The organism is Leclercia sp. GHBNCSD (assembly GCF_055805075.1).
Genome location: NZ_JBQVYO010000001.1, coordinates 2,575,153 through 2,630,692, shown reverse-complemented (window position 1 = coordinate 2,630,692; position 55,540 = coordinate 2,575,153). Strand labels below are relative to the sequence as shown.

Here is a 55,540-nt window from a genome sequence, read left to right as displayed (position 1 = left end):
CACCCTGGTGAGCGAGCTGGCGGAGCTGGAAAAAGAGGAGTCCTGGCTGCTGGTCTCCTCGCTGAGCAACATGGAAGCCTACTTCGCCCAGCAGGAGAAAGCCCTGCACGATGTACGCGCCTCGCTGGAACATCAGGTCAGCGAAGCGCAGCTCGACGACGTGGCCTGACTATTTGGCGTGCCAGTACGCACTGGCACGCACCAGCTTCTGATCGATGGCGTCGGTTTCAAACAGGCGGCTCAGGTTTTTCACCACCTTCCCTTCCCCCGTCAGCCAGATGAAGTAATCGTCTGCCGGCACGCTGAGCGCCGCCAGACGATCCGCCACCGCCTGCTCGTTATGCCCCACCACCCAGGTGATGTTGAACTCGCTTAAGTGCGCCAGATAGTCCTGACAGGCGGCATCGCTCACGGTCACCACGGCGTGCACTTCCGGGCGCACCGGCAGCGCGCGCAGGGTCTCCAGACGACGGCGCAGGGCGGGCATGCCCGACTCATCACAGACGTACAGCTGCCAGGCGTAATCTTCCGGCACCACCAGCGAACCGCGCGGGCCGCCGATAGAGAGGGTATCTCCCGGCGTTGCCTCTACCGCCCACTGGCTTGCCACGCCGCCGTCGTGGATAAAGAAATCGAGCACCAGCTCGTGACGGGCCGCATCATACAGCGGGGTGTAATCCCGCGCCTGCGGACGGACGCCCTCACCCCACTCCACGCCCTCGTCCGTCACGACCGGAGGAACAAAGGTCGTGCCCTGTTCCGGGAAAAAGAGTTTGCAGTGGTCGTCGAAGCCGCGGGAGCTGAAGCCCTCCAGCGCTTCGCCGCCCAGTACGATGCGCTGAAAACCGGTACTGACGCGCTCCACGCGGAGCACAATCAGCTCGCGAAAGCGCAGGTCGTTGCGGACACGTTGAGGGTAGCGGGTAGTGGTCATAATGTGCCTTCGTGAAAGTGAAATCGATATATCGGAAATGAAAGTTAAATGATAATGATTGCTAATAAGCAGAATTGCAAGATTTTTTTGATATAGAAAGATTTCGCAATCCCAAAGCCAACCACACACATTAAAAACCTTAAATATTAGTAACTTAAATAAATTACGTGCGACGACGTTGCTTGTTTTTAAGATTTAGATATAAATTAGATATATCAAAAATACGGAGAAAGACGATGCGACACTCTCACGACCATGACCACCGCGATCACCCTCACCGCGGACGCGGCGGCGAACACCATCACGGCGGCCGCCGCCAGCGCTTCTTTGGACACGGCGAATTACGGCTGGTGATCCTCGATATCCTGACCCGCAACGCCAGCCACGGTTACGAGCTGATTAAGGCGATCGAGACCCTGACCCAGGGCAACTACACCCCCAGCCCGGGCGTCATCTACCCGACGCTCGATTTTCTGGAGGATCAGCAGTTTATTACGCTTAAAGAGGAGGAGAACGGGCGTAAAAAGATTGAGATCACCGTTGCCGGACAGCAGTGGCTGGATGAAAACATAGACCATCTGGAGCACATTCTGGCGCGCGTCAAAGCGCGTTGCGTGGGCTTTGAGCTGCGCAAAAACCCGCAGATGAAGCGGGCGCTGGATAACTTTAAAGCGGTGCTGGATCTGAAGGTGAATCAGGGAGAGACCAGCGACGCGCAGATCAAACAGATTATCGGCGTGATCGACCGCGCGGCGCTGGAGATCTCCCAGCTCGATTAAGCGGCGGCGACGCGGAACACTTTCACCAGCGCTTTCAGGTTCATCGCCTGCTCGTTAAGGGATGATGCCGCCGCAACGGACTCCTCCACCAGGGCGGAGTTCTGTTGGGTGGTGGAGTCAATCAGGCCAATGGCGCTGTTGATCTGCGAGATGCCTTCCGTCTGCTCATGGCTTGCCTGGCGGATCTCACGCAGGATGACATCCATCTCCTCCACGTTACCCACCATGCCATTAATCAGCCCGCTGGCTTTTTCCACCAGCGCCATCCCGTCCTGGGTCTGGCTGGTTGAGCTTTCAATCAGCTGACGAATTTCGCTGGCCGAGGTGGCGCTTTTCTGCGCCAGCTGGCGAACTTCACCGGCCACCACCGCAAAGCCGCGGCCATGCTCGCCCGCGCGCGCCGCTTCTACCGCTGCGTTCAGCGCCAGGATATTGGTCTGGAAGGCGATGGAGTCGATCAGATTGATGATGTCGGACATCCGGTTGGAGGTCTCGTTAATCAGGCGCATTTTGCTGGTGACCTGCTGCATCATCTCGCCGTTGTGTTTCACCACCCGGGCAGCGTCCGCAGAGAGGTTCGTCGCCTCGCCGGTATGTGAGGCGGTATTTTTCACCGTCGCGGTGATCTGCTCCATCGACGCCGCCGTTTGTTCAACGGAGCTGGCCTGCTCTTCGGTACGCGCCGCCAGATCCTGGTTGCCCGCCACAATCTGCGCCGCGGCGCTGGAGATGCTCTCCGAACCGGTCTGCACCTGCTGCACAATCTCCAGCAGACGGGCTTTCATTTCCATCAGCGCCGTGAGCAACTGGCCGGTTTCATCTTTCCCGTGCGAGGCAATGTTGCGGGTGAGATCGCCCTCGGCAATGGACTGGGCAAAGCCCACCGCCTCGCCCAGCGGACGGGTAATGGAGCGCACGATAAACCAGCCCATCAGGCTGCCCGCCACCACGCTGAAGAGCGTGATGAGGATCAGCACCAGGCGGTTGCTTTTAAAATCGCCCTCCACCTCTTCACCTGCGCGCTGCATCTGGGTGTTCTGGATCGCAATCAGCGCCTGCACCTTCGCCTTATAAGCCTGCTGCAGGCTGAGGGTGTTGGTTATCATCTCCTGAATCGCCCCCGCCCGATCGTTGTTCTGCACCGCCTGCAAAATGCGATAGCGGGAGTCAAGATACTGCTGGCGAACGCCGCGAATATCGGCCAGCACCTGCTGGGATTGCTTATCCTGGAGGGCCTTGTCCAGCTCCCCGAGGATCAGGGTGATACGCTCGCTGATCGCCTTCAGATGCTGCTCTGACTGCGCCGTGTAAGTGCCCTGATCGTCCAGCAGCATCAGCTGTTGGGTGCTAATAAATTCCTGAAAATTTTCGATTAACTGGTTGGCTTTTACGGTCGTGGGATAATCGCTGGTGATGATGGATTGCATCCCGTTATTTGCCCGGTTCAGGCTCAACAGAGATAAACTCGCACTTATCCCCATCAGGACAATAAAGAATCCAAACGCCAGAAATAATTTCGTGCCGATTTTAACGTTGTGTAAGAACATATTTACTCCATCGATGTGATTATTTCTCAGACGATCAGCGTTATCGGTAACTCTACCGCTAACTTTATGACTTTGATCGCTTTTTTATTTCATAATCACAGCAATGGATAGGCGCAGACTATTAATTTTAACTCATCGATCGTTATACAACCACCGGAACCGTTTTTTTTACAACGCCTCAGGGAAAACAGACGCAGGCAGAGAGAATTAACCGCGGCGATTTTTTTAATTATTTAATATTTAAGTAACAATAAATGATAAAAATAATGACAATTCGCCCATAAAAAAACCGCTTACGCTGTGAAGCGTAAACGGCTTTTTTTAGAACATTACTGACTCAGTGAAGGACGGTGACCGCATCCTCAAGGCGTTTAGCCCGGTGTTTCACCATCGCCGACACCTGGGCGCTGGTTTCCACCAGCGCGGCGTTTTTCTGGGTAATCGAATCCAGTTCCGCTACCGCGCGGGTCAGCTCCGACAGCCCGGACGCCTGCTCGGAGGTCGAGTGGCTGATCTCCGCGATAAGCCGGGTGACGTTCTGCACTTTCTCAACAATATCGTCCATCGTGCGCCCGGCGGCATTGACCTGCTCCGAGCCCGACAGCACTTTACTGGCGCTGGCGTCGATCAGCTTGCGGATGTCGTTGGCGGCGGTGGCGCTGCGGCTGGCAAGATGACGCACCTCTCCGGCTACCACCGCAAAGCCTTTGCCCTGCTCCCCTGCCCTGGCCGCTTCTACCGCCGCATTCAGCGCCAGAATATTGGTCTGGAAGGCAATGTCATTGATCAGCTTAGTGATAGAGCCGATACGCTGGGTGCTGTCGGCAATCTCGTCCATGGTTTTGACCACGGTTTGCATCGCGTGTCCGCCTTCGGTGGCGGCGTCGCTGGCGGCGATGGAGAGCTTATCGGCGTCAACGGCGGTTCTGGTGTTGTTCTGTACGGTCATTGCCAGCTGGTTCATGGTCTCCACGGTCTGCTTCACGTTCGAGACGGTCTGGTGGGTGCGATCGTTGAGGTCGTCGTTGCCCCTCGCCAGCTGCTCGCTGCCGTCACGCACGTTGACGACCTGGCTGGAGACATCATTGATCAGCCAGCGGCACATCAGCCCGAGCTGACCGACCGCCCGCAGGGTCAGCCCCAGCTCGTCGCTGCGGTTGAGATGCTCAACGCTGTTGCGCTCGCCCGTCGCCACCTTCAGCGCCTGACGCGCTACGTTCTCGATCGGATGCACGATCTGCTGCTCAAACAGGAGCGTACCCAGCAGCATGACCAGCGCGCTGGCGCCCAGCGCTGCCCATCCCGCACCGGTGGCAAACAGGGTGGCCGCCAGCACGGCAAATAACGCGGTCATCACGCCGCGGACCCGCCAGCGCAGCGGCATCGACGGGAGTTTGCCGGTCCAGCCTCTGGCAACCACCAGCCCTTTATGCACGCGCTTTTTGCTGCGCCCTTCGTTCAGCGCCTTATAGAGCGGCTCGACAGCGGCGATCTCTGCCGGCGTGGCCTTCACGCGGATGGACATATACCCGGTGGTCTGACCGTTGCGCACCATCGGCACCGCATTCGCGCGCACCCAGTAGTGATCGCCATTTTTGCGGCGGTTTTTCACAATTCCGCTCCAGGGTTCGCCCTGTTGCAGGGTGTACCACATATCGGCAAAGGCCGCTTTTGGCATATCCGGGTGGCGGACCTGGTTGTGCGGCTGTCCTGACAGTTCGGCAAGCGTATACCCGCTTACCTGCACAAACGTGTCGTTGGCCTGCGTAATGTAGCTGTGCAGATCGGTGGTGGACATCAGGGTGGTGTCATCTTGCAGCGGGTATTCACACTGCGTGACAAACGGTTGAGGCGACATAGGCATCCCTTGCAGGTTACTTGAATGTTATTTTTGTGGCGTAAATATTTTACGGCGGTAACGAACATATCTTTAGTTGTTAAACATGCCTAAGATCGCAAAACGCCACTAAACCGCATTTTTTGTACGCTTTCTTAATCTATTGATTTCTAATGATTTCGATACGAAACTACTCCTGAAGGAGGATCCGTATCTGCTCTCTCACCGCCCTAAAACAGAGCAAATGCACTGCTAGCGGGCATCTCTGTTTCTGAAAATTCCCTGCCGCAGCGGCCAGGCTGCGCTTTTGCATGATTAAATATTGTGTAACATTATTTTAACCTGGCGTTTATCCCGATTTTTGTTAAGGCCCTGGATGTGGCGTAAAGCCTGCAATACTTAATCCAGTATCATGTGATACGCCATCCCCGGGAGCACATCTTGAACAGGTTACCTTCCAGCGCGTCGGCCCTTGCCTGTACCGCGCACGCCTTGAATCTCATTGAGAAGCGAACGCTTGATCATGAAGAGATGAAACAACTTAACCGCGAGGTGATTGATTACTTCAAAGAGCATGTCAATCCAGGTTTTCTCGAATACAGGAAATCGGTAACGGCAGGCGGGGATTACGGAGCCGTAGAGTGGCAGGCGGGAAGTTTGAATACGCTTGTCGACACTCAGGGACAGGAGTTTATAGATTGCCTGGGTGGATTTGGTATTTTCAACGTGGGGCACCGTAATCCAGTAGTGGTTTCCGCCGTACAAAATCAGCTTGCAAAACAACCCCTTCATAGCCAGGAACTGCTTGACCCCTTACGGGCGATGCTGGCAAAAACGCTGGCGGCACTGACGCCGGGGAAACTGAAATACAGCTTCTTCTGTAACAGCGGCACGGAATCGGTCGAAGCGGCGATCAAACTCGCCAAAGCGTACCAGTCGCCGCGCGGGAAATTCACGTTTATTGCCACCAGCGGCGCCTTCCACGGCAAGTCGCTCGGGGCACTCTCTGCCACCGCGAAATCCACCTTCCGTAAGCCGTTTATGCCGTTGCTGCCGGGCTTCCGCCATGTGCCGTTCGGCGATATCAACGCCATGCGCACCATGTTGTCGGAATGCCATAAAACCGGCGATGAGGTGGCGGCGGTGATCCTCGAGCCTATCCAGGGCGAAGGCGGCGTGATCCTGCCTCCGCAGGGCTACCTGCCCGCGGTGCGTAAGCTCTGCGATGAGTTTGGCGCGCTGCTGATCCTGGATGAAGTGCAGACCGGCATGGGGCGCACCGGCAAGATGTTCGCCTGCGAGCATGAAAACGTGCAGCCGGACATTCTCTGCCTGGCGAAAGCGCTGGGCGGCGGCGTGATGCCGATTGGCGCGACCGTCGCCACCGAAGAGGTCTTCTCGGTGTTGTTCGACAATCCTTTCCTGCATACCACCACCTTTGGCGGCAATCCGCTGGCCTGTGCCGCGGCGCTGGCGACCATCAACGTGCTGCTGGAGCAGAACCTGCCCGCCCAGGCGGAGCAGAAAGGCGACATGCTGCTGGATGGCTTCCGTCAGCTGGGGCGTGAATACCCGGACCTGGTCCAGGAGGCGCGCGGCAAAGGGATGCTGATGGCGATTGAGTTTGTCGATAACGAAACCGGCTACAGCTTCGCCAGCGAGATGTTCCGCCAGCGGGTGCTGGTAGCAGGCACGCTCAACAACTCGAAGACCATTCGCATCGAACCGCCGCTGACGCTGACCATTGAGCAGTGTGAGCAGGTGCTGAAAGCGGCCCGTAAGGCGCTGGCGGCGCTGCGGGTGAGTGTAACTGAAGCGTAAAAACCGCCGGGCCTACAACGGCTTTGGTTTTTGTAGGCCCGGTAAGCGCAGCGCCACCGGGCGTTTTTTTACCGATGAAACTCCGCCACCGTCATGGTGAACCGCAGCACGTTTGCCCCTTCGTTCCCATAGCTGTGCGCCGCTTCGGTTTTTGCCACCGCCGACGCGCCAGCGACCACCTGCATCACGCTCTCCTTCACCTTCAACGTGAGTACTCCCGCTTCCACGTGGATCAGTTCAAAGGTGCCCGCCGGATGCCCCGGTGAGGTAAAGCACTCCCCCGGCTGCATCTCCCAGCGCCAGAGTTCAATCATATCCGGGCCAGCCGTCCCCGCCAGCAGCCGGGCGCTACCGCCCTTCTCCCCCTGCCAGAGCACCGGGATCGCCGCTTCCTCGATAATATGCACCTGCGGCTCGCTGGCGACGTTAACGATCTCCGCCACCGAGACGCCCAGCGCCGCCGCCAGCTTGCAGAGGATCGCAATGCTGGGGTTGGCGGCCCCTTTTTCGATCTCCACCAGCATCCCTTTGCTGACGCTGGCGCGGCGCGACAGCTCGTCCAGCGACAGTTTTTTCTCTTTCCGCCAGTTGCGGATACGGTTCGCGACCGCCAGGCTTACCTGGGCCACGTCTGCACCGTGCTCGGTCATTATATTGACTTTATCAGTCACTGGTCATTACCATGGTATAAAACAGTCGATACAGGATTATTTATGTCCCTCCTTACGCCGTCAATAGATCCGCGTCTTGCCGGGATCGCGCCGGGGTTCCGCGCGCTGAGCATCGTGGTTGAAGCCGCGCCCATTACCGCCCCGGAAGTGGCCTCCGCCGCATTAGCTCAGGCCTGCCAGCAGGTGTTAAACGATGATTTTTCCTGGGCCGGAGCCCATCTCGCCGCCTGGGATGAGGTGTTTAAAGCCTTTGGCGCCAAACCGAAACGCACCCCCTGCTCCGCCAGCGCTCTGCGCAAACGGGTGCTGAAAGAGGGCACTCTGCCGCCGCTCGATCCGGTGGTGGATATCTACAATGCGGTCAGTATCCGCTACGCCATCCCGGTGGGCGGGGAAAATCTTGCCGCCTATACCGGGGCTCCGCGGCTGACGCTGGCCGACGGCAGCGAGCCGTTTGATACCGTTAAAGAGGGTCAGCCGGGCATGGAATATCCCGAGGTGGGCGAGGTTATCTGGCGCGACGACGTGGGAGTGACCTGCCGACGCTGGAACTGGCGACAGGGAGTGCGTACCCGGCTGGACAGCCAGGCGCAGACCATGTGGTTTATTCTCGAAAGCCTGCCCGCCATGCCGTTAGCGGCGCTGGAAGCGGCCGGGGATGAGCTGGTCAGCAACCTGCAACGGCTGATGCCGGGGGCAACAGCGCGGGTTCAGCTGCTGGAGCTGGTCTGAAAAACGCCGGGCGGCGCTGCGCTTGCCCGGCCTACAAAACCCGCACCATTTGAACCATTGTAGGCCCGGTAAGCACAGCGCCACCGGGCAACAAACCGCACCATCCCTGTAGGCCCGGTAAGCGCAGCGCCACCGGGCAACAGACCGCACAAGCCCATAGGCCCGGTAAGCAACGCGCCACCGGGCGATTTTTACGCCGGCATCAACCCGACAAAACAACGTTTTTTACGCGGCTCCGACATGAGATCCTCAAGCTTTTCCACACACGCCAGATAGTGCGGGGTCTGTTTATGCGCCGCTACTGCCTCCTCATCCTTGTAAGCTTCGTAGATAAAGAACCGGGTTTTCACCCGCGGATCCTGCAAAACGTCAAACCGCAGGTTGCCCGGCTCCTGGATCGCCCCTTCATGGTTGGCGCGAAATACCTCCAGGAACTCGTCCACCTTGTCCGGCTTAATGTTGATCTCCACTAAGGTCACGTTCATTGTGTTTCTCCTTGTTTTTCCTCCTGCCAAAACTGGTACGCCTCGCGGGCGCTCATCTTCTCGTGCACCACCTTCTTCACCGCCTTCAGCATCGCCAGCGGCGCGCTGGACTGGAAGATATTGCGTCCCATATCGACACCCGACGCCCCCTGATCGATGGCGCGGAAGCACATCTCCAGCGCCTCGTGCTCCGGCAGCTTTTTACCCCCGGCGATGACAATCGGCACCGGGCAACTGGCGGTCACTTTCTCGAATCCCTCTTCCACAAAATAGGTTTTAACGAACTGCGCCCCCATCTCGGCGGCAATACGGCTGGCCAGCGAGAAATAGCGCGCGTCGCGGGCCATCTCCTTACCCACACCGGTCACCGCCAGGGTCGGCATACCGTAGCGGTTGCCCGCATCCACCAGCTTGATAATGTTGTTGATCGACTGATGCTCATACTCACTGCCGATATAGACCTGCGCCGCCACCGCACAGACGTTGAGGCGCAGCGCATCCTCCATCGCCACCGCCACACACTCATTGGAGAGTTCACCCAGCATCGAGTTGCCCCCGGAGGCGCGCAGCACCACCGGCTTGTTGGTGGCGGGCGGCACGGTGCTTCTGAGAATGCCGCGGGTACACATCAGCACATCGGTTTCGCCGAACAGCGGCGCAATAGAGAGATCGATGCGCTCCAGCCCGGTGGTTGGCCCCTGGAAATAACCATGATCGAAGGCCAGCATCACCGTGCGGTTGCTGGTGGGGTTAAAAATGCGCGCCATGCGGGACTGCATCCCCCAGTCCAGCGCCCCACACCCCTTCAGGGTAAAAGGCACATTCTGCTGCGGCCGGTCGATGCCAAAGTTCTTGCCCTCTTTGATGTCGTCTAAATCAGCCATGTTCTCTCCCGTCAGAAGTCGTAGTTGTTGATGTTCTCTTTGGTAAACACCACCCGCTCCGGCAGCAGCACAATGCCGTTGCCTTTCGCTTCATACTGATAGCCCTGCACGCTGTTCGGCTCGACCTTCAGGGCGCCGATATCTTTGATCTCCACGCTGTCGCCGACGTTAAGATCGCCTTTTTTCAACAAACGATCGGCGACATTGACCGCAATTTTGCCCTGCTGCACCACATCCCACAGGCCGAAGGCTTTCACCGTGCCGCGCTCCACATACGGACGCATAACGTTCGGCGTGCTGAAGCCGACTATCGCCACCCCTTCCCGCTTCAGGTTTTCCGCCGCCTGGGCTGCCGCCGGCAGGGCGTTGGCATCCGGGGCGATGATCGCATCCAGATCCGGGTAGGCTTTTAAGATCCCCTCGGCGGTCTGCAAGGATTTGGTGGCGTCGTTATAGCCAAACTGGGTGGTGACGATCTGCCACTGAGGATGATCTTTGGCGATTTTGGCTTTCGCCGCGTTCACCCACTGGTTCTGGTCGGTGACGGTGGGACTGGAGTAGAAGAAGGCCACTTTGGCGTCCGGTTTGGTCACCTGCTTCGAGGCCATTTCCACCAGCAGGCCGCCGAGCTGTTCCGGGGTTCCCTGGTTGATGTAGATGCTGCGGCACTCCGGTTTGGTGTCGGAATCCCAGGTCAGGACTTTCACTCCGCGCTGCATGGCGCGCTTCAGCGCCGGGCAGAGGCCGTCCGGCGACACGGCGGAGACGATAATGGCGTTATAGCCCTGGTTGACGAAGTTATTGATCAGCTGCACCTGCCCCGAGACGCTCGGCTCGGTGGGGCCATCGTAGGTGACGTCCGTGCCCAGCGCTTTACCCGCCTCTTTCGCCCCGTTGCCGCCGCTGGTAAAGAAGCCGACCCCCACCAGTTTCGGGATAAACGCAATGCGGTCGGCGGCCTGCGCCGAGGCAACGCTTAATGCTACGGCCAGCACCATCAGTTTTATTTTCATCTTACGCTCCGGGTAGTTTTGTGAAGAGAGATCGCACCCACTCACGGTGCAGACTCAGTGAACGTCCCATCACCACCACAACCAACAGCGCCCCTGACAGCGCGCTCGACACCTGGTTGGGGATGCCGACCATCTGTAACCCCTGTTGCAGATACCCCACCAGCAATGCCGCCAGCGCAGTACCCAATACCGAACCTGAACCACCATAGATATTCGCCCCGCCCAGCACCGCCGCGGTGAGCGCGGGCATCAGCAGGTCGCGCCCTAAATCAGAGCGCGCCGAGCCGAAATAGGAGACCATCACCAGCGCGGCAATCGCCGAAGCCACCCCCACCAGGCCATAGAGCGCGTAGGACATGCCGTTAACCGACAGCGCCGCATAGCGCGCCGCGCGCGGATTCTGCCCAATCAGAAACAGATGGCGGCCAAAGCGCCCGCGATGGGTAATCAGCCAGAAGATAAAGGTGATGATCGCGAACAGCACCAGCGGGATCGGCAGCCCGATAACCGTGAGATTGGCAAAGGCCGTGAAGCTCTCCGGGAAACCACCAATGCCTTCGTAACCGGTCGCCCCGGCCATGCCCGAGAGCAGCAGCGCCCCGCCGCCGTAGAGGTAGAGTGTGCCAAGGGTGATCACCAGCGGGCTGATGCCGGTGTAGTGGATAAGCAAAGCGTTGAACAGACCACACAGCAGCCCGAGCAGCAGGGTGAGCGGGATCGCCGCCGCCATCGGCACGCCGGACTGCATCATCACCCCCAGCGCGATGGCGCACAGGCCAATGGTCGAGCCGAGGGAGATGTCGATCCCGCCGCTGATGATCACCAGCGTCAGCGGCAGCGCCACAATGCCGATGCAGATAAAATCGCTGGTACTGAACAGCAGCATGTTGATGTCGAGCATCCGCGGGTTAAGGGTGCCAAACAGCAGGATCTCCAGCACCAGTAACAGCAGCAGCGCCCACTCCCAGTTAAGCTTCATCTACGCCACCTCTTTTTTGCGTTTGGGAAATGGGGTGACGTGCTTCCCCCCTTTGTTGCCCGGCTGGAAACGGCTGTACTTCAGGGCCCGCTGATGACGCGCCAGCGCCTGGCGCAGCCGTCCGTCGAGTACCAGCACCCCCAGCAGCACCAGGCCAGCGATAAAGTCATTCCACCACGCCGGGAGGCGGAACAGCACCAGCACGGTGTCGATCTGGGTCAGGAAGAAGGCCCCCAGCAGGGCACCGATTAAGGTGCCGGTACCGCCGAGCAGGGAGATGCCCCCAAGCACGCAGGCAGCGATGGCTTTCATCTCCAGGCCGCTGCCGGTCTGGTTCGGCACAAAACCAATCTGCGCGGCAAAGACGATCCCGGCGCAGGCGGCCAGCACACCGTTGAGGGTGAAGGCCACCATCCGGGTGCGGTTGACCGCCACCCCCAGCTGGCGAGCGGCGGCGAGGTTATCCCCCACGGCGTAGAAATCGCGGCCAAAGGCGGTGCGCGACAGCGTCCAGGCCCCGAGAGCGGCGATCATCAGCACCACAAACCCCAGGGGCGATACCCCAAGCGCCATCGGCTCTGACAGGGATTTCAGGCTCACCGGCAGCCCTTCAATCCACTTCCCGCCGGTCCAGAGCAGCATCGCCCCGCGCCACAGCCCCAGCGTGCCGAGGGTGGCGACAATCGCCGGAATGCGCAGCCCCACCACCAGCAGGCCGTTGAAGGCCCCCGCCAGCGCCCCGATCGCCAGCGCAAAGAGGATCGCCACCGGCAGGCCGTAGCCGTTGTTCAGCGCCACCCCCACGGCGATGGCGCACAGCCCGACAATCGAGCCGACCGACACGTCGATATTGCGGGTCAGCATCACCAGCCCGGCGCCGAGAGCCAGCAGGATCAGGATTTGCGAACTGGCGAAGATCATCCCCAGAGTCTGCAAACTGAGATAGGCCGGATTCAGGGCCACCAGCATCACAAACAGGGCGAGGATCGCCAGCAGGGCGCTGAGCTCGCGGTTTTTCAGGAGTGTTTTCATGCCTGCCCTCCGAAGGCCAGGGACATCATGCGATCGAGGCTGACGGCGTGGCGCGGCAGTTCCCCGCTGAGCACCCCCTGGTGCATCACCAGCACCCGATCCGCCAGGCCGGGAAATTCATCCATGTCGCTGGAGATCATCAGCACCGCCACGTTTTGCGCCGCCACGCTTTTGAGAAGCCCATAGATATCGGCCCGGGCGGAGACGTCCACGCCGCGGGTCGGCTCATCAACAATCAGCAGCAGCGGATTGGCCTCCAGGCAGCGGGCCAGCAGCACCTTCTGCTGATTGCCTCCCGACAGGGTGCGCACGGTCTGATCCGGGCCGTTGAGTTTGATCCCCAGCGCCCGGTGATAGCGCTCCACCACCGCCGCCTCGCGTTTGCGCTGCTGCCAGAGCGAAGGTTCGTTCAGCGCCACGGTATTCCAGCGTACCGGCGCATCGAGAAACAGGCCGGAGACCTGCCGGTCTTCCGGGAGATAGACCAGCCCTTTCTCCAGCCGGGCGCTGACCGGATCGCGGTCGATCTGCTGGTTTTCGAGCCAGATCCTCCCGCCCCGCGACGGGCGCAGGCCGTAGAGCGTTTCGGCAAACTCGGTGCGCCCGGAGCCTACTAATCCCGCCAGGCCGACGATCTCCCCGGCGTAGATCTCAAGGCTAAGATCGATAAAGCCCTCCCCGGTGAGCGTCTCCACCCGCAGCACCGGAAAATCCTGCGCCTGGGTGCGGCGATTGCCCGGCAGCGCCAGCCACAGCTTTTGCGTGTCGCTCAACTGCGGGTCGCGGCTGACCGGGGTCATGGCGGCAATGAGCGCGTTATCGTCAAACTGCGCGGTTTCGCCGCTCAACACGATCGCCCCGTCGCGCATCACCGAGACATGGCTGGCGAGCTGACGAATTTCGGGCAGCTTGTGAGAGATAAAGACAATCCCGACCCCCGTCCCCTGGAGCGCGCGGATCTGGCGGAACAGGCGCTCCGTTTCGCCCGGTGTCAGCGAGGCGGTGGGTTCATCAAGGATGAGGATCTTCGCCTCGCGCATCAGCCCGCGCAGGATCTCCACCATCTGCTGATCCGCCACCTCCAGGGTGCTGGCGGCAGCGTCTAAATTGAGCTGGCACTGGAGCTGCTCCAGCTTATCCCCAAGACGCTGGGCGGTGGCCTGCCCGCGCGGCAGGCGGAAGAGAATGTTTTCCCGCACGCTGAGGTTCGGAAACAGCATCGGCTCCTGGGGAACCAGGTAGATCCCAAGCTGGTGGGCCTGGCCCGGTTTGAGGCGAGCAAAAGGCTGGCCCTCAATAGAAAGTTCACCGCGGTCGGGCGTTTCGACCCCGGCGACAATCTTCATCAGGGTCGATTTCCCGGCGCCGTTGCCCCCCATCAGGGCATGCACCTGGCCGGCAAGCAGAGTGAAATCAATGTTTTTCAATACTGGAACGCCGGAGAACTGCTTCTGGATCCCGCGCGCCTCAATCAGTGCTCTCATTATCGCTCCGCTATTGAACAAATGATTTTTGAAATTAATAATGTTCAAAAGCGTAGACGGTGAACTATATTTACAACCGTGCAGGGATCACAGTTTTATGGATATGATCCCGATAATGCTGAAACATTCCGGAATATCCGTTTTGCCGTGTGGCTCACAGATTCAAGCTGCGGCAAAGCGAACATATGATCTAAATTTTTATAAGAGTTCAAATATGGCTGAGAAACGCGTTGCCGAAGAGGGACGATTTGCCGGACTGGCACTGACGGAAGAGGAACTGGTGGCGCGCGTGGCGTGGTGCTACTACCACGACGGCCTGACGCAGAACGATATCGGCGAACGGCTGGGTTTACCGCGGCTCAAGATTTCACGGCTGCTCGAAAAGGGCCGACAGTCCGGGGTGATTCGCGTGCAGATCAACTCCCGCTACGAAGGGTGTCTGGCGCTGGAGACCGCGCTTCAGCAGCGTTTCGGCCTGAAGCTGGTGCGCGTGCTGCCCGCCCTGAATACCCCGGCGATGAGCGTGCGCTTAGGGATTGGCGCCGCGCAGTCGTTAATGGGCGTGCTGGAGCCGGGGCAACTGCTGGCGGTGGGATTTGGTGAAACCACCATGAGCTGCATTCAGCACTTAAGCGGCTTTATCAGCTCCCAGCAGGTGCGGCTGGTGACCCTCTCCGGCGGCGTCGGGCCCTATATGACCGGCATTGGTCAGCTGGATGCCGCCTGCAGCGTCAGCATGATCCCCGCCCCGCTGCGGGTCTCCTCCGCAGAGGTGGCCGGGATCCTGAAGCGGGAAACCAGCGTGCGGGATGTGATCCTCGCCGCCACCGCCGCCGACGCCGCCGTGGTCGGCATTGGTGCCGTAAACCAGCGCCGGGATGCCACCATCTTGCGCTCCGGCTATATCAGCGAAGGGGAACAGCTGATGTTTGCCCGCAAAGGGGCGGTGGGTGACATCCTGGGCTATTTCCTCAATGCCGAGGGAGAGCGGGTATCGGATCTGGAGATCCACCGTGAGTTACTGGGCGTCACCCTCGATGAACTGGCGCAGTTGCCCACCATCGTTGGCGTCGCCGGAGGAGAAGAGAAAGCCGATGCGATTTATGCCGCACTGAAGGGTCGCCGTATCAATGGCCTGGTGACGGAAGAGACGACAGCCCGCGCGGTGCTGGCTCTGGCCGGATAAGAGTCGCCCTGCGCCTGACACGAGGCAAGCTCATGAGTTACCTTTTAGCGTTAGATGCAGGGACAGGCAGCGTTCGCGCCGTGGTGTTTGATCTCCAGGGCAACCAGATAGCCGTCGGCCAGGCCGAATGGAAACACCTGAGCGTGGAGAACGTCCCCGGCTCGATGGAGTTCGACCTCGACACCAACTGGCGGCTGGCCTGCCAGTGTATTCACCAGGCGCTTGAGCGGGCGCACCTGAGCGCGGCGGATATCCAGTCCGTCGCCTGCTGCTCGATGCGCGAGGGGATTGTCCTCTATGACCGCAACGGCGACGCCATCTGGGCCTGCGCCAACGTCGATGCCCGCGCCAGCCGCGAAGTGGCTGAACTCAAAGAGATCCACGATTACCGCTTTGAATCTGAAGTCTATGACGTCTCCGGCCAGACCCTGGCCCTGAGCGCCATGCCGCGCCTGCTCTGGCTGGCGCACCATCGCCCGGATATCTACCGCAACGCGGCGACCATTACCATGATCAGCGACTGGCTGGCGGCGAAGCTCTCCGGCGAGCTGGCCGTTGACCCCTCTAACGCCGGCACCACCGGCATGTTAGATCTCTTTTCCCGCGACTGGCGGCCCGCGCTGCTGGACATGGCCGGGCTGCGGGCCGATATCCTCTCGCCGGTCAAAGAGACAGGGAGCGTGCTGGGAGCCGTTACCCGGGAGGCGGCGCAGCAGTCGGGCCTGCGGGAAGGCACGCCGGTGGTGATGGGCGGCGGCGATGTGCAGTTGGGCTGCCTGGGGCTGGGGGTGGTCCGCGCCGGGCAAACCGCGGTGCTGGGCGGCACCTTCTGGCAGCAGGTGGTCAACCTGCCGCAGGTGCGCACCGATCCGCAGATGAACATCCGCGTGAACCCGCACGTCATTCCGGGTATGGCCCAGGCGGAGTCGATCAGCTTCTTCACCGGGCTGACCATGCGCTGGTTCCGCGACGCCTTCTGCGCCGAAGAGAAGCTGATTGCCGAACGCATGGGGATGGACACCTACGCCCTGATGGAGGAGATGGCCAGCCGGGTGCCGGCGGGCTCTCACGGGGTGATGCCGATCTTCTCCGACGCCATGCACTTTAAGCAGTGGTATCACGCTGCGCCGTCGTTTATTAACCTCTCCATCGACCCGGAAAAATGCAATAAGGCTACCCTGTTCCGCGCCCTGGAAGAGAACGCGGCAATTGTCTCCGCCTGCAACCTGGCGCAGATTTCGCAGTTCTCCGGCGTCACCTTTGACAGCCTGGTGTTTGCCGGCGGCGGCGCGAAAGGGGCGCTGTGGAGCCAGATCTTAAGCGACGTTACCGGCCTGCCGGTGCGGGTGCCGGAGGTGAAAGAAGCCACCGCGCTGGGCTGCGCCATCGCCGCCGGGAGCGGCGCCGGGCTGTATGATGATATGGCTGCCACGGGAGAGTCGCTGGTGAAATGGAGCCGGGAATTTACCCCCAATCCGGCACACCGGGCGTTGTACGACGGCATGATGCAGAAGTGGCAGGCGGTCTATGCCGACCAGCTCGGGCTGGTGGACAGCGGGCTGACAACGTCGATGTGGCAGGCACCGGGGCTGGTGCGCGCAACGGCGCCGTAAAAACGCCGGATGGCGCTGCGTTTATCCGGCCTACGGTTTTGTAGCCCCGGTAAGCGCAGCGCCACCGGGGAAGTTCTTTGAGATCTATCACAATCATTCGATCCCGCTTTTACCTTTCTTCTGCCGCTGGCTAAATTAGTAACTCATCCGACCACATAACAATAATTTTACACTGGAAGAGACTATGAGCCGCTACCCGTCGCTATTCGCCCACCTCGATCTGGGATTCACCACCCTGAAAAACCGCGTGTTAATGGGCTCGATGCATACCGGGCTGGAGGAGCGGCCGGACGGTGCTGAGCGGCTGGCCGCGTTCTATGCCGAGCGCGCCCGTCACGGGGTGGCGCTCATCGTTACTGGCGGTGTGGCCCCTGCGCCATCCGGGGTGGCGATGGAGGGCGGCGCGGTGCTGAACGATGCGGCACAGCTGCCCCATCACCGGATCGTGACCGATGCCGTCCACCAGGAAGGCGGTAAAATCGCCCTGCAAATTCTGCATACCGGGCGCTACAGCTATCAGCCAAACCCGGTGGCCCCGTCGGCGATCCAGGCCCCCATCAACCGCTTTAAGCCGCAAGCGCTGACCCACGACGAGATCCTGACCCTGATCGATGACTTCGCCCGCTGTGCGGCGCTGGCGCGGGAGGCGGGCTACGACGGCGTGGAGGTGATGGGCTCCGAAGGCTATCTGATTAACGAATTCCTCGCTGCACGCACCAACCAGCGTGACGACGAATGGGGCGGCGACTATGCACGCCGGATGCGCTTTGCCGTCGAGGTGGTGCGCGCCGTGCGCGAGCGCGCCGGAAGCGACTTTATTATTATCTTCCGCCTGTCGATGCTGGATCTGGTGGAGGGCGGCGGCACCTTCGAGGAAACCGTCCAGCTGGCGCAGGCCATAGAGGCGGCGGGCGCGACCATCATCAACACCGGGATTGGCTGGCACGAAGCGCGCATTCCGACCATCGCCACCCCGGTGCCGCGCGCGGCGTTCAGCTGGGTAACCCGCAGGCTGAAAGGCAAAGTGTCGATCCCGCTGGTGACCACCAACCGCATTAACGATCCGCAAGTCGCAGACGATCTGCTGGCGAATGGCGATGCCGATATGGTGTCGATGGCGCGGCCCTTCCTCGCCGATGCGGAGATCCTCTCCAAAGCGCAAAGCGGCCGTGCGGATGAGATCAACACCTGTATCGGCTGCAACCAGGCCTGCCTGGATCAGATCTTCGTCGGCAAAGTCACCTCCTGCCTGGTGAATCCGCGCGCCTGTCATGAAACCCGCATGCCCATCGTTCCGGCCATCAGCAAAAAGCGGCTGGCGGTGGTGGGCGCAGGTCCCGCGGGGCTGGCGTTTGCGGTGAATGCCGCCGCACGCGGGCACAGCGTGACGCTGTTTGATGCCGCCGCTGAGATTGGCGGGCAGTTTAATATCGCCAAGCAGATCCCCGGCAAAGAGGAGTTCTACGAGACGCTGCGCTACTACCGCCGGATGATCGAGGTTACCGGCGTGGATCTGCGGCTCAACCAGTGGGTGACCGCGGACGATCTCGCCGACTTTGACGAGACGATCCTCGCCAGCGGGATCGCCCCGCGTCTGCCTGCGATCGAGGGCATCGATCATCCGAAAGTGCTGAGCTACCTCGACGTGCTGCGCGACAAAGCGCCGGTGGGCGATCGGGTGGCGATCATCGGCTGCGGCGGGATCGGCTTTGATACCGCCATGTACCTGAGCCAGACGGGCGAGGCCACCAGCCAGAATATCGCGGAATTCTGCGCAGAATGGGGCATCGACACCAGCCTGAATCAGGTGGGGGGCTTGCGTCCGGAAGGGCCCCAGCTGCCAAAAAGCCCGCGCCAGATCGTGATGCTGCAACGCAAGGCCAGCAAACCTGGCGAAGGGCTGGGGAAAACCACCGGCTGGATCCACCGCGCCACCCTCCTCGCCCGCGGCGTGAAGATGATCCCGGCGGTGAGTTATCAGAAGATCGACGACGAAGGGCTGCATCTATTGATCGGCGGTGAACCGCAGTTGCTGCCCGTCGATCATGTCATTTTGTGTGCCGGACAGGAGCCGAAGCGCGATCTGGCCGAGCCGCTGCGCGAGGCGGGCAGAACGGTGCATCTGATTGGCGGGTGTGATGTGGCGATGGAGCTGGATGCCCGGCGGGCGATTGCCCAGGGGACGGCGTTAGCATTAGCGATCTAAAGCATTGCCGGGCGGCGCTACGCTTGCACCGGCCTACGGTTTTGTAGGCCCGGTAAGCGTAGCGCCGCCGGGCAAAACAATCTTAACGGCGGCGACCCAACTTAACCGCTTTCAGCACCACGAACTTGTTGTTCGTCGCAATGGTGGTGCAGTTACCGAAGATCTTCTTCAGCTTGTGGAAGTAGTCCAGGTGGCGGTTGGCGACGATGTAGAGCTCCCCGTTGATTTTCAGGCAGCGACGCGCGTGGTGGAACATCTCCCAGGCGACGTTATCGGTCAGGGCGTGCTTCTGATGGAACGGCGGGTTGCAGAACACGGCGTTGAAGCGGAACGGCTCCACCCCCGAGAGCGCGTTGTTGATCATAAACTCGCAGCGATCCAGCGCCTCCGGCATGTTGGTCTCCACGTTGAGACGGCTGGAGGCTACGGCCATCGGCGATTCGTCGCTGAAGACCACGCTCGCTTCCGGGTTCTTCGCCAGCAGGGTCAGGCCGATCACCCCGTTACCGCAGCCGAGATCGACGATCTCCCCTTCCAGGTTTTCCGGCAGATGCTCGATAAAGAAACGCGCCCCGATATCCAGCCCGGTACGGGAGAAGACGTTGGCGTGGTTGTGGATGGTCCAGTCGGTGCCTTCCAGCTTCCAGCTCAGGGTCTCTGGCGCGTCGGCCAGGTCTGGTGCCGTGAAAGTACAGTTGATGAGGCGCGCTTTCTTCCAGGCAAGCGTTGTGGTGGTTGGCCCCAGCACTTTCTCGAACAGTTCCAGCGTAGAGGTATGGATATCACGCGCTTTAGCACCGGCGATAATGCGCGTCTCTGGCGTCACCACCTTGCGCAGCGCACGGAGCTGCTGCTCCAGCAGCGCCATCGTTTTCGGCACTTTGATCAGCACCACGCCCGGCGCCTGCGGGTAATCCGCGGTGCTGTCGAGGAATTTCACGCTGCCTTCATCGATGTCGTTGTAACGCAGGTTTTCCCGCGTCGCCAGCTCGCTTATGTATGAATCACCGATGCTGTAAGGGGTGTGTTCGGCCAGGGCGCAAGCCAGGGCGCCGAAAGCATCATTCAGGATCAGAACCGGGCCGCTGATTTCGGTGTCATCCAACTGTTGCAGCAGATAGTCATCCGCCGCTTCCCACGCCTGCAGCGGGTTAACGTCGTCCGTTTCCGGAAAACGTTTTAAGTCGAGTGAACGGAAACCGTTGTCTAAGTGGCTCATCGGCCCTCCTGAGTGGTAAAATTTCGGCGTTATCCCTGAAAAGGGTGCGTGAGTATACCCGTTTTCACACTGATGTGGGCTTTTGATGAACCAACTTCCTTATCTCCAGGGCTACCCGGAGCATTTACTTTCTCAGGTTCGTAGCCTGATTGCCGAGCAGAAGCTGGGCGCGGTGCTGGAAAAACGCTATCCCGGCACCCACGATGTCGCTACCGATAAAGCCCTCTGGCAGTATACGCAGGATCTCAAAAGCCGTTACCTGAAGAGCGCCCCGCCGATCAATAAGGTGATGTATGACAACAAGATCCACGTCCTGAAGAACGCGCTGGGTCTGCATACCGCCATCTCCCGCGTGCAGGGCGGCAAGCTGAAGGCCAAAGCCGAGATCCGCGTGGCGACGGTATTCCGCAACGCGCCGGAGGCGTTCCTGCGCATGATCGTGGTGCATGAGCTGGCGCACCTGAAAGAGAAGGAGCACGACAAAGCCTTCTATTCCCTCTGCTGCCACATGGAGCCGCAGTACCATCAGCTGGAGTTTGATACCCGGCTGTGGCTGACGCATCTATCGTTAAAGAGTAATGCGGATTAGCGCACGCGATTTGTCATGATGACGTGCTACAGTGGCTAAAGGTTCCCTGCTACGGAGTACGTAAACGTTTATGATACGTTTCGCAGTCATTGGGACGAACTGGATCACCCGTCAGTTCGTCGATGCCGCCCATGAGACCGGCAAATATAAACTTACCGCAGTCTATTCCCGCAGCCTTGAACAGGCCCAGACCTTTGCGAACGACTACCTCGTCGAACATCTCTTTACCTCGCTGGAGGAGATGGCGCAAAGCGATGCGATTGACGCGGTTTATATTGCCAGCCCCAACTCTCTGCACTTCCCGCAGACGAAGCTGTTCCTCAGCCATAAAAAACATGTGATTTGCGAGAAGCCGCTTGCCTCTAATATCGATGAGGTTGAAGCCGCTATTGCCCTTGCGCGGGAAAACCAGGTGGTGCTGTTCGAGGCCTTCAAAACCGCCAGCCTGCCGAATTTCCTGCTGCTGCAGCAGTCGCTGTCGAAAGTGGGCCGCATCCGCAAAGCCTTTATCAACTATTGTCAGTATTCGTCGCGCTACCAGCGCTACCTGGACGGCGAGAATCCGAACACCTTTAATCCGCAGTTCTCCAACGGCTCGATTATGGATATCGGTTTCTACTGCCTGGCCTCGGCGGTGGCGCTGTGGGGCGAGCCGCACCGGGTGCAGGCGACCGCCAGCCTGCTGGAAAGCGGCGTGGATGCCCACGGTCTGGTAGTGCTGGATTATGGCGATTTCAGCGTGACGCTGCAGCACTCCAAGGTGAGTGACTCGGTGCTGCCAAGCGAGATCCAGGGCGAGAACGGCGCGCTGGTGATCGAGAAGATCTCTGAGTGCCAGAAGCTGAGCTACGTGCCGCGCGGCGGCAAGCCTCAGGAACTGACGCAGCCTCAGCATATCAACACTATGCTGTATGAGGCAGAGGTGTTTGCGCGTCTGGTCGAAACCCAGGAAGTTAACCATCCGGGCCTTGCGGTGAGCCGTACCACGGCGAAGCTGCAAACCGAAATCCGTCGCCAGACGGGGGTGGTTTTCCCGGCTGACGGCCTTAACGCAGAAGTTACCGCGTAAAGCTGTGTAATGAATTAGCGCAGGCCATTGACGAAACCAATGGCCTGACATATTTTGTTACCTGCAAAGGGGAGTAACTTCCTGGTCGGTGGATCGTCATTACGATGCGTGTAATACCGCATCCGGTCGCCGGGCAACGAAAAAGGAATACGTGAGCGTATTCCTTTCTTGTTGTAAGTGAGACCTTGCCGGAAGGCGAGGTCTATGCACAAAAAACGCAACGGCTATCGTCTTCTGACGTTAGCCGTTTTTTTTTGTGGAAGGAAAATTGTATGAATACTGTCGGTACTCCGCTGATGTGGGGAGGATTCGCCATCGTTGTGGTCATCATGCTGGCGATCGATCTCTTTTTGCAGGGTCGGCGCGGCGCGCATGGCATGACCATGAAGCAGGCGGCCGCCTGGTCGCTGGTATGGGTCACCCTCTCCCTGCTCTTCTGTGCCGCCTTCTGGTGGTATCTCTCCGTGACGCAAGGCCGCGCGGTCGCCGATCCCCAGGCGCTGGCGTTCCTCACCGGCTATCTGATTGAAAAAGCCCTGGCGGTGGATAACGTCTTCGTCTGGCTGATGCTGTTCAGCTATTTTGCGGTGCCTGCAGCCTTGCAGCGTCGGGTGCTGGTGTATGGCGTGCTGGGCGCGATCGTGTTGCGTACCATCATGATCTTTGCCGGTAGCTGGCTGATTACCCAGTTCGAATGGCTGCTCTATGTTTTCGGCGCCTTCCTGCTCTTTACCGGCGTGAAGATGGCGCTGGCGAAGGAAGATGAAACCGGTATTGGCGAGAAGCCGCTGGTGCGCTGGCTGCGTGGTCATATGCGTATGACCGACACCATCGAAAGCGAGCACTTCTTTGTGCGTAAAAACGGCCTGCTGTATGCCACGCCGCTGCTGCTGGTGCTGATCATGGTGGAGCTGAGCGATGTGATTTTCGCGGTCGACAGTATTCCGGCGATCTTCGCGGTGACCACTGACCCGTTCATCGTGCTGACCTCAAACCTCTTTGCGATCCTCGGTCTGCGTGCGATGTACTTCCTGCTGGCGGGTGTGGCGGAGCGCTTCTCAATGCTGAAGTATGGTCTGTCGGTGATCCTGGTCTTTATCGGCATTAAGATGTTGATTGTCGATTTCTATCACATCCCAATCGCCATCTCGCTGGGCGTGGTGTTTGGCATCCTGGTTGTGACCCTGCTTATTAACGCCTGGGTGAACCACCAGAACGATAAGAAGCGGCAGATCCAGTAAGGGGATTGTGCGGTCTGGTGCCCGGCGGCGCGACGCTTGCCGGGCCTACGGTTTTGTAGGCCGGGTAAGCGCAGCGCCACCCGGTATGACAACACGCAGCGGAGTAAAACGCGCTACCCGGCAAAAATGTAACCAGACAGTTAAAAAACATGACGCAGTACGTAAATTCCAGCATTTTGCTCTTCCCAGACTTCTCGCATTCAATATACTCATCCTGACAAACACACACCTCTAACCGGAATATAAGTGCCTGAGAGCATCTCCGGGACGGAACGCAATCTCACTGAAGGAATTTTTATGACCATGCAATCCCCGGGTTTGCTCGCGCGTCTGGCGCAGGGCAGCCTTGTTAAACAAATACTGGTAGGTCTGGTGCTGGGTATTTTACTGGCACTGGTTTCCAAACCGGCGGCAATTGCCACCGGCCTGCTCGGCACCCTGTTCGTTGGCGCGTTAAAAGCCGTCGCCCCAGTCCTGGTACTGATGCTGGTTATGGCCTCCATTGCCAACCATCAGAAAGGACAGAAAACCAACATTCGCCCGATTTTGTTCCTTTATCTGCTGGGCACCTTCTCTGCCGCGCTGACGGCGGTCATTTTTAGCTTCGTGTTCCCCTCCACGCTGCACCTCACCTCTGCAGCGGGCGATATCACCCCACCATCGGGCATCGTGGAAGTGCTTCGCGGCCTGCTGATGAGCATGGTCTCTAACCCGATTGACGCGCTGCTGAATGCTAACTACATCGGCATTCTGGTATGGGCCGTCGGGCTGGGCTTCGCCCTGCGCCACGGCAACGACACCACCAAAAATCTGATCACCGATATCTCTAACGCGGTCACCTTTATAGTGAAAGTGGTGATCCGCTTTGCGCCGATCGGTATCTTTGGCCTGGTCTCTTCTACTCTGGCAACCACCGGCTTTGAAACCCTGTGGGGCTATGCGCAACTGCTGGTTGTACTGGTGGGCTGCATGCTGCTGGTGGCGCTGGTCATCAACCCGCTGCTGGTGTTCTGGCAGATCCGCCGTAACCCTTATCCGCTGGTGCTGACCTGCCTGCGTGAGAGCGGCGTCTACGCCTTCTTTACCCGCAGCTCCGCGGCGAACATTCCGGTTAACATGGCGCTGGCCGAGAAGCTGAACCTGGATCGTGACACCTACTCCGTCTCTATCCCACTGGGTGCGACGGTGAACATGGCAGGTGCGGCGATCACCATCACCGTGCTGACCCTGGCTGCCGTGCATACCCTGGGCGTGCCGGTCGACCTGTTAACCGCGCTGCTGCTGAGCGTTGTGGCGTCGCTGTGCGCCTGTGGTGCATCGGGTGTGGCGGGCGGTTCTCTGCTGCTGATCCCGCTGGCCTGCAACATGTTCGGTATTCCGAATGAAGTGGCGATGCAGGTTGTGGCTGTGGGCTTTATCATTGGCGTGCTGCAGGACTCGTGCGAAACCGCGCTGAACTCCTCCACCGACGTGCTGTTTACCGCCGCGGCGTGTCAGGCTGAAGATGCGCGTCTGGCTAAGAACGCTTTACGTAATTAATAAAAAAGCCCGGTGGCGGCTACGCCTTACCGGGCCTGATTTTGGTTCGTAGGTCGGGTAAGCGTTAGCGCCACCCGACACCACACCTACAGCGTCACACCACTCTTGAAGATCGCCAGCTCGCGGAAGTCGTTTTTCTCGTTGCAAGCCTGTTTGCCATTGGCAATATCCACAATCACATCCACGAATTCCGTTAACAGCTGCGGCATCGCTTTGCCGTGGATCAGCTGACCGGCATCGAAATCGATCCAGTGCTTTTTCTTCGCCGCCAGCTCGCTGTTGGTGGCAATTTTCACCGTTGGCACAAAACCGCCATATGGGGTGCCGCGACCGGTGCTGAACAGCACCATATGGCAGCCCGCCCCCGCCAGGGCGCTGGTTGCAACGGCATCGTTACCCGGCGCACTAAGCAGGTTCAGACCCGGCGTGCTCAACCGCTCGCCGTAGCGCAGGACGTCCACCACCTGGCTGGCACCCGCTTTCTGGGTACAGCCGAGGGATTTCTCTTCCAGCGTGGTGATCCCGCCCGCCTTGTTGCCCGGGGATGGGTTCTCGTAAATCGGCTGGTTGTGGGCGATAAAGTACTGCTTGAAGTCGTTGACCATGGTGACGGTCTTTTCAAACGTCGCTTCGTCGCGGCAGTGGCTCATCAAAATGCGCTCCGCGCCGAACATCTCCGGCACTTCGGTCAGCACGGTGGTGCCGCCGTTGCTGATGACATAATCAGAGAACTGACCCAGCATCGGGTTAGCGGTAATGCCGGACAGCCCATCAGAGCCGCCGCACTCCAGACCAAACTTCAGCTCGCTCAGCTTGCCTGGCTCACGCTTATCATGGCGCATCGCCTCATACAACTCATGCAGATGCTCCAGACCGGCTTCCACTTCATCGTCCTGATGCTGGCACACCATAAAGTGTACGCGGGCAGGGTCGAAATCCCCCAGCGTCTCACGGAAGGCATCCACCTGGTTGTTTTCACAACCGAGGCCAATCACCAGCACCGCCCCGGCGTTCGGGTGGCGGACCATGTTTTGCAGCATGGTGCGGGTGTTGATGTGATCGTCACCCAGCTGGGAACAGCCGTAGGTGTGGCTGAACAGGAAGACGCCGTCGGTGCCTTCCGCCTGGTTAGTCTCTTTCAGGAAGCGGCTCTGGATCTGACGGGCTATGCCGTTGACGCAGCCGACGGTGGGCAGGATCCACAGTTCATTGCGGATCCCCACCTCACCGCTGGCGCGGCGGTAGATCTGAACGTCACGATCTGCCGCCTGGCGGCTCTCAGCCAGCAACTCAGGTTGATAGCTGTACTCATCCAGATCGCTCAGATTGGTGCGCGTATTATGGGAGTGAATAAATTCACCCGCCGCGATATCCGCCAGGGCATGGCCGATAGGCAGACCGTATTTGATAACGTTCTCCCCTTTGGCAATCGGCTGCAGGGCAAACTTGTGCCCGCGTGCCAGATCCTGGCGCAGGGTGACGGTCTGGTTGTCAAACGTCACCTCCAGGCCTTCGCTCAGGTCGGCCAGCGCGACCGCAACGTTATCCAGCGAATGGATTTTGATGTATTGCATATCAACCTCAGACGGCCTTAGTTCAGTTCAATAGCGAAGTAGTCGCGCGCATTGTTAAAGCAGATGTTTCTCACCATTTCGCCCAGCAGCTGAATATCGGCCGGCGCTTCGCCTGCGGTGACCCAGCGGCCAATCATCTGGCACAGAATGCGGCGGAAATATTCATGGCGAGTATAGGAAAGGAAGCTGCGGCTGTCGGTCAGCATGCCGACAAAGCGGCTCAGCAGACCAAGCTGCGCCAGCTGGGTCATCTGACGCTCCATGCCATCTTTCTGGTCGTTGAACCACCAGCCGGAACCGAACTGCATTTTGCCCGGCATCCCTTCGCCCTGGAAGTTACCGATCATGGTGCCCAGCACTTCGTTATCGCGTGGGTTCAGGCAGTACAGAATGGTTTTTGGCAGCAGGTTCTCTTCGTTCTGTTTGCTCAGCAGTCTGGAGAGCTCTTCGGCCAGCGGACGGTCGTTGATGGAGTCGAAACCGACGTCGGCGCCCAGCAGCTTGAACTGACGCAGGTTGTTGTTGCGCAGCGCGCCAATGTGGTACTGCTGCACCCAGCCGCGACGGGCATATTCTGCCGCCAGCCAGACCAGTACCGCAGTTTTGAACTGCGCCACTTCATGCTCGCTCAGGGTTTCACCCGCCAGGCGGCGCGCCAGGATGCTGTCCAGCTCGGCTTCGTTCGCCTCAGCAAACAGCACCACGTCCAGCGCATGGTCAGACACTTTACAGCCGTGAGCCGCGAAGTGATCCAGACGCTTCGTCAGCGCGGTCTGCAGATCGCCGAAACGGCGGATCTCGGTATCAGAGACTTCACTCAGCTTCGCCATGTAGTCGGCAAAGGTCGCCTGCTCAATGTTGAACGCTTTATCCGGGCGCCAGCTTGGCAGCACTTTCACGTCAAACGAGCTGTCTTTCGCGACAACGGCGTGATGCTCCAGAGAGTCAATCGGATCGTCGGTGGTGCCGACCATCTTCACGTTCATCTGCTTCATGATGCCGCGGGCAGAGAATTTATCCTGGGCCAGCAGCTCATTACATTCGTTCCAGATCTCATCCGCGGTAGACGGAGAGAGCAGCTTGCCGGTGATCCCGAATGGACGGCGCAGCTCCAGATGGGTCCAGTGGTAGAGCGGGTTACCAATGGTGTGCGGCACGGTCGCTGCCCAGGCATCGAATTTTTCACGGTCAGACGCGTCACCGGTACAGAGGCGTTCCGCCACCCCGTTGGTGCGCATGGCGCGCCACTTGTAATGGTCGCCTTTCAGCCAGATGTCATACAGGTTTTTAAAACGGTAATTTTCGGCGACCTGCTGCGGCGGAAGGTGGCAGTGGTAGTCGAAAATCGGCTGGTCTTTCGCGTAATCATGGTACAGGCGGCGGGCAAATTCGGTATCTAACAGAAAATCTTCAGTCATAAACGGCGTCATGTCGTCATCCTCTTAACGGGCACGTCAGAAAACAGCAATGTTCAGATGCTGCAAAGTTATCACACCAATTTCCAGAGGCCGATGATTTTTTCGTGAGTTAGATCAATAAACGTCGACAAATAATCTACATCTAAAGTGTTAAACAGCGCTTAACGCCGCGCCAGCTCTGGCCTGACACAGACTCGACATTACCCTTACAATTATTGACACATTTGTGATGTCACTCACCTTTTAAAGTTGTATGACAAGTTATCGTTCTGCCGTCGCAAATTATAAGCCGACGGAATGCATTACCGGTGCCACAGGCGTCGGACTCAGCGGTAAGGATACCGAATTATGCACGTTACTTATGGCAAGGTTCGGGCCGTACCGGGAGCATTCCCGGTTACGCCCTCCCGTTGAAAACATCTCACGCAATGCATAGAGATGCCCGTACTCCGGTGCGGCAATAACATAACGATGAGGTTTTACATGCGTAAAATTAAAGGGTTACGTTGGTACATGATCGCACTGGTGACGCTCGGCACCGTGCTGGGCTACCTGACGCGTAATACCATAGCGGCGGCTGCGCCAACGCTGATGGAAGAGTTGCACATCTCCACGCAACAATACTCCTATATTATCGCGGCCTATTCCGCGGCTTACACCATCATGCAGCCGGTAGCAGGCTACGTGCTGGATATTCTGGGTACGAAAGTTGGCTACGCCGTATTCGCCGTCACCTGGGCCATCTTCTGCGGCGCAACCGCGCTGGCAGGCAGCTGGGGTGGCCTGGCGCTGGCCCGTGGCGCGGTAGGTGCTGCGGAAGCGGCGATGATCCCTGCGGGTCTGAAAGCGGCATCCGAGTGGTTCCCGGCGAAAGAGCGCTCCATCGCGGTGGGCTACTTCAACGTGGGTTCCTCTATCGGCGCGATGATTGCTCCGCCGCTGGTGGTATGGGCTATCGTGATGCACAGCTGGCAGCTGGCGTTTATTCTCTCCGGCGTACTGAGCTTCGCCTGGGCGATGTGCTGGCTGATCTTCTACAAACACCCGCGCGATCAGAAGAAACTCTCTGATGAAGAACGCGACTACATCATCGGCGGCCAGGAGTCCCAGCACCAGACCAATAACGGCAAGAAGATGTCTGTTCTGCAGATTCTGGGTACCCGTCAGTTCTGGGGTATCGCCCTGCCGCGTTTCCTGGCTGAGCCTGCATGGGGTACGTTCAACGCCTGGATCCCGCTGTTCATGTTTAAAGTTTACGGCTTTAACCTGAAAGAGATCGCCATGTTCGCCTGGATGCCAATGCTGTTCGCAGACCTGGGCTGTATCGTCGGGGGTTACCTGCCACCGCTGTTCCAGCGCTGGTTCGGCGTGAACCTGATCGTCTCCCGTAAAATGGTTGTCACCATGGGTGCCGTACTGATGATTGGCCCGGGGATGATTGGTCTGTTCACCAGCCCGTATATCGCGATTGCGCTGCTGTGCGTCGGGGGCTTTGCTCACCAGTCTCTCTCCGGTGCGCTGATCACCCTCTCTTCTGATGTCTTCGGGCGTAATGAAGTGGCGACCGCTAACGGCCTGACCGGGATGGCAGCCTGGACCGCCAGCACCCTGTTCGCCCTGGTGGTCGGTGCGCTGGCTGACACCATCGGCTTTAGCCCGCTGTTCGCGGTACTGGCTATCTTCGACTTGCTGGGTGCAGTGCTTATCTGGACGGTGCTGAAAAGCAAGTCCGCAGAGGAGCTGTTGCAAGAGTCCGTTGGAAGACCCGCGACTCAGAGCTAGATTTATTGCCGGGTGGCGCTTCGCTTACCTGGCCTACTAAACCGCCAGGGCGCGCAAGCGAAGCGCAGCCTGGTATATAAAAGCCGCTCCCGAGCGGCTTTTTTGCGGGTCAAATCTGGAGACAAAGGGGTAAAAGTGGTATAACAAATCATTAGCCATACCTTGCCTGGAGCGCATATGGAAATCAACGAACCCCGTCGTCTTTATCAGCAACTTGCTGCCGAGCTGAAATCGCGCATCGAGCAAGGCGTTTATCTGGTAGGCGACAAGTTACCTGCCGAGCGTTTTATCGCTGATGAGAAGAGCGTAAGCCGCACCGTGGTTCGTGAAGCCATCATCATGCTGGAAGTGGAAGGCTATGTTGAAGTGCGTAAAGGTTCCGGCATTCATGTTATCTCCAGCCAGCCAAAACACTCCCCGGCCCCGGACGAAAATCTGGAATTTGCCAATTACGGCCCCTTTGAGCTGCTCCAGGCTCGTCAGCTTATTGAGAGTAATATCGCCGAGTTCGCGGCGACGCAGGTGACCAAGCAGGACATCATGAAGTTGATGGAGATCCAGGACAACGCGCGTAAAGAGAAATGCTTCCGCGACTCCGAATGGGACCTGCAGTTTCATGTCCAGGTGGCGCTGGCGACGCAAAACAGTGCGCTTGCGGCAATCGTCGAAAAAATGTGGACTCAGCGCGTTCATAACCCGTACTGGAAAAAACTGCACGATCATATCGATTCCCGCACCGTGGATAACTGGTGTGACGATCACGATCAAATCCTTAAGGCACTGATTCGTAAAGACCCGCATGCGGCAAAAGTGGCGATGTGGCAGCATCTCGAAAATACCAAACAGATGCTGTTCAATGAAACTAGCGACGACTTCGAATTTAACGCCGACCGCTATCTTTTTGCTGAGAATCCGGTGGTTCACCTCGATAGCGCCGTCAGTCACGCAAAATAGTTTTCTTCACGCATCGGCAGGCGCTTCGCTGCGCCTTCCGGCCACGATGGGTAAGTAAACATATATAGTGTCAGCCTTTGTAAATAGCCTCGCGTCTCCTCCCTGGGTTAAGACAAAATCTATCTGCGGTACATGCAAATACTGTGACGGATCCCATTGGCGTTTGTTACAATTAGATGCAATTTGCCGTTTAGCTTGTTAGTTAGTGCTTGCTTACTTAGCCATTTAACAGGGAACAGTTTGGCCACACACTGTGTCCGCGAGCGACCATAATGAAATTATAAAAAATGTCGCCGTGCTGTTTGACCCGGTTGACAGGTGCGTCGTTAACCGCTTTCCAGGAACACTGAATGGAACTTTTGACCCAACTACTTAATGCCTTATGGGCCCAGGATTTCGAAACGCTGGCCAATCCGTCCATGATTGGCATGCTCTATTTTGTCCTGTTTATGATTCTGTTTCTTGAAAACGGTCTGCTTCCTGCCGCTTTCCTGCCTGGCGATAGTCTGCTGGTGCTGGTTGGCGTGCTGTGCGCAAAAGGGGCAATGCAATTTCCGCAAACCGTCCTGCTGCTGACCATTGCCGCCAGCCTCGGCTGCTGGTTGAGCTATATCCAGGGGCGATGGCTTGGCAATACGCGTATCGTGCAGAACTGGCTATCGCACCTGCCGGCACACTATCATCAACGGGCGCATCACCTGTTCCACAAGCACGGGCTTTCGGCGCTATTGGTGGGCCGCTTTATCGCCTTTGTCCGCACCCTGCTGCCAACCATTGCCGGTCTTTCCGGCCTTAGCAGCACACGTTTTCAGTTCTTTAACTGGATGAGCGGCCTGCTGTGGGTGCTGATCCTTACCACACTGGGCTATCTGCTTGGCAAAACGCCGGTATTCCTGAAATATGAAGATCAGCTGATGTCCTGCCTGATGCTGCTGCCGGTCGTGCTGCTGGTGTTCGGGCTGATTGGTTCGCTGGTGGTTCTCTGGAAGAAAAAACATGGAAGTCAGGGCTAACGACATGGCCAATCCTAACGCGTCAATGCGCCGTCTCTCTTACGCCATGGTCGCGCTGGTGATGTTCAGCGCCCTGCTGCTGGCCTGGGCGGCGCTGCAAAAACAGGAATCGACGCTGGCGATCCGCGCGGTCAATCAGGGCGTCAGCATGCCGGATGGTTTCTCCATCTGGCATCACCTGGATGCCAACGGTATTCAGTTCAAAAGTATTACTCCGCAGAAAGATGTGCTGCTGATCACCTTCGACTCCAGCGTACAGAGCGCTGCCGCGAAAAAGGTGCTCGATCGCAGCCTGCCGCATGGCTATATCATTGCTCAACAGGATAATGACAATCAGGCGGTGGTCTGGCTGACCCGTCTGCGTGATACATCGCGTCTGTTAGGCTAAATTTCCACTATTCTGAATCTTTTCACTTACTTTGGTGATATCCCCGTTTACTTACTATGCTTAAGTACGCGGAGCACCTCTCACACGTACTCCGCACGACTCTGGAATTCGACATTTCCGCAGGTTACGTCGAAAACAATGGAAGGTTTCAACAATGAATTACCGCATCGCCCTGGGCCTCGCCCTTTTTTCTTTGAGCACAGCTTCGTTCGCTTCGTCTCTTTGTCAGGAGAAGGAACAGGATATTCAACGCGAGATCAGTTACGCTGAAAAGCATAACAATCAGAGCAGAATCAATGGATTGAATAAAGCGCTGAGCGAAGTTAAAGCTAACTGTTCTGATAGCAAACTGCGTGCCGATCATCAGCACAAAATTGCCGAACAGAAAGAAGAAATTGCTGAACGCCGCCGGGATCTGGCGGAGGCAAAGGAGAAAGGCGATGCAGACAAAGTTGCCAAACGTGAGCAGAAACTGCAAGAAGCGCAGAACGAACTGAAAGCGCTGGAGTCTCGCGATTACTGATTTAACGGACATCGTAACAGGAGAGAATCATGTCAAAAGATACCACGTCAGACCATTTACGCGCTGAACTGAAGTCCCTGGCGGATACCCTGGAAGAGGTACTGAGCTCCTCTGGCAATAAGTCGAAAGAAGAGCTGAGCAAACTGCGTAATAAAGCGGAGCAGGCCCTGCACGAAAGCCGCTATCGTCTGGGCGAAACCAGCGATGCTTTGGCTAAACAGACCCGTGAGGCTGCCGCGCGCGCTGATGAGTATGTGCGTGAGAATCCGTGGGCCGGCGTAGGTATCGGTGCTGCGGTTGGCGTTGTCATCGGCATGCTGCTTACGCGACGTTAATTATGGAAGATTCACGTCAACCACAAGGGCCCGCAAAAAACGTTCTCGGTATCGGACAGCGGATCTTGACTACTCTCGTCGGCATCGCAGAGACGCGTATCCGGCTGGCAGTAGTTGAACTGGAAGAAGAGAAAGCGAACCTCTTCCAGCTGCTACTGATGCTGGGGTTGACTATGCTCTTCGCCGCCTTTGGCCTGATGAGCCTGATGGTATTGATTATCTGGGCAGTCGATCCGCAGTATCGTCTTAATGTGATGATTGGCACCACCGTGGTGCTGCTGCTTGCTGCTCTGATAGGGGGAATATGGACGATGCGCAAAGTGCGCCAGTCGACCCTGCTACATCATACCCGTAAGGAGCTCGCCAACGACCGGTCACTGCTGGAGGATGACAAAAAGTGAGCAGAAGCCGAGCGGAACGTGAGCGAGAAAAGGCATTTTTGCTGAGCCAGATCCAGCAGCAACGGCTGGATCTGTCGGCTGGCAGCCGTGACTGGCTGGAAGCCACGCACAGCTATGACCGCGGGTGGAATATGTTTCTGAACCTACGGGCATGGGCGCTGATAGGGAGCAGCATTCTGGCGGTGAGGGCCGTGCGCCATCCGAATATGCTGATCCGCTGGGCGCGCCGCGGTCTGGGCATCTGGAGCGCGTGGAAGATGATTAAAACCACCCTTACCCAGCAGCAGCTCCGCAAACAAGAAACCCGCTGACGTTTACCCTGCCTCACCCTGTAAAGCGCCTCCTGGCGCTTTACTTTTATCCTTCCCTTCTTATTACTCAATATCTTTGATAAAGATTGACAGTTTTCCTTGCTAACAATCCCCATTCGCCCCGTTTATGATTCTCTCCATCCACAGCGAGACCGCGGCATACGCCCGATTTTGCACAATAAATAGTATTTACAGCCCAAGTGGTTCCCTGGAGAGTAAGATGAAAAAATTAGAAGATGTTGGTGTACTGGTAGCGCGCGTTCTGATGCCAATCCTGTTTATTACCGCTGGCTGGAGCAAAATCGGGGGCTACGCCGGTACGCAACAGTATATGGAAGCGATGGGCGTTCCGGGGTTCCTGCTGCCGCTGACCATTCTGCTTGAACTGGGGGGTGGCCTGGCCATTCTGTTCGGTTTCCTGACCCGGACTACCGCACTGTTCACCGCAGGCTTCACACTGCTGACCGCGTTCCTGTTCCACAGCAACTTTGCGGAAGGGGTGAACTCTCTGATGTTCATGAAAAACCTGACTATCGCAGGCGGTTATCTGCTGCTGGCTATCACCGGTCCTGGCGCGTTCAGTATTGACCGCGTCCTGAATAAGAAGTGGTAAGCACGCTATACTGAATCAAAAAGCGAGGGGATCTCTCCTCGCTTTTGCTATCTAAGGAGGAATAGATGGGACAACTCGTAGACGGCGTCTGGCAGGATACCTGGTATGACACCAAATCAACCGGGGGGCGTTTCAAACGTTCTGTTTCGGCCTTCCGTAACTGGCTCACCGCCGACGGCGCGCCTGGCCCGAGCGGCGAAGGCGGCTTTGCGGCTGAGAAAGATCGTTACCACCTCTATGTTTCTCTGGCCTGTCCGTGGGCGCATCGCACCCTGATCGTCCGTGCCCTGAAGGGGCTGGAAGCGCTGATCCCCGTCTCGGTGGTGCATCCGCTGATGCTGGAGAACGGCTGGACTTTCGGCGATGATTTCCCGGCGGCGACCGGCGACTCGCTCTATCACCATGATTTTCTCTACCAGCTCTACCTGCGCGCCGATCCCCACTACACCGGCCGCGTTACCGTTCCGGTACTGTGGGATAAGAAAAATCAGACCATCGTCAGCAATGAGTCGGCTGAGATCATCCGCATGTTTAACACCGCGTTTGATGCTCACGGCGCCCGGGCAGGCGATTTTTATCCGCCCGCGCTGCGCGATAAGATCGATGACCTGAATAGCTGGATCTACGACAACGTGAACAACGGCGTCTATAAGGCCGGGTTTGCCACCAGCCAGGAAGCTTACGACGAAGCGGTGACCAATGTCTTTGCCTCGCTGGAGCGGCTGGAGCAGATCCTCGGCCAGCACCGCTATCTCACCGGTGACCAGCTGACCGAAGCCGATATCCGCCTCTGGACCACGCTGGTGCGCTTTGACCCGGTTTATGTGACCCACTTCAAGTGCGACAAACACCGGATCAGCGATTACCTCAACCTGCACGGATTCCTGCGCGACATCTATCAGATGCCGGGGATTGCGGAGACGGTCGATTTTGGCCATATCCGTAACCATTACTATCGCAGCCATAAAACCATTAATCCGACGGGCATTATCTCCATTGGCCCGTGGCAGGATCTGAACGAACCGCACGGGCGCGACGTCCGCTTTGGCTAAGCCTCAGGGGCGCTTTTCTGGCGCCCTTTACCCCCCTTTTATTCCCGTCTATGCTTTAGTGGATCGCTTAAAAAACAAATAATTAATTGCTGCGGAGGCCACAAGAAATGGACTGGTATCTGAAAGTACTTCGAAATTATATTGGGTTCAAAGGGCGCGCCCGCCGCAAAGAGTTCTGGATGTTCACCCTGGTGAACTTCATTCTGATCTGCGTGCTGGGGCTGATCGACAAGATGCTGGGCTGGGAGCGGGCTGGCGGCGAAGGCATTCTCACCACCGTGTATGGCTTGCTGGTACTTCTGCCATCTTGGGCCGTGCTGTTTCGCCGGCTGCATGATACTGACCGTTCAGCGTGGTGGCTGCTGCTGGTGCTTATCCCGGTGCTGGGCTGGATCATTATTCTGATCTTCAACTGCCAGCGCGGTACGCCAGGTGAAAACCGTTTTGGGCCGGATCCGTTGCTAAACAACTGATAGTTTGCCCGGCGGCGCTGCGCCTGCCGGGCCTGCAATTTACTTATGGGTGAACAACTTCTGGATCTCACGCAGACACCAGGATTTGGCCTCGCCCATGCTGTCACGACGCCACGCCATAATAATATCCACTTCACTGGTATATTCCGGGCTCACCACCCGCAGCCGCCCTTCGGCAATATCTTTCTCAACGAACGGATACGGCATGGTCGCCACGCCTAGCCCAGCCAGCAGCGCCTGACGCTTATCTTCAAGGGTGCTGACGGTGAGGCGCGGCTGTTTATCAAGCAGCTGAACGGTTAGTACCGGGCGCTCGCGGGCGGTATCGGCCACCGCCACGCCGCGGTATTTTACGCGGGTCACTTCCGACAGCGGCTCGGGTTCCTGATGAATCGGATGATCCGGTGCGGCGACATAGACATTCATCACGGTATAGAGCTTGCGGGAGTTGATTTCGGACGAGGAGCGGAAGTGCATATCCGGCGCGATCACAATATCCGCCCGGCCCTGCTCCAGGCGCTCCCACGCCCCGGCGAGCACTTCGGTAATAATTGAAAGCTGGGTATTGGCTTTTTCCGCCAGGCGATCCACCAGCGGGTAGAGCGCAGTGGTGGGTACCAACGCTTCGGTGACCAGCGTCAGATGCGTTTCCCAGCCGCGGGCCAGCGCTTCGGCGTCGGTGGTCAGTTTATCCGCCGCCTCCAGCAACACGCGCCCGCGCTCCAGCAGCATGCGGCCAACATTGGTGAATTTTGTTCGGTGACCAGAGCGGTCAAACAGCACCACATCCAGCTCTTCTTCCAGTTTCTGCATGGTATAACTCAGGGCAGAGGGTACGCGCCCCAGTTCATCCGCTGCCGCCGCAAAGCTGCCGCGACGATCGATGGCGTCCATCACGCGCAGCGCTTCAAGGGTCAATGCTCTCTCTTTAGCCATGGCGTTCTCATTCAGGAAATTTGAACATACCGGGCAGAATATCTGGCTAACAATGCAGCGTCCATACCTTTACCATTGTTTTAGTGTAAAGAGAGGTCAAGTTTTATGATTACGACAAGAACAGCTAAACAGTGCGGACAAGCCGATTTCGGTTGGCTGCAGGCCCGCTACACCTTTTCCTTTGGACACTACTTTGACCCGAAACTGCTGGGCTATGCCTCTTTGCGCGTGCTGAACCAGGAGGTGCTCGCACCCGGCGCCTCATTCCAGCCGCGTACTTATCCAAAAGTGGATATCCTGAATCTGATTCTTGAAGGCGAAGCAGAGTATCGCGACAGCGAGGGCAACCATGTCCAGGCGAAAGCCGGTGAAGCATTGCTGATAGCCACTCAGCCCGGTATTAGCTATAGCGAGCATAACCTCAGCAAAGACAAGACGCTGACGCGCCTGCAGCTGTGGTTAGATGCCTGCCCGGAGCGGGAAAATCCGCTGCTCCAGAAGATCGATCTGCTGGATGCCAAACAGCAGCTGCTGGCCTCGCCAGATGGCAGCGCAGGCAGCCTGCAGCTCCGCCAGCAGGTATGGCTGCATCATATCGAGCTGGATAAAGGGGAGCGTCTGAGTTTTCAGCTGCATGGCCCGCGCGCCTACCTGCAATCTATCCACGGCACGGTACATGCGCAGACGCCCGCTGAGGAGCGTGAAGCGTTGACCTGCGGAGATGGTGCGTTTATTCGCGACGAGGCGAATATCACCCTGGTGGCCGATACGCCGCTGCGTGCGCTGTTGATTGATTTGCCGGTCTGAACCGCCGGCCTCTCCCCGTACAAGGAGAGGCCGTTATTTCAGGCGACTTTCTTCGCCATGATCTCAATGATCTGTTTATCCGTTGCCTGCATTGAACGGCATGCAAGTGAGCACAGATTGGCGATGGACTGTTCCACATCGTGCGCCACAATCCCTTCGTTGCCGGTCACGGCGCAATCATCAAGCGCCATCATTACCGATTTCCAGGCACTGCTGACGCTGGTTGAGACTTTCATCGCGCAGCTGTTCGATGCTCCATCGCAGATCATTCCGCTGACGTCGCCAATCATACTGCTGATCGCCATCTCAATCGCCTTATAGCCCCCGTCCAGCAGCCATGCCATACCTGCTGCCGCGCCCATGGCCGCGGTCGTCGCCGCGCACAATGCCGACAGGCGAGGAAGCTGGTAATGGATATAAATGGCCGAGAGGTGCGAAAGCATCAGGGCCCGCGCCAGTTTTTCCTCATCAGCCTGGAGATATTCCGCCACGACCAGAACCGGCATCGTTGCCGTAATCCCCTGATTACCCGAGCCGGAATTGCTCATCGCAGGCAGTGTCGCTCCGCCCATTCGGGCATCTGACGCGGCGCTGGTGCGGATGATTATCTCCGATCCTAACCCCTGGTCGATAAAGCCGCGCGCCTGCTGTCTATGCAACGTCGCGCCAATATGGAGTCCCCATTTGCCGGTTAATCCCTCCCTGGAGAGGGCGTCGTTTAGATGCCCGGCTTCCAGGATAAAACGAATGGCGGAAAACGGAACATGCTCGATAAACTCCAGGATCTGCGACAGCGACGTGCTCGACAGCACTCTCAGGGGATCGCCGCCAGAGCTCTGCGGCTGCTCATCCAGCATAAAGCGTGTTTCGCCCTGATAGCTGATCTGCACGACCCGCGTGTGTCCTCCCGCGATGGTGACGCTTGCCGACTCCGCCCCGGCATAGACAATGGCGCGGGAATAGAGGATTTCGTCGCAGGGTTGCTGCAGTTTTACCTGCACTTTTCCTGCCGCCAGCAGCGCTTTAGCGCGGGCAATCGCCTCGGGCGAAGCATCTTTTAAAACCTCCAGCCCGCCCCGGGGGTTGCCACCAATCGCCCCCAGCGCAGCCGCAACAGGCAGGCCAACCATGCCAGTACCCGGTACTGTTACACCCAGTCCATTCTTCATTAAATTCGGTGAAACCCACGCCTCAATTTGCGTGATTTCTCCGCTTAGCTGTTCAGCCGCGATGGCACAAGCCAGCGACAGCGAGACAGGTTCTGTACATCCCAGGGCAGGTTTAACCTCTTCCTGCACCGCGTGAATAAACAGGTTCCATAAAGGGTTTATTTGTTCAGACATCGTTACGACCTTTATTGCACATCAGGAAAAAGCGAGGAAAGGAGAAACACAAAGCAGTAGCCCGGTGATAATAATAATCACCAGCGACACGCCTTTGTATTTATGCAGCGCAGGGACCTTGTAGACCAGCCACGCCGGAATTAAACAGCCCACCATGCCAAAAATAGGGCTGCAGATAGAGGTGAAGCTCAGCACAGGAGCATTTAATACAATGGCGCTCCAGGCAAGCAGTATGGCAAACACCATAATGCCGCGCTGTACGGTGGATTCATTGATTTTATCCGCCGGCAATTTGCGGCGCAGGATATTCATCACAATGCCTTGCGTCGCTTCACGAAAGCCGAGATAGACGCCAAAGAAAGCGGTCATCACAGCGAAGATATTCAGAATAACGCTGACGATTTTTACCCAACCCGCACCATCACCACTAATAAACTGCGCGGCAATTGCCAGGGCGGAAATATTCTGTTCGTAGGCTTTGACCGCTTCCTCATGCCCCATCGCGAGGGTAAAAGAGACCGCGTAGAAAAAGACCGTCACAAACAGAATGCCAAACGCGATATTCATCGCCCGCAGGGCTTTGTACCGCGCCACTTCGATCGATTTTGCGCGGGAGCGGTAGGAGATCACCATTGGGCTGAGCGTCTGGATAAACAGAATGGAGGTGAGGGTAAACGGCAGCGTAATGATGGCATTCTTGATCAGCAGCCCCATCGGCGGCAGCGCGCCAACGTTATAGAGGTGCCACATGCCAATCATTGAGATCCCCAGAGCCGCTACCACCAGCAGTTTGGTGAGCACCATCAGGCTGGAGACTTTAAACAGCAGTTTTTCACCCCGGGAAGAGATCGCCACCAGGATACAGATCAATAATAAGCCATAGAAAGGGTTTTCTGACAGCAAACCGTCCGTCACGCCGAAGGTATGCAGATAAGAGGCGCTGTCGTTGGTAATCGCCGTGGAATATACAAACATCCAGATAACCAGCATGACAAAATAGAGCGCCCCTAACAGAATCCCCCAGTTTTTACCCAGATAACCGCTGATCACGCTCGGGTAATCTTTGCACTCCGGCGATTCCGCCAGCGTATTAATAAACAGGCGCTGAAAGAGATACATCGCCGGATAACCAATGATGGAAGAGAGCAGAAAAACCCACAGGCCCATTAATCCCACCTGAACCGGGAGAAAAACAATACCGGCACCGATTGCCATGCCGATACTCATAATTATCCAACCGGTATCATTACTGTCGAATTTAATCGCTTCTTGCCATTCACTCTCACTCATTCCAGCCCGTCTTGCTGCCGGTGAGTCGCTCACAATTACGCTATTATTTGTCGCCGTATCCATTAGGCTCTCGCTTATTTTGTAGGGTAAACAGTTATTTTTATGGATATCTGCTCATCAGCGATAATGACCAGAGAGGTGCAGGCGTTTGTTATTCGTGTGGAAATATCATATCCGGAGAGGAAGAGAAAAAAATCACAACGTTAGTGGGGTTTTTGGCTAAAAAAAGAAAAAGTTACTATTTTTAAAAAAGAAGTGGGGCTACTTTTCTCATTGTGACGCACTTCAAGGAATAAAAAACCCGCGACACGCGCGGGTTGTTGAGCACTGGTACGTTAATGACAACTTATTCGCTCAGAGTCTGGGCGATTTGCGATCTGACTTCTGCCCGCTGCTCTGCCGTCAGGACCTGGCTCACATCGAAGTAATATTTCACGCGATAGTAACGCGCCTGCTCCTCAATGCGGCTGAACGCAGCCAGCTGATCTTTCACTGCCTTCTCATCCCATTTGCCGGACTGGATCACGTCAATCAACGTGCCATTTTTCACATCGCTGGTCGGGATTTTCTGCACGTTCTCTTCCAGCTGCTGGTGCAGAGCCTTAATTTTCGCGGTCTGTTCGCTGCTGAGTTTTAATTGCTGAACGATAGGATCCTGGGCAGGCTGCGGTGCGGTTGTCACTTCTGCCGCCTGCGCCACACCCGCAAAGCCTGTCATCGTTGCCGTCAGCAGCGCGATCCGGAAAATCTTTTTCATCTCACAATCCTCAATTATCTGTCAGGGAAGAACCGGAGTATTTTTCAATTACGGATGTTGATCTGTGAGGAAGTATATAAACAATTTTAAATGTAAATGCCGGGATGAGGGCAGAAAGCAAAAACCCCGCCGAAGCGGGGTTTCTAAAGAGTTGAAGCTGACCGATAAGCCGCGTTCTTTTTGGTATAGCGTCGTTGGACAGTCATTCATCTTACCGCCAAGAAGCAAAAACCCCGCCGAAGCGGGGTTTTCTGAAGAGTTGAAGCTGACCGATAAGCCGCGTTCTTTTTGGTATAGCGTCGTTGGACAGTCATTCATCTTACCGCCAAGAAGCAAAAACCCCGCCGAAGCGGGGTTTTCTGAAGAGTTGAAGCTGACCGATAAGCCGCGTTCTTTTGGGTATAGCGTCGTTGGACAGTCATTCATCTTACCGCCAAGAAGCAAAAACCCCGCCGAAGCGGGGTTTTCTGAAGAGTTGAAGCTGACCGATAAGCCGGGTTCTGTCGTTGGACAGTCATTCATCTAGGCCAGCAATCGCTCACTGGCTCAAGCAGCCTACCCGGGTTCAGTACGGGCCGTACCATGTGAACCCCTATTTGGCCTTGCTCCGGGTGGAGTTTACCGTGCCACGGACTGTTACCAGCCGCGCGGTGCGCTCTTACCGCACCCTTTCACCCTTACCTGATCCCACTTGCGTGGGCCATCGGCGGTTTGCTCTCTGTTGCACTGGTCGTGGGTTTCCCCCCCAGGCGTTACCTGGCACCCTGCCCTATGGAGCCCGGACTTTCCTCCCCTCCGCCCGTCTCCCCCGAAAGGGACGACGACGAAGCGGCGACTGTCTGGTCAGCTTCGGCGCGCAGTATAGAGGGTTTGCGCCCCGCTGTCACCCTTCGGTGAGCATCCCTACCCGTAGGGTGGCGGCAATATTGCGCGAGGCGCGATAAATATTGTCAAACGCGCCGCGGAACGCCTCTTCCAGGGTGCTGATACTGGTCAGGACGCTGAACACCGCATCGATGCCATATTGATGAACCACCCCGACGTCGCTGGTCAGGCTGCCGGCGATGCCGATGACCGGCTTGCGATATTTACTGGCGACGCGCGCCACGCCCACCGGCACTTTGCCGTGAATACTTTGACTGTCCAGGCGTCCTTCGCCGGTCACCACCCAGGTGCAGTCGTGAATATGCTCTTCGAGATTCAGCGCCTGGGTGACGATTTCAATGCCGCTCTTCAGCTCCGCGCCGAGGAACGCCATCAGCGCGGCACCCATGCCGCCTGCCGCACCCGCACCGGGGACATTTTTAACCTCAATACGCAGCGCGGTATTAATCACATCGGCGTAGTGAGAAAGATTGTTGTCGAGCTCGGTGATGTTGGCTTCTGTCGCCCCTTTCTGCGGGCCGAAGATGCGGGAGGCACCCTGCTCGCCGATCAGCGGATTGCTCACGTCGCAGGCCACCCGTATCGCGCAGGTTTTGAGACGCGGATCGAGCGATGAAATATCAATATTGTTTAACGCCATCAGGCTGCCACCGCCGTGGCCAATCTCGGTGCCGTTGGCATCCGTCAGTTTTGCCCCCAGCGCCTGAACCATCCCTGCGCCGCCGTCGTTGGTGGCGCTGCCGCCAATCCCGATAATGATATTGCGCGCACCTTTATCGAGTGCGGCAAGGATCAGCTCGCCCGTCCCGCGGGAGGTGGTAATCAGCGGGTTGCGCTGTCCCGGAGGAACCAGTGCCAGTCCGCTCGCCGCCGCCATCTCAATAAACGCCGTCACGCCATCGCCGGAGATCCCCCAGCAGGCATTGACACTTTCGCCCAATGGCCCCGTCACTACTGCATGCTGCATCGTGCCATTGGTGGCGGCAACCATCGCTTCAACCGTGCCTTCCCCGCCATCCGCAACGGGAACCGAAACATACTCTGCATCGGGAAAGATCTCCCGAAAGCCTTTTTCTATCGCCTGCGCTACCTCGGTGGCAGACAGGCTTTCTTTGTAAGAGTCAGGGGCGATTACGATTTTCATAGTTATAGCCTGTTACCGCTTAAGGCAAAAATAGCGGGCGCGTTCCCGCGCCCGTCTTTGTTAGCGAGAAACTTCCACTTTCGCCAGTTTTTCGTAATAGCACGCGAGGGCGCTGTGGTCTGCCGTTCCCAGCCCATCTGCGCGCAGGGCCTGCATCATCTCCATTACCGCCGCGGTCAGGGGTAGCTGTGCCCCCACGCCGTGAGAGGTATCCAGCGCGTTCGCCAGATCCTTGATGTGCAGATCGATACGGAAACCCGGCTTGAAGTTACGATCCATGACCATTGGCGCTTTGGCATCCAGTACGGTGCTGCCCGCCAGGCCGCCACGGATGGCCTGATACACCAGATCCGGGTTAACGCCCGCTTTGGTCGCCAGGGTCAGGGCTTCAGACATCGCGGCGATGTTCAGGGCCACGATGACCTGGTTTGCCAGCTTGGTGACGTTACCGGCACCAATCTCACCGGTATGCACCACGGAGCCGGCCATCGCTTTCAGCAGGTCGTAGTATTTGTCGAAGATGGCTTTGTCGCCGCCCACCATCACAGAGAGGGTGCCGTCGATAGCTTTCGGCTCGCCGCCGCTCACCGGCGCATCCAGCATGTCGATGCCTTTTGCTTTTAACGCCTCGCTGATTTCACGGCTGGCCAGCGGTGCGATGGAGCTCATGTCGATCAGCACGGTGCCAGGTTTTGCCCCTTCGATGATGCCGCCTTCGCCCAGCGCCACCTCTTTAACGTGCGGGGAGTTTGGCAGCATGGTGATGATCACATCGCACTGCTCAGCAATGGCTTTTGCCGTGGTGGCCGTTTCTGCGCCTGCGGCGATCACTTCGGCAATGGCTTCCGGGTTACGGTCTGCAACCACCAGTGAGTAACCTGCTTTGATGAGGTTTTTACTCATTGGTTTACCCATGATACCCAGGCCAATAAAACCAACTTTCAGTGTCATAATTGCGTCTCTCTTTATTCAGTGGTGGTGGTTATTTCTTGAAGGAATCCGCTAACTTCTGGGTGGCGGAGCGGAACACGCCGAGATCGCTGCCGACGGCGACAAAGGTTGCGCCCCATTCCAGATAGCGGCGGGCATCAGCCTCGACCGGTGCCAGAATGCCGGACGGCTTACCGTGCGCTTTGGCACGGGCAAAGATATGCTGGATGGCGCGCTGCACTTCCGGGTGATTCGCATTACCCAGGTGACCAAAGGCGGCCGCCAGGTCGCTTGGGCCGACAAAGATGCCATCTACGCCGTCAGTAGCGGCGATGGCATCGACGTTGTCTACGCCCTGCTGGCTCTCAATCTGCACCAGGATGGTGATGTTTTTGTTCGACTGGGCGAGGTAGTCCGGCACGGTGCCAAACATATTGGCACGATGGGAGACCGACACGCCGCGAATGCCTTCTGGTGGATAACGGGTGGAGGCTACCGCCTGCACCGCCTCTTCGACGTTTTCCACAAACGGGATCAGGAAGTTATAGAAACCAATATCCAGCAGGCGCTTGATGATCACCGGCTCATTGGTCGGCACGCGCACCACCGGCGCGCTGTGGCTGCCTTTCAGCGCCATCAGCTGCGGGATAAAGGTGGTGACGTCGTTCGGCGCATGTTCACCGTCCAGCACCAGCCAGTCAAAACCTGCCAGTCCCAGCACTTCGGTGCTGATTGGGCTTGCCAGCGCGGACCAGCAGCCAATCTGAATCTGATGTGCCGCGAGGGCCGCTTTAAATTTGTTTGGGAAAATATCGTTACTCATCGCTTATACCTTTGCTTATTTCTGCAATTCCATACGTTTGATGTCGCCCACTACGAACAGGTAGCAGAACATCGCCATCAGCGCCGAACACCCTACGAACAGCAGTGCCGCGTTGAACGAATGCAGCTCACTGACCAGATAGCCAATCACCAGCGGAGTGACGATTGACGCTACGTTGCCAAAGACGTTAAACACACCCCCGCACAGGCCAACAATCTCTTTCGGTGCGGTATCGGATATGACCGGCCAGCCCAGGGCACCAAACCCTTTACCGAAGAAGGCCAGCGCCATCAGCGCGACCACCAGCGTGGTGTTGTTGGTGTAGTTGCACAGAATGATTGAGGAGGCCAGCAGCATACCCAGCACGATCGGCAGCTTACGCGCCAGGGTAATCGACTTGCCTTGCTTAATCAGGTGATCCGAGAATACGCCGCCCAGTACGCCGCCGGCAAAGCCGCACAGCGCCGGAATGGATGCCACCAGGCCCACTTTCAGAATCGACATCCCCTTCTCCTGCACCAGATAAATCGGGAACCAGGTGAGGAAGAACCAGGTGATGGTGTTGATAAAGTATTGCCCGAAAAAGACGCCCAGCATCATGCGGTTAGACAATAACTGTTTGATGTAATGCAGCTTCGGACCGCTGGCCGCTTTGTCGCCTGGCTTTTTGTGGTCCATATCGACCACCGCGCCGCCCTCCTTAATGAACTTCAGTTCATCGGCGCTTATGCCTGGATGGTCGGTCGGGTTATGAATAAACTTCGCCCACATGCCGGTCAGCACAAAGCCAATCACACCCATTACGGTAAAGACATGTTCCCAGCCCCAGGCGAAGGTCAGCCAGCCGAGCAGCGGGGAGAAGAGCGCCAGCGAGAAATATTGCGCGGCGTTAAAAATAGCTGATGCCGTACCGCGCTCTTTGGTCGGGAACCAGGCCGCCACGATACGGGCGTTAGCCGGGAAGGATGGCGCCTCGGAGAAGCCGAGCATAAAGCGCATAAAGAACATTGAAATGCCCGCCCACGCCAGCGGGAAAAGATCGACAAACCCCTGCAGGAAGGTGAACAGCGACCAGAAGAAGAGGCTGTAGGTATAGACCTTTTTCGAGCCGAATTTGTCCAGCAGCCAGCCGCCGGGGATCTGCATCAGCAGATAGGCCCAGCCGAAGGCGGAGAAGATGTAGCCCATCGACACGGCACTTAATTGCAGCTCTTTGGCGACTTCCGTTCCGGCAATAGAGAGCGTGGCGCGGTCAGCGTAATTGACAGCGGTAACAATAAAAATGATGAGTAATATTAAATAACGGGTGGGGAAACCCTTTTTAGTTTCAACGGTAGTATCCAGCAACATATTTATTTCCTCTGGTACATCAATGAAATTATTTTTATTGTTTTAAGAAAGAGGCAGTCCTGATTATTTTGCTCATTAGAGAGAGGTAATTACGGTTAATTAACCAAATCCATGAAAGCGTTAATGAGTATAATCAAGCGCCCACCACCACGCATTGTCGCATTGCTCAATTATCAACTTTATTGTGAATATTATTTTGAGCATATGCACAAACCCCTGGGCGCTGATGCACAGATTTCGCCATTGCTCCCCTTATGGGCAGGCCACCGTCATAAATGAGTGATCGCGATCACATTATTAATTCCCCATGCCTGACATTCTTTATTCCACTGAGCAGAGTCTTTATTTTTTATAACGAGAAAATATAGTTACTCTTTGATCAATTAATTATCCCCCACGCGCTGGAGAATACTGGACAATGGCCGACATCGAAATTCGTCAAACGTCGCCGACCGCGTTTTATATTAAGGTACATGAGACCGATAACGTGGCGATTATTGTTAACGATCAGGGGTTAAAAGCCGGAACGCGTTTCCCGGACGGACTTGAACTCATCGAGCATATTCCACAGGGCCATAAAGTGGCGCTGGTGGATATCCCGGCGCAGGGCGAAATCGTGCGTTATGGCGAAGTCATCGGCTACGCCGTGCGCGCCATCCCCCAGGGCAGCTGGATTGATGAGTCGCTGGTTGCCCTGCCGGAAGCCCCGCCGCTGCACACCCTGCCACTGGCAACCCGCGTACCGGAGCCGCTACCTGCGCTTGAAGGCTACACCTTTGAAGGTTATCGCAATGCGGACGGCAGCGTAGGCACCAAAAACCTGCTCGGCATCAGCACCAGCGTGCACTGCGTGGCGGGCGTGGTCGATTATGTAGTGAAGATCATCGAACGCGATCTGCTGCCAAAATACCCCAACGTCGACGGCGTGGTGGGTCTGAACCACCTTTACGGCTGCGGCGTGGCGATCAACGCTCCGGCGGCAATTGTCCCTATCCGCACCATCCACAATATCGCCCTGAACCCGAACTTCGGCGGCGAAGTGATGGTTATCGGCCTCGGCTGCGAGAAGCTGCAACCCGAAAAACTGCTCCAGGGCACCGAAGACGTGCAGGCGATCCCGGTGGATGACGCCAGCATCGTGCGTCTGCAGGATGAGCAGCATGTCGGCTTCCGGTCGATGGTGGATGACATTCTGCAGGTCGCTGAGCGCCATCTGGCAAAACTGAATCAGCGCCAGCGTGAAACCTGCCCGGCCTCTGAGCTGGTGGTGGGAATGCAGTGCGGCGGCAGCGATGCCTTCTCGGGCGTGACCGCCAACCCGGCAGTGGGCTATGCCTCGGATCTGCTGGTGCGCTGTGGCGCCACGGTAATGTTCTCCGAAGTGACCGAAGTGCGCGACGCGATCCATCTCCTGACGCCGCGCGCCATCAACGAAGAGGTGGGCAAACGCCTGCTGGAGGAGATGGCCTGGTACGATAACTATCTCGATATGGGCAAGACCGACCGCAGCGCCAACCCGTCACCGGGCAACAAGAAAGGCGGCCTGGCGAACGTGGTGGAAAAAGCGCTGGGCTCCATCGCTAAGTCGGGCAAGAGCGCCATCGTTGAAGTGCTTTCCCCGGGCCAGCGCCCGACTAAACGTGGCCTGATCTACGCCGCCACGCCAGCCAGTGATTTCGTCTGCGGTACCCAGCAGGTGGCCTCCGGGATCACCGTTCAGGTCTTCACCACCGGTCGCGGCACCCCGTACGGCCTGATGGCGGTGCCGGTCATTAAAATGGCGACCCGTACCGAGCTGGCGAACCGCTGGTTTGACCTGATGGATATCAACGCGGGCACTATCGCTACCGGCGAAGAGAGCATTGAGGATGTGGGCTGGAAGCTGTTCCACTTCATCCTCGACGTGGCGAGTGGACGTAAGAAGACTTTCTCCGATCAATGGGGATTACATAACCAGCTGGCGGTATTTAACCCGGCCCCGGTGACCTGAGTTTGCAGTAAACCTCCTTTAGCATGGCTTCGGCCATGCTTTTTTTTGCCTTTCGTTCTGGCTGATGCTCGCCATTCCGAATTTTTGCCGATCTGAAGTAATTATCGTCTGACGGGACAAGCGCTGCCTATCTTAAGACCTGCCAGTACCCACCTTTTCTGGCACCGACCCGTTGTACCTTACCCTTGCTTTGTAATGCGCTAAGGTAGCGTTCTACCGTACGGGAGGTTACACCGAGCATTGAGGCCAGGGTAGAAGCTGTCATTTTTGGCTGGGCAATCAGAAGTTGCAGGATGGCATCCTCTTTTTCCGACATTTGTTCCGACATTTGTTCCGACAATGCATGCGGGGTTGCGATACTTTCACGCAGCGCATCGGCAAGATTGTGTAGCATAAATTCTACAAAAGCCGTGCAATCGCTGGCTTTATCACACTGCCCAAGGATGGCGTAGTACCGCTCTTGCTGAAAGTGGATCAGCGTTTCCACCGGCAACCAGGCCAGCTCGGCACGCCAGTGGCTGAGGATAAGAGTCTGCCAGAGACGCCCCATACGGCCATTACCGTCGGCAAAGGGATGGATAAATTCAAATTCATAGTGGAATACAGAGCTGGCAATTAGCGGGTGCAAGTCTGTGGCATTAAGCCAGCCAAGCAGCTCATCCACCAGACGAGGTACCTGAGATGCAGGAGGTGCCATATGCACCAGTTGGTTACCACGATAGATCCCGACATCCCCCTGGCGCAGTTGCCCGGGATTATCTACGAGCCCCTTCATCAGCAGCCGATGGGCACTCAGCAAATCTTTCAGACGACTGGCTTGCCAGATATTCAGGTGCTCATAGGCCTGGATGGCGTTTCTGACTTCCTGAATATCTTTTGCCGGGGCCAGCACCCGCTTTCCATCCATAATTGCGGTCACCTGCCCGGTGGTCAGCGAATTATGTTCAATGGCTAACGACGCCTGGATAGTACGAATACGATTCTCTTTACGCAGCAGAGGTGAAGCTCGCCCCGTATAAGCAGCCCAGTGTCCCAGCAGTTCTCCCGTTTCAACCACCAGATTAAAGATTGCAGACGTAATCGTAAAAGGCGGTTGATAACGGCTCACGAGCTTACTCCCCCTGCTGCTCCAGCGCATATTTATACAGCGCGTTCTTTTTCACGCCGTGGATCTCTGCTGCCAGCGCGGCCGCTTTCTTCAGCGGCAGTTCAGCCTGCAGCAGCGCGAGGGTGCGCAGGGCATCCGCAGGCAGGGCGTCCTCTTCGGCCTTGTGCCCTTCGACAATCAGCACCATCTCGCCCTTGCGGCGGTTTTCATCCTCTTTCACCCATGCCAGCAGCTCGCCAACCGGCAGGCCGTGGATGGTCTCCCAGGTTTTGGTCAGTTCGCGGGCCAGCACCACGTAACGCGCCTCTCCCCAGACGGCGACCATATCTTCCAGGCTCTCCAGCAGACGGTGGGTCGATTCGTAGAAGATCAGCGTGCGCGGTTCGGCTTCCAGCGCCTTCAGCACGTCGCGACGACCTTTGGATTTGGCGGGCAGGAAGCCTTCGTAGCAGAAGCGGTCAGACGGCAGACCCGCCGCGCTCAGGGCGGCAATGGCGGCACACGGCCCCGGTAACGGGACAACCCGAATGCCCGCCTCGCGGCAGGTGCGGACCAGATGGTAGCCTGGATCGTTAATCAGCGGCGTGCCGGCATCGGAGACCAGGGCGATGTTCTGCCCCTCTTTCAGCTTTGCCACCAGCGTCTCGGCCTTTTGCTGCTCGTTATGATCGTGCAGGGCAAACAGGCGGGCGTTAATGGCGAAGTGTTGCAGCAGCAGGCCAGTGTGGCGGGTATCTTCAGCCGCAATAAGATCAACGCTTTGCAATACGGTGAGCGCACGTTGGGTAATATCAGATAAATTCCCGATAGGAGTAGGTACAATATATAGCTGACCCTGAGAATTATCTGCCGTTTCGTGTTGTTTCATTGTTTCATCCGTATTGCCGATTTAATATTGAGCATTGCGTAAAAAATATCACTGGATACAGTATGGTACCCTTAACGTTTTTTCATAATAAAGCCACGCGCAGCCTTCCGCTGGTGCTGGCAGCCCTGTTCTTTGCAGGCTGTGGCACACAGGCGCCCGATCAAAGTGCTGCCCACATGGAGGGTACAGCCCAGGCTGACTCCGGCTTCTATCTGCACCAGATGGAGCAGAGCTCGAATGATACCAGGATCAACTGGCAATTACTCGCCATTCGTGCACTGCTGAAAGAGGGTAAAACCCAGCATGCCACCGATCTGTTTAACCAGTTGCCGCAGGATCTGACCGATACCCAGCGTCGCGAACAGTCCCTGCTGGCCGCCGAGCTGAAAATTGCGCAGAACGATGCTGCCGGCGCTAAGAAGATCCTCGGCAATATCGACATCAGCGCGCTGGATAAAAATCAGCAGGCGCGTTTCTGGCAGGCAGGTATCGCCGCTGAGCAGGGGCGTCCTTCCCTGACGCTGCTGCGGGCGTTGATCGCCCAGGAGCCGCTGCTCTCCGCTGCCGAAAAACAGAAAAATATCGATGCCACCTGGCAGACGCTCTCCGCCATGAACCCCGATCAGGCCAATGCGCTGGTGATTAACGCCGACGAGAATATCCTGCAGGGCTGGCTGGATCTGCAGCGCGTCTGGTTCGATAACCGCAACGATCCGGATATGCTGAAGGCCGGAATTAAAGACTGGCAAACCCGCTATCCGAATAACCCGGGCGCAACCATGCTGCCAACGCAGCTGGTTAATGTACAGAACTTCAAGCCAGCCTCCACCAGCAAAATCGCCCTGCTGCTGCCATTAGGTGGCCAGGCCGCCGTCTTTGGCCGCACGATCCAGCAGGGTTTTGAAGCGGCGAGAAACGGTACTGCCGCCGTCGCGGGCAGCGCAGTTCCCGCCCAGGTCGCCCAGGCCGCTAATGCCGGTGATGTGGTGAGCCCATCCAGTGCCGAAACCAACGATCTGACCGCGACCCAACCTGTCGCTGCCCAGCCAGGCACGCTTCAGAATCCGGTGCAGGCCCCTGCCACCCCTCAGCCTGTCGCCGCGCCGGAAGGCAACGTACAGGAAGGTAACGTGCAGGAGCCGGTGCAGACTCCGGTCACGACACAAGAGACGCAGACCGTCGCCCAACCACAGGTCATGGGTAACCCATCTGCGGAGATAAAAGTGTATGACACCAGCAACCAGCCGCTCGATCAGGTGCTGAGTCAGGTGCAGCAGGATGGCGCCAGCATCGTAGTCGGCCCGCTGCTGAAAAACAACGTGGACGAGCTGGTGAGAAGCAACACCCCGCTGAACGTGCTGGCGCTGAACCAGCCGGAGCAGGTACAGAATCGCCCGAACGTCTGCTACTTTGCCCTGTCGCCAGAAGACGAAGCCCGCGATGCGGCCCGCCATATCCATGAGCAAGGTAAGCAGGCTCCTCTGCTGCTCATCCCGCGCAGCCAACTGGGCGATCGCGTCGCGACTGCCTTTGCCCAGGAGTGGCAACAGCTGGGTGGCGGCATCGTCCTGCAGCAGAAATTTGGCTCAGCCTCAGAACTGCGCGCAGGCGTGAACGGCGGAGCGGGTATTGCCCTCAGCGGTAGCCCGGTGACTGCCAGCCTGCCGCAGCAGCAGAGCGTGACGATTGGTGGTCTGACTATCCCGGCTCCGCCAACGGATGCGCAGATCAGCGGCGGCGGTAACGTGGATGCGGCCTACATTGTCGCCACCCCGGAAGAGATCGCCTTTATCAAACCGATGATCGCCATGCGTAACGGCAGCCATGCGGGCGTGTCGCTGTACGCCAGCTCACGCAGCGCACAGGGCATCGCAGGCCCGGACTTCCGTCTTGAGATGGAAGGGCTGCAGTACAGCGAAATCCCGATGCTCGCAGGGGCAAACCCAGAGCTGATGCAGCAGGCGCTCAGCAGCGTGCGTAACGACTACTCGCTGGCGCGCCTGTATGCCATGGGCGTGGATGCCTGGGCGCTGGCGAACCACTTCACCCAGATGCGCCAGGTGCCGGGCTTTACCCTTAACGGCAATACCGGCGATCTCACCGCCACTCAGGACTGCGTGATTAACAGGAAGTTATCATGGCTCAAATACCAGCAGGGACAGATCGTTCCGGCCAGTTAACCCGCAAACAGACCGGCGACGCGCGCGAATTACAGGCGCGTCGCTGGCTTGAGCGCAAAGGACTGCGCTTTATCGCCGCCAACGTTCGCGGACGCGGCGGTGAAATTGACCTTATCATGCAGGACGGCCCGTCCATCGTGTTCATTGAGGTGCGCTACCGCCAGTCATCCCGTTACGGCGGGGCCGCCGCCAGCGTGACCCGGGCCAAGCAACAAAAATTGTTACACACCGCCCAGTTGTGGCTTGCCCGGCATAATGGCAGCTTTGACACTGTGGATTGCCGGTTCGATGTGGTAGCCTTCACCGGAAACGCCATCGAATGGTTCAAAAACGCCTTCGGCGAAGACGCGTAAATCAGATCGTTAAGGGATACCGTGCTCGAAAGAATTAAGGTTTGCTTCACGGAAAGCATTCAGACTCAGATTGCAGCAGCAGAAGCGCTGCCGGACGCCATCTCCCGCGCGGCGATGACGCTGGTTCAGTCCCTGCTTAACGGCAACAAAATTCTCTGTTGTGGTAATGGCACCTCGGCCGCCAACGCACAGCATTTTGCTGCCAGTATGATCAATCGTTTTGAGACAGAGCGCCCCAGTTTACCTGCCATTGCACTTAATACCGATAACGTGGTCTTAACGGCGATTGCCAACGATCGTCTTCATGATGAGATCTACGCCAAGCAGGTGCGCGCGTTAGGGCATGCCGGTGATGTCCTGCTGGCCATCTCCACGCGCGGCAACAGCCGCGACATCGTGAAAGCCGTGGAAGCGGCCGTCACGCGCGATATGACCATCGTTGCGCTGACCGGTTACGACGGCGGTGAGCTGGCAGGGCTGTTAGGTCCGCATGATGTTGAGATCCGTATTCCTTCCCACCGCAGCGCGCGCATTCAGGAGATGCATATGCTGACGGTGAACTGTTTATGCGATCTGATCGATAACACGCTTTTCCCTCACCAGGATGATTAAGGAGTAAACATGAAGGCACTTTCGCCCCTCGCAGTCCTTATTTCTGCGCTGCTGCTTCAGGGATGTGTGGCTGCAGCGGTAGTGGGTACCGCCGCAGTGAGTACCAAAGCCGCGACCGACCCGCGAACCGTGGGCACGCAGGTGGATGACGGCACCCTTGAACTGCGCGTGAACAGCGCACTCTCCAAAGACCAACAGATTAAGAAAGAAGCGCGTATTAACGTAACGGCTTATCAGGGCAAGGTTTTACTGGCCGGCCAGGCGCCGAATACCGAACTTGCCTCCCGCGCGAAGCAAATTGCGATGGGTGTAGAAGGGACGACCGAGGTATTTAACGAAATACGTCAGGGCCAGCCGATTGGCCTGGGTGCCGCCTCAAATGACACCTGGATCACCACCAAAGTGCGCTCCCAGCTGCTGGGTAGCGATCAGGTGAAATCCTCTAACGTGAAAGTGACCACCGAGAACAGCGAAGTCTTCCTGCTCGGCCTGGTGACCGAGCGTGAAGGTAAAGCGGCGGCGGATATCGCCAGCCGGGTGAGCGGCGTGAAACACGTGACTACCGCCTTCACCTACATCAAGTAATCTCCCCCGCCCTCTGCCGCTGGCAGAGGGCGCTCATTCCTCTCCCTGCGCCTGCTCCCTGATTTTCGCCGACGGAATAACATTGACTCCTGCCGGTGCTGCACTCAGCGCCTCCTGCAGCATAACCTGCGCCACATCCCGCGCCTCGACAGACTTCCAGTTGCCGGGCAGCAGACTGAACAGCGGGGAAAACAGCGACTCGCTGAAGCGATGCTTCTCCCGCTCCCCCAGCAGCATTGACGGACGAACAATGGTCAACCGCTCCCACTTCTGGGCGATCAGGGCCTCTTCCATTTTGCCTTTCACCTTGTTGTAGAAAAACGGCGAATGCGCGTTAGCCCCCATGGCGCTCACCACCAGGAAATGCTTCGCCCCGAGTCGTTTGCCAGTCAGCGCAGTATCCACCACCAGCGTGTAATCGGCATGGATAAAGGCCTCTTTGCTGCCCGCCTCACGCCGGGTGGTGCCCAGACAGCAAAAGACGGTATCTACCGGATCCTGAACCTGTGCCAGCGCATCGGTCAGTTGCGGATCGTGGGGATTAAACACCCCTTCGATATCGCCCAGCGGGCGACGCGTCGGGGCGGCGATATAGTTGATCTTCTGCTCCTGGATTAGCATACGCAGCAGGTGCCCACCCACAAGGCCAGTCGCGCCGGTAATTAAAACCTGACTCATTACTCCTCCTTTGCAGATTAGTCCGTATGCGATTTCATGCCGCTCAACCACACTTAGTGGTCTGAACGTTAAGTATTTACCACAAGCTGGAAAAAAGCTGTCTGAAGCCAAAACAACGGAGGAAGCATGAGCAAGAAAATTGCGGTCTTGATTACCGACGAGTTTGAAGATTCAGAATTTACCTCACCTGCCGAGGCGTTTCGTAAGGCGGGCCATGAGGTGATCACCATTGAAAAAGAGGCAGGCAAAACGGTAAAAGGCCATAAGGGCGAGGCCAGCGTGACCATCGATAAAACCATCGATGAGGTGAGCCCGTCTGACTTTGACGCCCTGTTACTGCCGGGTGGGCACTCCCCGGACTCGCTACGCAGCGATACGCGTTTCGTGACCTTTACCCGGGATTTTGTCTCCAGCGGGAAACCGGTCTTTGCTATCTGCCACGGTCCACAGCTGCTCATCAGCGCTGAGGTTGTGCGCGGACGTAAACTGACGGGCGTGAAATCGATCGCCATCGATCTGAAAAACGCCGGGGCCGATTTTCACGATCAGGAGGTAGTTATCGATAACGATCAGCTGGTTACCAGCCGGACGCCAGAAGATCTTATCGCCTTTAACCGTGAGGCGTTGCGCTTACTCGGCGCGTAGCCAGTGATGTTTTTTGCCAAAGCCTAACGTGTTGTCAGTGAACTTCAGTTCATCCAGACGGATCTCCCATACCGGAGCTGGCATGGCAGCGGCAACCGGAAAGCGACGAAGATAGTGCTTGCGCATCACGTCGCTTTCCCCTCCTTCCAGACGACGAATCTCCCCTTTGAACTGCACCCCGCGGATTAACGCCACGGTTTTGGGCTGCCCGTTGACGGTGCCTGCAACTTTCGCCTGTTTGCCGCTCATCTGCGCATGACGGGTTTTGTCTTCGCTTAAGATGTAGAACGCGACGCGCTGCGGGTCATAATAGTAAAAGGCATTGGCACACCACAGCTCATCGTCATGGTGTACGCACCAGGTGACCACGTGCTGCTTCGCCAGCCAGCGGTTGATGGCGGCCAGAGTTTCCATTTCGCTTCTCTCTCATGCTAAGGTGCACTCACCTTAACATACTGAATCTGTCGCCGTGTGCTGGTTTCTCTATCTTGTTCGAACCGCTGATAATGCGCTCTATACGGGCATCACAACCGATGTGCCGCGCCGCTTCCTGCAACAT

Annotated in this window: 56 protein-coding genes and 1 other RNA gene (2 of these 57 running past the window's edge); 30 read left to right on the top strand and 27 right to left on the bottom strand. The window is 57.5% G+C overall.

Annotated elements, in window-relative coordinates; genetic code table 11:
* A protein-coding gene (locus ACT3IC_RS12775; protein ID WP_159339920.1) for a coiled-coil domain-containing protein crosses the window boundary here: on the top strand, positions 1–169 show its final stretch. It extends 1,001 nt beyond the left edge of the window; 169 of the gene's 1,170 nt are visible here — the last part of the coding sequence; its start codon lies beyond the left edge, outside the window; its stop codon occupies positions 167–169.
* On the opposite strand, the gene ACT3IC_RS12770 is transcribed toward ACT3IC_RS12775, so the two are convergent.
* Positions 170–934, bottom strand: coding sequence for a siderophore-interacting protein (locus ACT3IC_RS12770; protein ID WP_159339919.1), 765 nt, complete (start codon positions 932–934; stop codon positions 170–172).
* Positions 935–1,170: 236 nt separating this feature from the next.
* Here ACT3IC_RS12770 and ACT3IC_RS12765 point away from each other — a divergent pair, with 236 nt between their 5' ends.
* Positions 1,171–1,713: a PadR family transcriptional regulator gene (locus tag ACT3IC_RS12765; protein WP_159339918.1), complete on the top strand. Its 543-nt coding sequence runs from the start codon at positions 1,171–1,173 to the stop codon at positions 1,711–1,713.
* Here the strand turns inward: ACT3IC_RS12765 and ACT3IC_RS12760 are convergent.
* Together ACT3IC_RS12760 and ACT3IC_RS12755 are read right to left on the bottom strand one after the other, a co-directional pair.
* Positions 1,710–3,260 carry a methyl-accepting chemotaxis protein gene (locus tag ACT3IC_RS12760; RefSeq protein WP_473477692.1) on the bottom strand — a complete coding sequence of 517 codons (1,551 nt, stop codon included), beginning with the start codon at positions 3,258–3,260 and terminating at the stop codon, positions 1,710–1,712. The two genes, ACT3IC_RS12765 and ACT3IC_RS12760, sit on opposite strands and share 4 nt — an antisense overlap.
* A 337-nt stretch (positions 3,261–3,597) precedes the next feature.
* Entirely contained in the window at positions 3,598–5,118 is a 1,521-nt protein-coding gene (locus ACT3IC_RS12755; RefSeq protein WP_473477689.1) for a methyl-accepting chemotaxis protein, read from the bottom strand.
* A gap of 420 nt (positions 5,119–5,538) precedes the next feature.
* On the opposite strand from ACT3IC_RS12755, the gene ygjG reads away from it, so the two are divergent.
* A complete protein-coding gene (ygjG, locus tag ACT3IC_RS12750; RefSeq protein ID WP_201304744.1) occupies positions 5,539–6,918 on the top strand; it encodes a putrescine aminotransferase in 1,380 nt (459 codons plus the stop codon).
* 68 nt (positions 6,919–6,986) lie between these two features.
* Here the strand turns inward: ygjG and ACT3IC_RS12745 are convergent, their stop codons facing one another.
* Positions 6,987–7,568, bottom strand: a complete 582-nt coding sequence (locus ACT3IC_RS12745; protein ID WP_371816562.1) for a helix-turn-helix domain-containing protein — start codon at positions 7,566–7,568, stop codon at positions 6,987–6,989.
* Between the two features lie 63 nt (positions 7,569–7,631).
* Between ACT3IC_RS12745 and ACT3IC_RS12740 the strand changes: the two genes are divergently transcribed.
* On the top strand, positions 7,632–8,321 hold the full coding sequence (locus ACT3IC_RS12740; RefSeq protein WP_103177107.1) for a B3/B4 domain-containing protein: 690 nt from the start codon (positions 7,632–7,634) through the stop codon (positions 8,319–8,321).
* Positions 8,322–8,512: 191 nt separating this feature from the next.
* On the opposite strand, the gene lsrG is transcribed toward ACT3IC_RS12740, so the two are convergent.
* The 6 genes from lsrG to lsrA are packed head-to-tail and all read right to left on the bottom strand — an operon-like array spanning position 8,513 to position 14,198.
* Positions 8,513–8,806: a (4S)-4-hydroxy-5-phosphonooxypentane-2,3-dione isomerase gene (lsrG, locus tag ACT3IC_RS12735; protein ID WP_103177108.1), complete on the bottom strand. Its 294-nt coding sequence runs from the start codon at positions 8,804–8,806 to the stop codon at positions 8,513–8,515.
* Positions 8,803–9,690, bottom strand: a complete 888-nt coding sequence (gene lsrF, locus ACT3IC_RS12730) for a 3-hydroxy-5-phosphonooxypentane-2,4-dione thiolase (protein ID WP_103177109.1) — start codon at positions 9,688–9,690, stop codon at positions 8,803–8,805. The genes lsrG and lsrF overlap by 4 nt, the downstream gene beginning before the upstream one ends.
* Before the next feature lie 11 nt (positions 9,691–9,701).
* Positions 9,702–10,703, bottom strand: a complete 1,002-nt coding sequence (gene lsrB / locus ACT3IC_RS12725) for an autoinducer 2 ABC transporter substrate-binding protein LsrB (protein ID WP_103177110.1) — start codon at positions 10,701–10,703, stop codon at positions 9,702–9,704.
* A gap of 1 nt (position 10,704) precedes the next feature.
* Complete coding sequence (lsrD, locus tag ACT3IC_RS12720; protein ID WP_103177111.1) at positions 10,705–11,682, bottom strand: autoinducer 2 ABC transporter permease LsrD; 978 nt, start codon at positions 11,680–11,682, stop codon at positions 10,705–10,707.
* Positions 11,683–12,714, bottom strand: coding sequence for an autoinducer 2 ABC transporter permease LsrC (lsrC, locus tag ACT3IC_RS12715; RefSeq protein WP_473477684.1), 1,032 nt, complete (start codon positions 12,712–12,714; stop codon positions 11,683–11,685). It abuts the gene before it with no gap.
* Positions 12,711–14,198: an autoinducer 2 ABC transporter ATP-binding protein LsrA gene (lsrA, locus tag ACT3IC_RS12710; RefSeq protein ID WP_473477682.1), complete on the bottom strand. Its 1,488-nt coding sequence runs from the start codon at positions 14,196–14,198 to the stop codon at positions 12,711–12,713. The genes lsrC and lsrA overlap by 4 nt, the downstream gene beginning before the upstream one ends.
* 214 nt (positions 14,199–14,412) lie before the next feature.
* On the opposite strand from lsrA, the gene lsrR reads away from it, so the two are divergent.
* The 3 genes from lsrR to ACT3IC_RS12695 all read left to right on the top strand — a co-directional run bounded on the left by lsrR (position 14,413) and on the right by ACT3IC_RS12695 (position 19,203).
* The gene (gene lsrR, locus ACT3IC_RS12705; protein ID WP_103177114.1) at positions 14,413–15,384 is read left to right on the top strand and encodes a transcriptional regulator LsrR; all 972 of its coding nucleotides are present in this window, start codon (positions 14,413–14,415) and stop codon (positions 15,382–15,384) included.
* A 32-nt stretch (positions 15,385–15,416) separates the two neighbouring features.
* Entirely contained in the window at positions 15,417–16,997 is a 1,581-nt protein-coding gene (gene lsrK, locus ACT3IC_RS12700) for an autoinducer-2 kinase (RefSeq protein WP_336997304.1), read from the top strand.
* Between the two features lie 184 nt (positions 16,998–17,181).
* A complete protein-coding gene (locus tag ACT3IC_RS12695) occupies positions 17,182–19,203 on the top strand; it encodes an oxidoreductase (protein ID WP_473477678.1) in 2,022 nt (673 codons plus the stop codon).
* Between the two features lie 82 nt (positions 19,204–19,285).
* Here ACT3IC_RS12695 and rlmG read toward each other — a convergent pair whose 3' ends face one another.
* The gene (rlmG, locus tag ACT3IC_RS12690) at positions 19,286–20,422 is read right to left on the bottom strand and encodes a 23S rRNA (guanine(1835)-N(2))-methyltransferase RlmG (RefSeq protein ID WP_159339909.1); all 1,137 of its coding nucleotides are present in this window, start codon (positions 20,420–20,422) and stop codon (positions 19,286–19,288) included.
* A gap of 85 nt (positions 20,423–20,507) precedes the next feature.
* On the opposite strand from rlmG, the gene ACT3IC_RS12685 reads away from it, so the two are divergent.
* The 4 genes from ACT3IC_RS12685 to sstT all read left to right on the top strand — a co-directional run bounded on the left by ACT3IC_RS12685 (position 20,508) and on the right by sstT (position 24,860).
* Positions 20,508–21,011 carry a YgjP-like metallopeptidase domain-containing protein gene (locus ACT3IC_RS12685; protein WP_103177118.1) on the top strand — a complete coding sequence of 168 codons (504 nt, stop codon included), beginning with the start codon at positions 20,508–20,510 and terminating at the stop codon, positions 21,009–21,011.
* Positions 21,012–21,081: 70 nt separating this feature from the next.
* Positions 21,082–22,080 (top strand): Gfo/Idh/MocA family protein, encoded by a 999-nt coding sequence (locus tag ACT3IC_RS12680; RefSeq protein WP_103177119.1) that lies wholly within the window; start codon positions 21,082–21,084, stop codon positions 22,078–22,080.
* 272 nt (positions 22,081–22,352) lie between these two features.
* Positions 22,353–23,321, top strand: a complete 969-nt coding sequence (locus ACT3IC_RS12675) for a TerC family protein (RefSeq protein ID WP_103177120.1) — start codon at positions 22,353–22,355, stop codon at positions 23,319–23,321.
* Positions 23,322–23,618: 297 nt separating this feature from the next.
* A complete protein-coding gene (sstT, locus tag ACT3IC_RS12670) occupies positions 23,619–24,860 on the top strand; it encodes a serine/threonine transporter SstT (RefSeq protein WP_159339907.1) in 1,242 nt (413 codons plus the stop codon).
* An 86-nt stretch (positions 24,861–24,946) separates the two neighbouring features.
* Here the strand turns inward: sstT and ACT3IC_RS12665 are convergent, their stop codons facing one another.
* Positions 24,947–26,434: a UxaA family hydrolase gene (locus ACT3IC_RS12665; protein WP_159339906.1), complete on the bottom strand. Its 1,488-nt coding sequence runs from the start codon at positions 26,432–26,434 to the stop codon at positions 24,947–24,949.
* Between the two features lie 17 nt (positions 26,435–26,451).
* The gene (uxaC, locus tag ACT3IC_RS12660) at positions 26,452–27,864 is read right to left on the bottom strand and encodes a glucuronate isomerase (protein WP_159339905.1); all 1,413 of its coding nucleotides are present in this window, start codon (positions 27,862–27,864) and stop codon (positions 26,452–26,454) included.
* 471 nt (positions 27,865–28,335) lie between these two features.
* Here uxaC and ACT3IC_RS12655 point away from each other — a divergent pair, with 471 nt between their 5' ends.
* From ACT3IC_RS12655 to ACT3IC_RS12605, 11 genes are all read left to right on the top strand, one after another.
* Positions 28,336–29,634, top strand: a complete 1,299-nt coding sequence (locus tag ACT3IC_RS12655) for an MFS transporter (protein WP_159339904.1) — start codon at positions 28,336–28,338, stop codon at positions 29,632–29,634.
* 177 nt (positions 29,635–29,811) lie between these two features.
* Positions 29,812–30,588: a transcriptional regulator ExuR gene (gene exuR, locus ACT3IC_RS12650; RefSeq protein ID WP_103177126.1), complete on the top strand. Its 777-nt coding sequence runs from the start codon at positions 29,812–29,814 to the stop codon at positions 30,586–30,588.
* Positions 30,589–30,938: 350 nt separating this feature from the next.
* Positions 30,939–31,601, top strand: a complete 663-nt coding sequence (yqjA, locus tag ACT3IC_RS12645; RefSeq protein ID WP_059307126.1) for a DedA family general envelope maintenance protein YqjA — start codon at positions 30,939–30,941, stop codon at positions 31,599–31,601.
* Between the two features lie 4 nt (positions 31,602–31,605).
* Positions 31,606–31,989, top strand: coding sequence for an EnvZ/OmpR regulon moderator MzrA (gene mzrA, locus ACT3IC_RS12640; RefSeq protein ID WP_103180990.1), 384 nt, complete (start codon positions 31,606–31,608; stop codon positions 31,987–31,989).
* Positions 31,990–32,143: 154 nt separating this feature from the next.
* Positions 32,144–32,512, top strand: coding sequence for a DUF1090 domain-containing protein (locus ACT3IC_RS12635; RefSeq protein WP_103177128.1), 369 nt, complete (start codon positions 32,144–32,146; stop codon positions 32,510–32,512).
* Positions 32,513–32,541: 29 nt separating this feature from the next.
* A complete protein-coding gene (locus ACT3IC_RS12630) occupies positions 32,542–32,847 on the top strand; it encodes an ElaB/YgaM/YqjD family protein (protein WP_103177129.1) in 306 nt (101 codons plus the stop codon).
* A 2-nt stretch (positions 32,848–32,849) separates the two neighbouring features.
* Entirely contained in the window at positions 32,850–33,248 is a 399-nt protein-coding gene (locus ACT3IC_RS12625; RefSeq protein ID WP_103177130.1) for a phage holin family protein, read from the top strand.
* A complete protein-coding gene (locus tag ACT3IC_RS12620; RefSeq protein ID WP_103177131.1) occupies positions 33,245–33,559 on the top strand; it encodes a YqjK-like family protein in 315 nt (104 codons plus the stop codon). The genes ACT3IC_RS12625 and ACT3IC_RS12620 overlap by 4 nt, the downstream gene beginning before the upstream one ends.
* A gap of 220 nt (positions 33,560–33,779) precedes the next feature.
* The gene (locus ACT3IC_RS12615; RefSeq protein WP_168191992.1) at positions 33,780–34,172 is read left to right on the top strand and encodes a DoxX family protein; all 393 of its coding nucleotides are present in this window, start codon (positions 33,780–33,782) and stop codon (positions 34,170–34,172) included.
* 65 nt (positions 34,173–34,237) lie between these two features.
* Positions 34,238–35,224 carry a glutathione S-transferase family protein gene (locus ACT3IC_RS12610; protein WP_159339902.1) on the top strand — a complete coding sequence of 329 codons (987 nt, stop codon included), beginning with the start codon at positions 34,238–34,240 and terminating at the stop codon, positions 35,222–35,224.
* Between the two features lie 107 nt (positions 35,225–35,331).
* Entirely contained in the window at positions 35,332–35,697 is a 366-nt protein-coding gene (locus ACT3IC_RS12605; RefSeq protein ID WP_103177134.1) for a DUF805 domain-containing protein, read from the top strand.
* Positions 35,698–35,736: 39 nt separating this feature from the next.
* Here the strand turns inward: ACT3IC_RS12605 and yhaJ are convergent, their stop codons facing one another.
* The gene (yhaJ, locus tag ACT3IC_RS12600) at positions 35,737–36,633 is read right to left on the bottom strand and encodes a DNA-binding transcriptional regulator YhaJ (RefSeq protein WP_159339901.1); all 897 of its coding nucleotides are present in this window, start codon (positions 36,631–36,633) and stop codon (positions 35,737–35,739) included.
* Between the two features lie 105 nt (positions 36,634–36,738).
* Here yhaJ and ACT3IC_RS12595 point away from each other — a divergent pair, with 105 nt between their 5' ends.
* Entirely contained in the window at positions 36,739–37,440 is a 702-nt protein-coding gene (locus ACT3IC_RS12595) for a pirin family protein (protein ID WP_103177136.1), read from the top strand.
* Between the two features lie 38 nt (positions 37,441–37,478).
* On the opposite strand, the gene ACT3IC_RS12590 is transcribed toward ACT3IC_RS12595, so the two are convergent.
* From ACT3IC_RS12590 to ACT3IC_RS12550, 9 genes are all read right to left on the bottom strand, one after another.
* Complete coding sequence (locus ACT3IC_RS12590; protein ID WP_159339899.1) at positions 37,479–38,783, bottom strand: L-cysteine desulfidase family protein; 1,305 nt, start codon at positions 38,781–38,783, stop codon at positions 37,479–37,481.
* A gap of 21 nt (positions 38,784–38,804) precedes the next feature.
* Positions 38,805–40,136 carry an SLC5/6 family protein gene (locus tag ACT3IC_RS12585; RefSeq protein ID WP_156655264.1) on the bottom strand — a complete coding sequence of 444 codons (1,332 nt, stop codon included), beginning with the start codon at positions 40,134–40,136 and terminating at the stop codon, positions 38,805–38,807.
* 283 nt (positions 40,137–40,419) lie between these two features.
* Positions 40,420–40,830 (bottom strand): Spy/CpxP family protein refolding chaperone, encoded by a 411-nt coding sequence (locus ACT3IC_RS12580; RefSeq protein WP_103177139.1) that lies wholly within the window; start codon positions 40,828–40,830, stop codon positions 40,420–40,422.
* Between the two features lie 48 nt (positions 40,831–40,878).
* On the bottom strand, positions 40,879–41,256 hold the full coding sequence (locus ACT3IC_RS12575; protein ID WP_156655265.1) for a hypothetical protein: 378 nt from the start codon (positions 41,254–41,256) through the stop codon (positions 40,879–40,881).
* Between the two features lie 47 nt (positions 41,257–41,303).
* Positions 41,304–41,681: RNase P RNA component class A (gene rnpB / locus ACT3IC_RS12570), an RNA gene on the bottom strand.
* Between the two features lie 32 nt (positions 41,682–41,713).
* The gene (gene garK, locus ACT3IC_RS12565; RefSeq protein WP_473477664.1) at positions 41,714–42,859 is read right to left on the bottom strand and encodes a glycerate 2-kinase; all 1,146 of its coding nucleotides are present in this window, start codon (positions 42,857–42,859) and stop codon (positions 41,714–41,716) included.
* 60 nt (positions 42,860–42,919) lie between these two features.
* Entirely contained in the window at positions 42,920–43,810 is an 891-nt protein-coding gene (garR, locus tag ACT3IC_RS12560; RefSeq protein WP_103177141.1) for a 2-hydroxy-3-oxopropionate reductase, read from the bottom strand.
* Between the two features lie 31 nt (positions 43,811–43,841).
* Positions 43,842–44,612 carry a 2-dehydro-3-deoxyglucarate aldolase gene (garL, locus tag ACT3IC_RS12555; protein ID WP_039031683.1) on the bottom strand — a complete coding sequence of 257 codons (771 nt, stop codon included), beginning with the start codon at positions 44,610–44,612 and terminating at the stop codon, positions 43,842–43,844.
* A 15-nt stretch (positions 44,613–44,627) separates the two neighbouring features.
* Positions 44,628–45,962: an MFS transporter gene (locus ACT3IC_RS12550; protein ID WP_103177143.1), complete on the bottom strand. Its 1,335-nt coding sequence runs from the start codon at positions 45,960–45,962 to the stop codon at positions 44,628–44,630.
* A 418-nt stretch (positions 45,963–46,380) separates the two neighbouring features.
* Here ACT3IC_RS12550 and garD point away from each other — a divergent pair, with 418 nt between their 5' ends.
* Entirely contained in the window at positions 46,381–47,952 is a 1,572-nt protein-coding gene (gene garD, locus ACT3IC_RS12545) for a galactarate dehydratase (protein ID WP_103824902.1), read from the top strand.
* 127 nt (positions 47,953–48,079) lie between these two features.
* Here the strand turns inward: garD and ACT3IC_RS12540 are convergent, their stop codons facing one another.
* Positions 48,080–49,060, bottom strand: a complete 981-nt coding sequence (locus ACT3IC_RS12540) for a Fic family protein (protein WP_473477659.1) — start codon at positions 49,058–49,060, stop codon at positions 48,080–48,082.
* A 4-nt stretch (positions 49,061–49,064) separates the two neighbouring features.
* Entirely contained in the window at positions 49,065–49,928 is an 864-nt protein-coding gene (rsmI, locus tag ACT3IC_RS12535; protein WP_103177146.1) for a 16S rRNA (cytidine(1402)-2'-O)-methyltransferase, read from the bottom strand.
* A 62-nt stretch (positions 49,929–49,990) separates the two neighbouring features.
* On the opposite strand from rsmI, the gene ACT3IC_RS12530 reads away from it, so the two are divergent.
* Genes ACT3IC_RS12530 through dolP form a run of 4 tightly spaced genes read left to right on the top strand, consistent with a single transcriptional unit; the run spans position 49,991 to position 53,658 of the window.
* Entirely contained in the window at positions 49,991–52,108 is a 2,118-nt protein-coding gene (locus ACT3IC_RS12530) for a penicillin-binding protein activator (protein WP_473477656.1), read from the top strand.
* Positions 52,066–52,461 (top strand): YraN family protein, encoded by a 396-nt coding sequence (locus ACT3IC_RS12525; RefSeq protein WP_103177148.1) that lies wholly within the window; start codon positions 52,066–52,068, stop codon positions 52,459–52,461. The genes ACT3IC_RS12530 and ACT3IC_RS12525 overlap by 43 nt, the downstream gene beginning before the upstream one ends.
* 21 nt (positions 52,462–52,482) lie before the next feature.
* Positions 52,483–53,073 (top strand): DnaA initiator-associating protein DiaA, encoded by a 591-nt coding sequence (gene diaA / locus ACT3IC_RS12520; protein ID WP_032614385.1) that lies wholly within the window; start codon positions 52,483–52,485, stop codon positions 53,071–53,073.
* 9 nt (positions 53,074–53,082) lie between these two features.
* Positions 53,083–53,658 (top strand): division/outer membrane stress-associated lipid-binding lipoprotein, encoded by a 576-nt coding sequence (gene dolP, locus ACT3IC_RS12515; protein ID WP_103177149.1) that lies wholly within the window; start codon positions 53,083–53,085, stop codon positions 53,656–53,658.
* A 33-nt stretch (positions 53,659–53,691) separates the two neighbouring features.
* On the opposite strand, the gene ACT3IC_RS12510 is transcribed toward dolP, so the two are convergent.
* Positions 53,692–54,336, bottom strand: a complete 645-nt coding sequence (locus tag ACT3IC_RS12510) for an NAD(P)H-binding protein (protein ID WP_473477651.1) — start codon at positions 54,334–54,336, stop codon at positions 53,692–53,694.
* Positions 54,337–54,462: 126 nt separating this feature from the next.
* Here ACT3IC_RS12510 and ACT3IC_RS12505 point away from each other — a divergent pair, with 126 nt between their 5' ends.
* Positions 54,463–54,981, top strand: a complete 519-nt coding sequence (locus ACT3IC_RS12505; RefSeq protein ID WP_103824906.1) for a type 1 glutamine amidotransferase domain-containing protein — start codon at positions 54,463–54,465, stop codon at positions 54,979–54,981.
* Here ACT3IC_RS12505 and ACT3IC_RS12500 read toward each other — a convergent pair.
* A complete protein-coding gene (locus ACT3IC_RS12500; RefSeq protein WP_473477648.1) occupies positions 54,967–55,395 on the bottom strand; it encodes a YhbP family protein in 429 nt (142 codons plus the stop codon). The two genes, ACT3IC_RS12505 and ACT3IC_RS12500, sit on opposite strands and share 15 nt — an antisense overlap.
* Positions 55,396–55,450: 55 nt before the next feature.
* Here ACT3IC_RS12500 and ACT3IC_RS12495 point away from each other — a divergent pair, with 55 nt between their 5' ends.
* A protein-coding gene (locus ACT3IC_RS12495; protein WP_103177153.1) for a GIY-YIG nuclease family protein crosses the window boundary here: on the top strand, positions 55,451–55,540 show its 5' portion. Its footprint extends 210 nt past the window's final position; 90 of the gene's 300 nt are visible here — the first part of the coding sequence; the start codon lies at positions 55,451–55,453; its stop codon lies beyond the right edge, outside the window.

What these genes read in the sequence shown, in the direction of transcription:
- ACT3IC_RS12770 (WP_159339919.1), bottom strand. Translation starts at nt 934, where the DNA reads ATGACCACTACCCGCTACCCTCAACGTGTCCGCAACGACCTGCGCTTT.
- ACT3IC_RS12765 (WP_159339918.1), top strand. Translation starts at nt 1,171, where the DNA reads ATGCGACACTCTCACGACCATGACCACCGCGATCACCCTCACCGCGGA.
- ACT3IC_RS12760 (WP_473477692.1), bottom strand. Translation starts at nt 3,260, where the DNA reads ATGTTCTTACACAACGTTAAAATCGGCACGAAATTATTTCTGGCGTTT.
- ACT3IC_RS12755 (WP_473477689.1), bottom strand. Translation starts at nt 5,118, where the DNA reads ATGTCGCCTCAACCGTTTGTCACGCAGTGTGAATACCCGCTGCAAGAT.
- ACT3IC_RS12745 (WP_371816562.1), bottom strand. Translation starts at nt 7,568, where the DNA reads ATGACCGAGCACGGTGCAGACGTGGCCCAGGTAAGCCTGGCGGTCGCG.
- ACT3IC_RS12740 (WP_103177107.1), top strand. Translation starts at nt 7,632, where the DNA reads ATGTCCCTCCTTACGCCGTCAATAGATCCGCGTCTTGCCGGGATCGCG.
- lsrG (WP_103177108.1), bottom strand. Translation starts at nt 8,806, where the DNA reads ATGAACGTGACCTTAGTGGAGATCAACATTAAGCCGGACAAGGTGGAC.
- lsrF (WP_103177109.1), bottom strand. Translation starts at nt 9,690, where the DNA reads ATGGCTGATTTAGACGACATCAAAGAGGGCAAGAACTTTGGCATCGAC.
- lsrB (WP_103177110.1), bottom strand. Translation starts at nt 10,703, where the DNA reads ATGAAAATAAAACTGATGGTGCTGGCCGTAGCATTAAGCGTTGCCTCG.
- lsrD (WP_103177111.1), bottom strand. Translation starts at nt 11,682, where the DNA reads ATGAAGCTTAACTGGGAGTGGGCGCTGCTGCTGTTACTGGTGCTGGAG.
- lsrC (WP_473477684.1), bottom strand. Translation starts at nt 12,714, where the DNA reads ATGAAAACACTCCTGAAAAACCGCGAGCTCAGCGCCCTGCTGGCGATC.
- lsrA (WP_473477682.1), bottom strand. Translation starts at nt 14,198, where the DNA reads ATGAGAGCACTGATTGAGGCGCGCGGGATCCAGAAGCAGTTCTCCGGC.
- lsrR (WP_103177114.1), top strand. Translation starts at nt 14,413, where the DNA reads ATGGCTGAGAAACGCGTTGCCGAAGAGGGACGATTTGCCGGACTGGCA.
- lsrK (WP_336997304.1), top strand. Translation starts at nt 15,417, where the DNA reads ATGAGTTACCTTTTAGCGTTAGATGCAGGGACAGGCAGCGTTCGCGCC.
- ACT3IC_RS12695 (WP_473477678.1), top strand. Translation starts at nt 17,182, where the DNA reads ATGAGCCGCTACCCGTCGCTATTCGCCCACCTCGATCTGGGATTCACC.
- rlmG (WP_159339909.1), bottom strand. Translation starts at nt 20,422, where the DNA reads ATGAGCCACTTAGACAACGGTTTCCGTTCACTCGACTTAAAACGTTTT.
- ACT3IC_RS12685 (WP_103177118.1), top strand. Translation starts at nt 20,508, where the DNA reads ATGAACCAACTTCCTTATCTCCAGGGCTACCCGGAGCATTTACTTTCT.
- ACT3IC_RS12680 (WP_103177119.1), top strand. Translation starts at nt 21,082, where the DNA reads ATGATACGTTTCGCAGTCATTGGGACGAACTGGATCACCCGTCAGTTC.
- ACT3IC_RS12675 (WP_103177120.1), top strand. Translation starts at nt 22,353, where the DNA reads ATGAATACTGTCGGTACTCCGCTGATGTGGGGAGGATTCGCCATCGTT.
- sstT (WP_159339907.1), top strand. Translation starts at nt 23,619, where the DNA reads ATGACCATGCAATCCCCGGGTTTGCTCGCGCGTCTGGCGCAGGGCAGC.
- ACT3IC_RS12665 (WP_159339906.1), bottom strand. Translation starts at nt 26,434, where the DNA reads ATGCAATACATCAAAATCCATTCGCTGGATAACGTTGCGGTCGCGCTG.
- uxaC (WP_159339905.1), bottom strand. Translation starts at nt 27,864, where the DNA reads ATGACGCCGTTTATGACTGAAGATTTTCTGTTAGATACCGAATTTGCC.
- ACT3IC_RS12655 (WP_159339904.1), top strand. Translation starts at nt 28,336, where the DNA reads ATGCGTAAAATTAAAGGGTTACGTTGGTACATGATCGCACTGGTGACG.
- exuR (WP_103177126.1), top strand. Translation starts at nt 29,812, where the DNA reads ATGGAAATCAACGAACCCCGTCGTCTTTATCAGCAACTTGCTGCCGAG.
- yqjA (WP_059307126.1), top strand. Translation starts at nt 30,939, where the DNA reads ATGGAACTTTTGACCCAACTACTTAATGCCTTATGGGCCCAGGATTTC.
- mzrA (WP_103180990.1), top strand. Translation starts at nt 31,606, where the DNA reads ATGGCCAATCCTAACGCGTCAATGCGCCGTCTCTCTTACGCCATGGTC.
- ACT3IC_RS12635 (WP_103177128.1), top strand. Translation starts at nt 32,144, where the DNA reads ATGAATTACCGCATCGCCCTGGGCCTCGCCCTTTTTTCTTTGAGCACA.
- ACT3IC_RS12630 (WP_103177129.1), top strand. Translation starts at nt 32,542, where the DNA reads ATGTCAAAAGATACCACGTCAGACCATTTACGCGCTGAACTGAAGTCC.
- ACT3IC_RS12625 (WP_103177130.1), top strand. Translation starts at nt 32,850, where the DNA reads ATGGAAGATTCACGTCAACCACAAGGGCCCGCAAAAAACGTTCTCGGT.
- ACT3IC_RS12615 (WP_168191992.1), top strand. Translation starts at nt 33,780, where the DNA reads ATGAAAAAATTAGAAGATGTTGGTGTACTGGTAGCGCGCGTTCTGATG.
- ACT3IC_RS12610 (WP_159339902.1), top strand. Translation starts at nt 34,238, where the DNA reads ATGGGACAACTCGTAGACGGCGTCTGGCAGGATACCTGGTATGACACC.
- ACT3IC_RS12605 (WP_103177134.1), top strand. Translation starts at nt 35,332, where the DNA reads ATGGACTGGTATCTGAAAGTACTTCGAAATTATATTGGGTTCAAAGGG.
- yhaJ (WP_159339901.1), bottom strand. Translation starts at nt 36,633, where the DNA reads ATGGCTAAAGAGAGAGCATTGACCCTTGAAGCGCTGCGCGTGATGGAC.
- ACT3IC_RS12595 (WP_103177136.1), top strand. Translation starts at nt 36,739, where the DNA reads ATGATTACGACAAGAACAGCTAAACAGTGCGGACAAGCCGATTTCGGT.
- ACT3IC_RS12590 (WP_159339899.1), bottom strand. Translation starts at nt 38,783, where the DNA reads ATGTCTGAACAAATAAACCCTTTATGGAACCTGTTTATTCACGCGGTG.
- ACT3IC_RS12585 (WP_156655264.1), bottom strand. Translation starts at nt 40,136, where the DNA reads ATGGATACGGCGACAAATAATAGCGTAATTGTGAGCGACTCACCGGCA.
- ACT3IC_RS12580 (WP_103177139.1), bottom strand. Translation starts at nt 40,830, where the DNA reads ATGAAAAAGATTTTCCGGATCGCGCTGCTGACGGCAACGATGACAGGC.
- ACT3IC_RS12575 (WP_156655265.1), bottom strand. Translation starts at nt 41,256, where the DNA reads ATGAATGACTGTCCAACGACGCTATACCCAAAAGAACGCGGCTTATCG.
- garK (WP_473477664.1), bottom strand. Translation starts at nt 42,859, where the DNA reads ATGAAAATCGTAATCGCCCCTGACTCTTACAAAGAAAGCCTGTCTGCC.
- garR (WP_103177141.1), bottom strand. Translation starts at nt 43,810, where the DNA reads ATGACACTGAAAGTTGGTTTTATTGGCCTGGGTATCATGGGTAAACCA.
- garL (WP_039031683.1), bottom strand. Translation starts at nt 44,612, where the DNA reads ATGAGTAACGATATTTTCCCAAACAAATTTAAAGCGGCCCTCGCGGCA.
- ACT3IC_RS12550 (WP_103177143.1), bottom strand. Translation starts at nt 45,962, where the DNA reads ATGTTGCTGGATACTACCGTTGAAACTAAAAAGGGTTTCCCCACCCGT.
- garD (WP_103824902.1), top strand. Translation starts at nt 46,381, where the DNA reads ATGGCCGACATCGAAATTCGTCAAACGTCGCCGACCGCGTTTTATATT.
- rsmI (WP_103177146.1), bottom strand. Translation starts at nt 49,928, where the DNA reads ATGAAACAACACGAAACGGCAGATAATTCTCAGGGTCAGCTATATATT.
- ACT3IC_RS12530 (WP_473477656.1), top strand. Translation starts at nt 49,991, where the DNA reads ATGGTACCCTTAACGTTTTTTCATAATAAAGCCACGCGCAGCCTTCCG.
- ACT3IC_RS12525 (WP_103177148.1), top strand. Translation starts at nt 52,066, where the DNA reads ATGGCTCAAATACCAGCAGGGACAGATCGTTCCGGCCAGTTAACCCGC.
- dolP (WP_103177149.1), top strand. Translation starts at nt 53,083, where the DNA reads ATGAAGGCACTTTCGCCCCTCGCAGTCCTTATTTCTGCGCTGCTGCTT.
- ACT3IC_RS12510 (WP_473477651.1), bottom strand. Translation starts at nt 54,336, where the DNA reads ATGAGTCAGGTTTTAATTACCGGCGCGACTGGCCTTGTGGGTGGGCAC.
- ACT3IC_RS12505 (WP_103824906.1), top strand. Translation starts at nt 54,463, where the DNA reads ATGAGCAAGAAAATTGCGGTCTTGATTACCGACGAGTTTGAAGATTCA.
- ACT3IC_RS12500 (WP_473477648.1), bottom strand. Translation starts at nt 55,395, where the DNA reads ATGGAAACTCTGGCCGCCATCAACCGCTGGCTGGCGAAGCAGCACGTG.